The sequence below is a fragment of the Pseudomonas sp. LBUM1644 genome (genome assembly GCF_059716195.1).
This window is the reverse complement of sequence record NZ_CP166812.1, coordinates 5,905,986-5,960,636: the sequence shown is the minus strand read 5'-3', so window position 1 is coordinate 5,960,636 and position 54,651 is coordinate 5,905,986. Positions and strand designations below refer to the sequence as shown.

57 protein-coding genes (2 of these 57 running past the window's edge) are annotated in these 54,651 nt (G+C 60.7%); 30 read left to right on the top strand and 27 right to left on the bottom strand.

What is annotated here, in order from left to right:
- The 3 genes from ACA052_RS27400 to ACA052_RS27390 form a co-directional block, all read right to left on the bottom strand.
- Positions 1-1,561, bottom strand: partial view of a GMC family oxidoreductase gene (locus ACA052_RS27400; RefSeq protein WP_497647599.1) — the 5' portion only. It extends 35 nt beyond the left edge of the window; 1,561 of the gene's 1,596 nt are visible here — the first part of the coding sequence; the start codon lies at positions 1,559-1,561; its stop codon lies off the left edge, out of view.
- Between the two features lie 151 nt (positions 1,562-1,712).
- Entirely contained in the window at positions 1,713-2,258 is a 546-nt protein-coding gene (locus tag ACA052_RS27395) for a twin-arginine translocation pathway signal protein (RefSeq protein WP_497647598.1), read from the bottom strand.
- Positions 2,259-2,286: 28 nt separating this feature from the next.
- The gene (locus ACA052_RS27390) at positions 2,287-3,717 is read right to left on the bottom strand and encodes a coniferyl aldehyde dehydrogenase (protein ID WP_497647597.1); all 1,431 of its coding nucleotides are present in this window, start codon (positions 3,715-3,717) and stop codon (positions 2,287-2,289) included.
- A 146-nt stretch (positions 3,718-3,863) separates the two neighbouring features.
- Between ACA052_RS27390 and ACA052_RS27385 the strand changes: the two genes are divergently transcribed.
- Positions 3,864-4,535 (top strand): TetR/AcrR family transcriptional regulator, encoded by a 672-nt coding sequence (locus ACA052_RS27385; RefSeq protein WP_497647596.1) that lies wholly within the window; start codon positions 3,864-3,866, stop codon positions 4,533-4,535.
- A 33-nt stretch (positions 4,536-4,568) separates the two neighbouring features.
- Positions 4,569-5,423 (top strand): sulfurtransferase, encoded by an 855-nt coding sequence (locus ACA052_RS27380; RefSeq protein WP_497647595.1) that lies wholly within the window; start codon positions 4,569-4,571, stop codon positions 5,421-5,423.
- 161 nt (positions 5,424-5,584) lie between these two features.
- Here ACA052_RS27380 and ACA052_RS27375 read toward each other — a convergent pair whose 3' ends face one another.
- Genes ACA052_RS27375 through ACA052_RS27360 form a run of 4 tightly spaced genes read right to left on the bottom strand, consistent with a single transcriptional unit; the run spans position 5,585 to position 10,088 of the window.
- Positions 5,585-6,583 (bottom strand): hydrolase, encoded by a 999-nt coding sequence (locus tag ACA052_RS27375; protein WP_497647594.1) that lies wholly within the window; start codon positions 6,581-6,583, stop codon positions 5,585-5,587.
- 55 nt (positions 6,584-6,638) lie between these two features.
- Positions 6,639-7,250, bottom strand: coding sequence for a 16S rRNA (guanine(966)-N(2))-methyltransferase RsmD (rsmD, locus tag ACA052_RS27370; RefSeq protein ID WP_497647593.1), 612 nt, complete (start codon positions 7,248-7,250; stop codon positions 6,639-6,641).
- Entirely contained in the window at positions 7,250-8,740 is a 1,491-nt protein-coding gene (locus tag ACA052_RS27365) for a M16 family metallopeptidase (RefSeq protein WP_497647592.1), read from the bottom strand. The genes rsmD and ACA052_RS27365 overlap by 1 nt, the downstream gene beginning before the upstream one ends.
- The gene (locus ACA052_RS27360; protein ID WP_497647591.1) at positions 8,733-10,088 is read right to left on the bottom strand and encodes a M16 family metallopeptidase; all 1,356 of its coding nucleotides are present in this window, start codon (positions 10,086-10,088) and stop codon (positions 8,733-8,735) included. Before ACA052_RS27360 ends, ACA052_RS27365 begins: the two co-directional genes overlap by 8 nt.
- 344 nt (positions 10,089-10,432) lie before the next feature.
- On the opposite strand from ACA052_RS27360, the gene ftsY reads away from it, so the two are divergent.
- From ftsY to rpoH, 4 genes are all read left to right on the top strand, one after another.
- A complete protein-coding gene (gene ftsY, locus ACA052_RS27355; protein WP_497647590.1) occupies positions 10,433-11,944 on the top strand; it encodes a signal recognition particle-docking protein FtsY in 1,512 nt (503 codons plus the stop codon).
- Entirely contained in the window at positions 11,941-12,612 is a 672-nt protein-coding gene (gene ftsE, locus ACA052_RS27350; protein WP_027926547.1) for a cell division ATP-binding protein FtsE, read from the top strand. Before ftsY ends, ftsE begins: the two co-directional genes overlap by 4 nt.
- Entirely contained in the window at positions 12,609-13,631 is a 1,023-nt protein-coding gene (ftsX, locus tag ACA052_RS27345; RefSeq protein WP_497647589.1) for a permease-like cell division protein FtsX, read from the top strand. Before ftsE ends, ftsX begins: the two co-directional genes overlap by 4 nt.
- A 113-nt stretch (positions 13,632-13,744) precedes the next feature.
- Complete coding sequence (rpoH, locus tag ACA052_RS27340; RefSeq protein ID WP_007897890.1) at positions 13,745-14,599, top strand: RNA polymerase sigma factor RpoH; 855 nt, start codon at positions 13,745-13,747, stop codon at positions 14,597-14,599.
- 149 nt (positions 14,600-14,748) lie between these two features.
- Here rpoH and mtgA read toward each other — a convergent pair whose 3' ends face one another.
- The gene (gene mtgA / locus ACA052_RS27335) at positions 14,749-15,471 is read right to left on the bottom strand and encodes a monofunctional biosynthetic peptidoglycan transglycosylase (RefSeq protein WP_497647588.1); all 723 of its coding nucleotides are present in this window, start codon (positions 15,469-15,471) and stop codon (positions 14,749-14,751) included.
- A 74-nt stretch (positions 15,472-15,545) separates the two neighbouring features.
- On the opposite strand from mtgA, the gene ACA052_RS27330 reads away from it, so the two are divergent.
- The 4 genes from ACA052_RS27330 to trmB all read left to right on the top strand — a co-directional run bounded on the left by ACA052_RS27330 (position 15,546) and on the right by trmB (position 17,900).
- On the top strand, positions 15,546-15,917 hold the full coding sequence (locus ACA052_RS27330; RefSeq protein ID WP_497647587.1) for a DUF423 domain-containing protein: 372 nt from the start codon (positions 15,546-15,548) through the stop codon (positions 15,915-15,917).
- Positions 15,918-16,109: 192 nt separating this feature from the next.
- A complete protein-coding gene (gene thiS / locus ACA052_RS27325) occupies positions 16,110-16,310 on the top strand; it encodes a sulfur carrier protein ThiS (RefSeq protein ID WP_007897898.1) in 201 nt (66 codons plus the stop codon).
- Between the two features lie 60 nt (positions 16,311-16,370).
- Positions 16,371-17,165 carry a thiazole synthase gene (locus tag ACA052_RS27320; protein ID WP_007897902.1) on the top strand — a complete coding sequence of 265 codons (795 nt, stop codon included), beginning with the start codon at positions 16,371-16,373 and terminating at the stop codon, positions 17,163-17,165.
- Between the two features lie 9 nt (positions 17,166-17,174).
- The gene (trmB, locus tag ACA052_RS27315) at positions 17,175-17,900 is read left to right on the top strand and encodes a tRNA (guanosine(46)-N7)-methyltransferase TrmB (protein WP_497647586.1); all 726 of its coding nucleotides are present in this window, start codon (positions 17,175-17,177) and stop codon (positions 17,898-17,900) included.
- Positions 17,901-18,018: 118 nt separating this feature from the next.
- Here the strand turns inward: trmB and ACA052_RS27310 are convergent, their stop codons facing one another.
- The 9 genes from ACA052_RS27310 to ACA052_RS27270 form a co-directional block, all read right to left on the bottom strand.
- Entirely contained in the window at positions 18,019-18,342 is a 324-nt protein-coding gene (locus tag ACA052_RS27310; RefSeq protein ID WP_497647585.1) for a DUF3392 domain-containing protein, read from the bottom strand.
- A 22-nt stretch (positions 18,343-18,364) separates the two neighbouring features.
- Positions 18,365-19,570: a radical SAM family heme chaperone HemW gene (hemW, locus tag ACA052_RS27305; protein WP_497647584.1), complete on the bottom strand. Its 1,206-nt coding sequence runs from the start codon at positions 19,568-19,570 to the stop codon at positions 18,365-18,367.
- Entirely contained in the window at positions 19,567-20,163 is a 597-nt protein-coding gene (rdgB, locus tag ACA052_RS27300; RefSeq protein ID WP_497647583.1) for an RdgB/HAM1 family non-canonical purine NTP pyrophosphatase, read from the bottom strand. The genes hemW and rdgB overlap by 4 nt, the downstream gene beginning before the upstream one ends.
- The gene (locus ACA052_RS27295) at positions 20,160-20,594 is read right to left on the bottom strand and encodes a DUF4426 domain-containing protein (RefSeq protein WP_497647582.1); all 435 of its coding nucleotides are present in this window, start codon (positions 20,592-20,594) and stop codon (positions 20,160-20,162) included. The genes rdgB and ACA052_RS27295 overlap by 4 nt, the downstream gene beginning before the upstream one ends.
- A 26-nt stretch (positions 20,595-20,620) precedes the next feature.
- Positions 20,621-21,241 (bottom strand): methionine biosynthesis protein MetW, encoded by a 621-nt coding sequence (gene metW, locus ACA052_RS27290; RefSeq protein ID WP_497647581.1) that lies wholly within the window; start codon positions 21,239-21,241, stop codon positions 20,621-20,623.
- Positions 21,242-21,248: 7 nt separating this feature from the next.
- Positions 21,249-22,388 carry a homoserine O-succinyltransferase MetX gene (metX, locus tag ACA052_RS27285; RefSeq protein WP_497647580.1) on the bottom strand — a complete coding sequence of 380 codons (1,140 nt, stop codon included), beginning with the start codon at positions 22,386-22,388 and terminating at the stop codon, positions 21,249-21,251.
- 192 nt (positions 22,389-22,580) lie between these two features.
- Complete coding sequence (locus ACA052_RS27280) at positions 22,581-23,168, bottom strand: YggT family protein (protein WP_497647579.1); 588 nt, start codon at positions 23,166-23,168, stop codon at positions 22,581-22,583.
- 24 nt (positions 23,169-23,192) lie between these two features.
- On the bottom strand, positions 23,193-24,011 hold the full coding sequence (gene proC, locus ACA052_RS27275) for a pyrroline-5-carboxylate reductase (protein WP_497647578.1): 819 nt from the start codon (positions 24,009-24,011) through the stop codon (positions 23,193-23,195).
- A gap of 35 nt (positions 24,012-24,046) precedes the next feature.
- A complete protein-coding gene (locus ACA052_RS27270) occupies positions 24,047-24,733 on the bottom strand; it encodes a YggS family pyridoxal phosphate-dependent enzyme (protein ID WP_497647577.1) in 687 nt (228 codons plus the stop codon).
- Positions 24,734-24,790: 57 nt separating this feature from the next.
- On the opposite strand from ACA052_RS27270, the gene ACA052_RS27265 reads away from it, so the two are divergent.
- Complete coding sequence (locus ACA052_RS27265) at positions 24,791-25,825, top strand: type IV pilus twitching motility protein PilT (protein WP_497647576.1); 1,035 nt, start codon at positions 24,791-24,793, stop codon at positions 25,823-25,825.
- Between the two features lie 85 nt (positions 25,826-25,910).
- Here the strand turns inward: ACA052_RS27265 and ACA052_RS27260 are convergent, their stop codons facing one another.
- Positions 25,911-26,531 carry a C40 family peptidase gene (locus ACA052_RS27260; RefSeq protein WP_497647575.1) on the bottom strand — a complete coding sequence of 207 codons (621 nt, stop codon included), beginning with the start codon at positions 26,529-26,531 and terminating at the stop codon, positions 25,911-25,913.
- A 249-nt stretch (positions 26,532-26,780) separates the two neighbouring features.
- Between ACA052_RS27260 and ACA052_RS27255 the strand changes: the two genes are divergently transcribed.
- A complete protein-coding gene (locus tag ACA052_RS27255; protein ID WP_497647574.1) occupies positions 26,781-27,200 on the top strand; it encodes an NINE protein in 420 nt (139 codons plus the stop codon).
- Between the two features lie 91 nt (positions 27,201-27,291).
- On the opposite strand, the gene ACA052_RS27250 is transcribed toward ACA052_RS27255, so the two are convergent.
- From ACA052_RS27250 to gshB, 7 genes are all read right to left on the bottom strand, one after another.
- The gene (locus ACA052_RS27250; RefSeq protein WP_497647573.1) at positions 27,292-28,563 is read right to left on the bottom strand and encodes a dihydroorotase; all 1,272 of its coding nucleotides are present in this window, start codon (positions 28,561-28,563) and stop codon (positions 27,292-27,294) included.
- Positions 28,560-29,564, bottom strand: a complete 1,005-nt coding sequence (locus ACA052_RS27245) for an aspartate carbamoyltransferase catalytic subunit (protein ID WP_201115858.1) — start codon at positions 29,562-29,564, stop codon at positions 28,560-28,562. Before ACA052_RS27245 ends, ACA052_RS27250 begins: the two co-directional genes overlap by 4 nt.
- Positions 29,565-29,591: 27 nt before the next feature.
- Positions 29,592-30,095, bottom strand: coding sequence for a bifunctional pyr operon transcriptional regulator/uracil phosphoribosyltransferase PyrR (gene pyrR / locus ACA052_RS27240; protein ID WP_497647572.1), 504 nt, complete (start codon positions 30,093-30,095; stop codon positions 29,592-29,594).
- Positions 30,096-30,175: 80 nt separating this feature from the next.
- Complete coding sequence (ruvX, locus tag ACA052_RS27235) at positions 30,176-30,613, bottom strand: Holliday junction resolvase RuvX (RefSeq protein ID WP_003195067.1); 438 nt, start codon at positions 30,611-30,613, stop codon at positions 30,176-30,178.
- The gene (locus ACA052_RS27230) at positions 30,613-31,185 is read right to left on the bottom strand and encodes a YqgE/AlgH family protein (RefSeq protein ID WP_497647571.1); all 573 of its coding nucleotides are present in this window, start codon (positions 31,183-31,185) and stop codon (positions 30,613-30,615) included. The genes ruvX and ACA052_RS27230 overlap by 1 nt, the downstream gene beginning before the upstream one ends.
- A 135-nt stretch (positions 31,186-31,320) precedes the next feature.
- Entirely contained in the window at positions 31,321-32,220 is a 900-nt protein-coding gene (locus ACA052_RS27225; protein ID WP_497647570.1) for an energy transducer TonB, read from the bottom strand.
- A gap of 106 nt (positions 32,221-32,326) precedes the next feature.
- The gene (gene gshB / locus ACA052_RS27220; protein WP_497647569.1) at positions 32,327-33,298 is read right to left on the bottom strand and encodes a glutathione synthase; all 972 of its coding nucleotides are present in this window, start codon (positions 33,296-33,298) and stop codon (positions 32,327-32,329) included.
- Between the two features lie 357 nt (positions 33,299-33,655).
- Between gshB and pilG the strand changes: the two genes are divergently transcribed.
- The 6 genes from pilG to ACA052_RS27190 all read left to right on the top strand — a co-directional run bounded on the left by pilG (position 33,656) and on the right by ACA052_RS27190 (position 43,748).
- A complete protein-coding gene (gene pilG / locus ACA052_RS27215; RefSeq protein WP_157710352.1) occupies positions 33,656-34,060 on the top strand; it encodes a twitching motility response regulator PilG in 405 nt (134 codons plus the stop codon).
- Between the two features lie 57 nt (positions 34,061-34,117).
- The gene (pilH, locus tag ACA052_RS27210; protein WP_008068134.1) at positions 34,118-34,483 is read left to right on the top strand and encodes a twitching motility response regulator PilH; all 366 of its coding nucleotides are present in this window, start codon (positions 34,118-34,120) and stop codon (positions 34,481-34,483) included.
- Between the two features lie 10 nt (positions 34,484-34,493).
- On the top strand, positions 34,494-35,042 hold the full coding sequence (locus ACA052_RS27205; protein ID WP_497647568.1) for a chemotaxis protein CheW: 549 nt from the start codon (positions 34,494-34,496) through the stop codon (positions 35,040-35,042).
- A gap of 141 nt (positions 35,043-35,183) precedes the next feature.
- Positions 35,184-37,241 carry a methyl-accepting chemotaxis protein gene (locus tag ACA052_RS27200; RefSeq protein WP_497647567.1) on the top strand — a complete coding sequence of 686 codons (2,058 nt, stop codon included), beginning with the start codon at positions 35,184-35,186 and terminating at the stop codon, positions 37,239-37,241.
- A gap of 50 nt (positions 37,242-37,291) precedes the next feature.
- Complete coding sequence (locus tag ACA052_RS27195; RefSeq protein WP_497647566.1) at positions 37,292-43,297, top strand: Hpt domain-containing protein; 6,006 nt, start codon at positions 37,292-37,294, stop codon at positions 43,295-43,297.
- Positions 43,290-43,748: a chemotaxis protein CheW gene (locus ACA052_RS27190; protein WP_497647565.1), complete on the top strand. Its 459-nt coding sequence runs from the start codon at positions 43,290-43,292 to the stop codon at positions 43,746-43,748. The genes ACA052_RS27195 and ACA052_RS27190 overlap by 8 nt, the downstream gene beginning before the upstream one ends.
- 125 nt (positions 43,749-43,873) lie before the next feature.
- Here the strand turns inward: ACA052_RS27190 and ACA052_RS27185 are convergent, their stop codons facing one another.
- Complete coding sequence (locus tag ACA052_RS27185; protein ID WP_497647564.1) at positions 43,874-44,242, bottom strand: DUF6124 family protein; 369 nt, start codon at positions 44,240-44,242, stop codon at positions 43,874-43,876.
- A 437-nt stretch (positions 44,243-44,679) separates the two neighbouring features.
- On the opposite strand from ACA052_RS27185, the gene ACA052_RS27180 reads away from it, so the two are divergent.
- From ACA052_RS27180 to madM, 11 genes are all read left to right on the top strand, one after another.
- On the top strand, positions 44,680-45,309 hold the full coding sequence (locus ACA052_RS27180) for a nucleotidyltransferase domain-containing protein (RefSeq protein WP_497647563.1): 630 nt from the start codon (positions 44,680-44,682) through the stop codon (positions 45,307-45,309).
- Positions 45,272-45,697, top strand: a complete 426-nt coding sequence (locus ACA052_RS27175) for a hypothetical protein (RefSeq protein ID WP_497647562.1) — start codon at positions 45,272-45,274, stop codon at positions 45,695-45,697. Before ACA052_RS27180 ends, ACA052_RS27175 begins: the two co-directional genes overlap by 38 nt.
- 245 nt (positions 45,698-45,942) lie before the next feature.
- Positions 45,943-47,613, top strand: a complete 1,671-nt coding sequence (gene mdcA, locus ACA052_RS27170) for a malonate decarboxylase subunit alpha (protein ID WP_497647561.1) — start codon at positions 45,943-45,945, stop codon at positions 47,611-47,613.
- On the top strand, positions 47,613-48,470 hold the full coding sequence (locus ACA052_RS27165) for a triphosphoribosyl-dephospho-CoA synthase (RefSeq protein WP_497647560.1): 858 nt from the start codon (positions 47,613-47,615) through the stop codon (positions 48,468-48,470). Before mdcA ends, ACA052_RS27165 begins: the two co-directional genes overlap by 1 nt.
- Positions 48,470-48,769 carry a malonate decarboxylase subunit delta gene (locus ACA052_RS27160; protein ID WP_008026217.1) on the top strand — a complete coding sequence of 100 codons (300 nt, stop codon included), beginning with the start codon at positions 48,470-48,472 and terminating at the stop codon, positions 48,767-48,769. Before ACA052_RS27165 ends, ACA052_RS27160 begins: the two co-directional genes overlap by 1 nt.
- Positions 48,762-49,616: a biotin-independent malonate decarboxylase subunit beta gene (locus ACA052_RS27155; protein WP_497647559.1), complete on the top strand. Its 855-nt coding sequence runs from the start codon at positions 48,762-48,764 to the stop codon at positions 49,614-49,616. The genes ACA052_RS27160 and ACA052_RS27155 overlap by 8 nt, the downstream gene beginning before the upstream one ends.
- Positions 49,613-50,416, top strand: coding sequence for a biotin-independent malonate decarboxylase subunit gamma (mdcE, locus tag ACA052_RS27150; protein WP_497647558.1), 804 nt, complete (start codon positions 49,613-49,615; stop codon positions 50,414-50,416). The genes ACA052_RS27155 and mdcE overlap by 4 nt, the downstream gene beginning before the upstream one ends.
- Entirely contained in the window at positions 50,410-51,030 is a 621-nt protein-coding gene (locus tag ACA052_RS27145) for a malonate decarboxylase holo-ACP synthase (protein WP_497647557.1), read from the top strand. Before mdcE ends, ACA052_RS27145 begins: the two co-directional genes overlap by 7 nt.
- Positions 51,027-51,938 (top strand): malonate decarboxylase subunit epsilon, encoded by a 912-nt coding sequence (gene mdcH, locus ACA052_RS27140; RefSeq protein WP_497647556.1) that lies wholly within the window; start codon positions 51,027-51,029, stop codon positions 51,936-51,938. The genes ACA052_RS27145 and mdcH overlap by 4 nt, the downstream gene beginning before the upstream one ends.
- A 65-nt stretch (positions 51,939-52,003) precedes the next feature.
- Positions 52,004-52,420 (top strand): malonate transporter subunit MadL, encoded by a 417-nt coding sequence (madL, locus tag ACA052_RS27135; RefSeq protein WP_497647555.1) that lies wholly within the window; start codon positions 52,004-52,006, stop codon positions 52,418-52,420.
- Position 52,421: 1 nt separating this feature from the next.
- On the top strand, positions 52,422-53,186 hold the full coding sequence (madM, locus tag ACA052_RS27130; RefSeq protein ID WP_497647554.1) for a malonate transporter subunit MadM: 765 nt from the start codon (positions 52,422-52,424) through the stop codon (positions 53,184-53,186).
- A 114-nt stretch (positions 53,187-53,300) separates the two neighbouring features.
- Here the strand turns inward: madM and ACA052_RS27125 are convergent, their stop codons facing one another.
- Positions 53,301-54,215 carry a LysR family transcriptional regulator gene (locus ACA052_RS27125; protein ID WP_497647553.1) on the bottom strand — a complete coding sequence of 305 codons (915 nt, stop codon included), beginning with the start codon at positions 54,213-54,215 and terminating at the stop codon, positions 53,301-53,303.
- A gap of 171 nt (positions 54,216-54,386) precedes the next feature.
- Here ACA052_RS27125 and trhA point away from each other — a divergent pair, with 171 nt between their 5' ends.
- Positions 54,387-54,651: the 5' end (the start) of a PAQR family membrane homeostasis protein TrhA gene (trhA, locus tag ACA052_RS27120; RefSeq protein WP_497647552.1), read on the top strand. The gene runs 353 nt beyond the window's last position; only the first 265 of its 618 coding nucleotides appear in the window; it begins with the start codon at positions 54,387-54,389; its stop codon lies beyond the right edge, outside the window.

Here is a 54,651-nt window from a genome sequence, read left to right as displayed (position 1 = left end):
CGAGTTGCGCCGTCAGCCCGTAGACCGACAATTGCGGGTTTGCGCCAATGCTGGTGGGGAACAGCGAGCCGTCGTGGATCGACAGATTACTGAGTTGGTGATGGCGGCCGAGGCTGTCGGTCACGGCGTTTTTCGGGTCTTCGCCCATCGCGCAACCGCCCATCACATGGGCACTGCCCAGGCGAGTGCGATAGAGCTCAAGGCTCAAGCCGTCGATCAGCGTGCGTGCTTCGGCCAGGGTTTTCACATAACGCGCGTCGGCGTGCATCGGCATCACGGCGTTGGCGCCACCGGCGAACTGGATCTCGGCCATGCTGTGGAACGCCCGGCGCAACCCGTCCCAGGCGTAGGGTGAAACCTGATAGTCGAGCACCGGAGTGCCATCGCCGCGCAGTTCAACGCTGCCGCCCGGGCTGTCCGGGTGAAAACCATCGCGCAGTAACGCCAGCATCGCGTGGGTGTGCGGCAGGCTTTCCATGTGCCGGGCGTTTTCCTGGCCGAAACCGCCGAGCAGGGTAGCGGCCAGCGCCGGGTGCAGCGGTGGCACTTCCAGTTTGTAGGACATCTTGCCAGTGGTGCCGTCCTGCCATTGGAAATGGTCGGAATAGATCGACTGCGGTGCGCCATAAAACGGATTGATCACTTCGTCGAACAGCCCGGCGGACATGTTCACCAAATGCAGGAACGTGCGTTTGCCCAGCCGTTTGTGCGGATCGGGTGCATCGGAGCGCAGGAGTAGCGCTGGACTGTTGATGCCGCCGCCGGCCAGCACGAAATGCCGCGCCTTGATCGTGATGGTCTTGCCCGTGGGCGCGACGCAACGCCCGTCCATCGCCACACATTGCAAACCGGTCACCTTGCCGTCCTTGATCGAGAGCTTTTCGGCGCGGGCCAGGTAGAGCAGCTCGCCGCCCTTTTCCAGTGTCGCCGGAATGGTCGTGACCATCATCGACTGCTTGGCATTGGTCGGGCAGCCCATGCCGCAGTAACCGAGGTTCCAGCAGCCACGTACGTTGCGCGGGATTACATGCCAGGCATAGCCGAGCTTTTCGCAGCCTTTGCGGATCACATCATTGTTGGCGTTGGGCGGGACCATCCATGGGGCGACGCCCAAGCGTTGTTCCATTTTCTCGAACCATGGCGCCATTTCCGCCGGGGTGTGACCTGTGACGTTGTGTTCCTTGGCCCAGTGTTCGAGGGTCGGCTGCGGGGTGCGAAAGCTTGAAGTCCAGTTGATCAGCGTGGTGCCACCCACTGCCCGCCCCTGGAGAATGGTAATCGCGCCGTCCTTGCTCATGCGGCCGATACCTTCCTGATAGAGGCTGGTGTAGGCCTGGTCTTCGAGCATCTTGAAGTCGCTGCTGGTCTTGAGCGGGCCTTCCTCGATCAGCAGCACCTTGTAGCCGGCGGCGCTGAGGATTTCAGCGGTGGTCCCGCCCCCTGCGCCGCTGCCGATGATCGCCACGTCCGCTTCGAGCGTCAGGTCCTGGGTCAGTTGCGACCCGTTATAAGTTTTCCAGCCGCGGGCCATGCCTTCGCGGAACGGATCGGGTACGGGCATATTCAGGTTCTCTTATTATTTTGGATTCGGTGGTGATGCGGCTGCTGCTTGTAGGAGCGAGCTCGCTCGCGAAGAACCTGAGGGCGGCGTGTTCATCCAGAAAGCACGCGTCATCGTTAACGTCCATCGCGAGCAAGCTCGCTCCTACATTTCAGACTGTTGGCGGCCCGGGATACCCGCAATGCACCCAAGACTCGGCCCGGCTGTACCACGCCATCATCACCAGTTGCAGTAACGAGCTGTGCCCCATGCGCAACAAGCTCAACGAGCTGTTTTCCCATCGATCCAGAAAGTGCCGAATTTCATCGGCACTGGCATTTTCCCAACTGCCCCAGATCCCGGTCAGTGGCCCGCGCGTCACGGCCATCCCCAACACATCGAACAGTTGCTGAGTGAGCTTGAGCATTTGCGGTGAGAGGTGATTCAGCCCGTTATCCAGACAGTGCAGGGTCTGGTCGACCGCTGCCGGCATTTTCTCGGCAGCCGCGGAGCCGTCCAGCATCACCGGGAGCAGCGCCCGCAAAAACAGCAGATCGCCGCTGCGCAAAATCGCGAAGCCATTGGCCGGGATGCTCGAGGAGCAACCGCTGAGGCTCGCACCCAATCCAGCCGTGGCCAGGAAAGCACTCGCGCCGAGGCTGAATTTAAGCAGGCCGCGCCGTGACAGCACGGGTGTATCGGACAGGCTTGGGCTCATTATTGTTATTACCTGACGGTGGCGTTTGTTAGCGGATAAACAGCTTCTGAATCAGCTTCTGAATGGATGTGCCGTACGGCGGATAGATCAGTTTCGCCGCATTGAAGCGCTGTTTGATCAGCACGCCCTTGGCCTTGCTGAAGGTCAGGAAACCTTCGTGACCGTGGTAGTGGCCCATGCCCGAGGCGCCGATGCCGCCGAACGGCATGTCGTCCTGAGCGACGTGCAGCAACGTGTCGTTCAGGCACACGCCACCGGAATGGGTTTCATGGAGGACCCGGTTTTGCTCGCGTTTGTCGTAGCCAAAGTAGTACAGCGCCAGCGGACGTGGCCGCTGGTTGATGTAGGCAAACGCTTCGTCCAGATCCGTGTACGGAACAATGGGCAACAGCGGGCCGAAGATTTCGTCCTGCATCACCGTCATGTCGTCGCTGACGTTGAGCAGCAGGCTGTGCCCCATGCGCCGCCCCTGGCCCTGATCGAACAGCGGAATCAGCAGCGCGCCCTTGCTGGTGGCGTCACTGACGTAGCCGTTGAGCCGCGCCAACTGGCGTTCGTTGATGATCGCCGTGTAGTCCGGGTTATCAGCCAGCGTTGGATAAAAGCCTCGAACGGCCTGGCGATAAGCTTCAACGAACGAACCCACACGATCTTCCGGCACCAGCACATAGTCCGGGGCGACGCAGGTTTGCCCGGCGTTGAGCGTCTTGCCGAAGGCAATACGTTCGGCGGCATCCTTGAGCGGCACATCGTGGGAGACGATGGCCGGGGACTTGCCGCCCAGTTCGAGGGTCACTGGCGTCAGGTTCTCGGCCGCCGCACGCATCACATGTTTACCGATGCTGGTGGCGCCGGTGAACAGCAGGTGATCAAAGCGCAGTCTGGAGAACGCGACGCCGATATCGGCTTCACCCAACACCACGCAGACCAGGTCTTCGGGGAAGATCCGGCCCAGCAATTCCTTGAGCAGCAAACCGGTGGCGGGTGTTGATTCGCTCAGTTTGAGCATCACCCGATTGCCCGCTGACAACGCGCCCACCAGCGGTCCAATGGCCAAATACAGTGGATAGTTCCAGGGCACGATCACCCCGACCACGCCCAATGGTTGGTAAACAACTTTGGCCGAAGCGGGTTGGAAGGCGATGCCGACCTTGCGCCGCGAAGCTTTCATCCAGCCTTTGAGGTGACGGCTGGCGTAGTGGATGCCGTGCAGGCTGGGCATCAGTTCTGCGAGCAGCGTTTCATCGGCACTGCGGTGACTGAAGTCCTGGCTGATCGCGTCGATCAGGGCTTGGCGTTCTGTGTTCAGCAGCTCGCGCAACGCCTTCAGCCATTGCTGGCGCTGGGCCGCGGGTGGCATCGGGTTCGCGGCATACGCGGCGCGCTGGGCGTTAAACAGGGTTTGGAGTTCTTCCAGGGGCTGCTGCAGGTTCTGAAGGTAGGTAATGTCAGCAGTCATGGTAGGCTCCGGATTTATTATAATAAGGAACTTTTTAGAGTCTATGCTCTATAAAGTCAAATGCCATTCTGAGATCACGTTGTTTTATCCACCCACGGATAGGTCGTAAGATGCCCGTCAACGCACTCTGAATTAAAGCCCAAGCCATGGCCCCTCGGATCAAAACCAGCGAGCGCATCGTGCAGAACAGCCTGGAGCTGTTCAATCAGCAGGGCGAGCGCAGCATCAGCACCAACCACATTGCTGCCCATATGGAGATTTCTCCGGGCAACCTGTACTACCACTTCCCCAACAAGCAGGCGATTATTGCCGTGCTGTTCAGTGAGTACGAAAGCCTGGTGGACAGTTTCCTGCGCCTGCCACAGGGCCGGGCCGCCACGGTGAGCGATAAACGCTTCTACCTCCAGGAACTGCTGGCGGCGATGTGGCGTTACCGGTTTTTACATCGCGATCTTGAGCACTTGCTCGACAGTGATCCTGAACTGGCCGCCCGTTATCGGCGCTTTTCCCAGCGTTGCCTGATCCATGGCACCCACATCTACGCGGGCTTCGTCGAGGCCGGCATCCTGTGCATGGACAAAGTGCAAATTGAATCCCTGACCCTCAATGCGTGGATCATCCTCACGTCCTGGGTGCGTTTCCTGTGCACCACGCGGGAAAACTCCAATCACCTGAGCGAGCAGGCGATTAAACGTGGGGTGTATCAGGTGTTGGTGCTCGAGGCTGGTTTCGTCACGGATCAGGCTCGCGCTGAGGTAGATGCCCTCTACCAGGAGTTTTACGTGCCGCTGGCCCAGGCGCTGGAAGAAGTGCAGTAGGATCAAACATCGTTTAAATCACAGGAGCCCGTTATGCCCATTGCGCAGTTGATCAGCCCGCAAGCACTGGACCTGAAAAAGGAGCAGCCAGGGCTGGTGATTCTGGATTGTCGTTTTGCCCTCGAAGACCCGGATTACGGACAGCGCAGCTATGCCGAAGGCCATATCGCCGGGTCGCGCTTTGCGGATCTTGAGCGTGATTTAAGCGGGGCAGTGGTCAAGGGTGTCACCGGGCGACATCCGTTACCTGACGCGCAGGATTTGATCGAGCGTCTGCAGGCCTGGGGCATCGACAACGATAGCGAAGTGGTTTTGTACGACGATGGTCCGGGTGCCTATGCGGCGCGGGCCTGGTGGTTGCTGGCCTGGCTGGGCAAGCAAGAGGGTGTGTTCATTCTTGATGGCGGGCTCAAGGCCTGGCACGCGGCCGGTTTGCCGCTGAGTCTGGATGCCTGCGACATCAAGCGTGGCACCTTCAACGGGACGCCGGACGATGCGCTGCTCCTGAGTGCCGAACAGCTTCAGCAGCGTCTGGGCCAGCCAGAGCTGACCTTGATCGATGCCCGCGCGTTGCCGCGTTTCAAAGGTGAAGTGGAGCCGATCGACCCGATTGCCGGGCACATTCCGGGCGCGCAATGCGCGGCGTTCACCGAGAATTTGGGCAGCGACGGGCGTTTCCTGCCGGCTGAGCAACTCAAGCAGCGCTTTGCCGCCAAGCTCGGTCATCGCTCGCCCGACGATCTGGTGGCGTATTGCGGCTCCGGCGTCACGGCTTGCCATAATCTGTTTGCGCTGTGCCTGGCGGGTTATCCGTTGGGTTCGTTGTATGCCGGCTCGTGGAGCGAGTGGATCAACGATCCCGCGCGCGGCGTCGCTATCGGCGAATAAAGATCAAAAGATCGCAGCCTTCGGCAGCTCTTGTAGGAGCTGCCGAAGGCTGCGATCTTTTGATTCTAAAGCCGTGCACTGCGATACGCCCCCGGCCCAACCCCGGCCAATGGCGCGGTTTGCCAGAAGCGGATCGACTCGCCCTGATCGATGTCCATGGGTTACTCGCCGCTCACTTTGGCAAGCCACTGCGGAATGCGCCGTTCCAGGTAATAACCCGGCTGTCGGACCGAGCCATCGATAAAGCCGACGTGCCCGCCCTTGGGCTGTAATTCGAATTGAGTGCAGGGCGACAATTCGTTCGCCTGCGGCAGGCTATGAGGAAATACAAAAGGATCGTCGGCCGCCTGAATGATCAGCGTCGGTGTACGAATCTCGCCAAGGAAATAACGGCTCGAGGCGCGGCGATAGTAATCCTCCGCATCGACGAAGCCATTCAGCGGCGCCGTCACCCGGCCATCGAAATCCCAGAAGGTGCGCATGTTCTCGAGTGATCCGAGGGCCGCCAGGGCAGCCAAGCCCTCTTCGCGCCCGTCATGCTGGAACTGCCGCTGCTTGTTCTTGATGTAGGCCAACATCTCACGCATGAAGTGCGCCTGATAGACCTTGGAGAAGCCCTGGCCAATACGGTCGGCACACTGATCCAGGCGAAACGGCACCGACACCGCCACCGCGCCTAGCACGCCGCTCTCGCTGCCCGTCTCGCCCAAGTGTTTGAGCAAGACATTGCCGCCGAGGGAATAACCGACCGCGTACAACGGTGCGAGAGGGCGTTGTGCCCGCAGGTGTTTGATGGCTTCGGCCAGGTCTTCGCTGGCGCCGGAGTGGTAGCTGCGCGGCAGCAGATTGGGCTCGCCCGAACAGCCGCGCCAGTTCAACGCGACACTGGCCCAGCCTTGAGCCCCAAGCGCTTTCTGCACCCCGGCCACGTAAGGTGAATTCGAAGAGCCGGTCAGGCCGTGCAACACCAGCACCAATGGCGCCTCGGCGCTGTGCGGGCCGTGCCAGTCCAGATCGAGAAAGTCGCCATCCTCCAGCCACAAGCGTTCGCGCTGGCGGTCGATGTGCGTGGTTTTGCGCCACAGCGGTCCCCACAAGGTTTGCAGGTGCGGGTTGCCGAGGCCGAAGGCGGGGGTGAAACGTTCTGACGGAAAGGACACGATTGTTCTCGATGCAGCGGTGCGCAACCTGTGCGCACCTTTTCAGGCCGGTCGATTAACCGGCGATCTCTGCCATACGTTGCCACAGCGCGTAATACACCCGCCCGGATTTTTGCTCGCGGTGCAGGCGCCAGGTGCCTGGAAGGCCAAGGCTCGATGGCGCGTTTTCGCTTTCAGTGTAGATCCAGGCCTCGTTGGCCAGCCATTGGCGCTCTTCAAGCAGCGTGCAAACGGTCGGCAACAGGTTCTGGTTGAACGGCGGGTCGAGGAACACGACGTCATAAGCGGTTGCGGCCTGGGTTTCCAGATAGCGCAAGGCATCGGCGGTCTGAATCTGGCCTGTCGTGCAGCGCAGGGTTCCCAGATGCTCCTTGATGCTCGAGACCGCGATGTTGCTGGCGTCCAGCGCCTGGCCCAGCGCCGCGCCACGGGACAACGCCTCAAGGAACAACGCGCCGCTGCCGGCGAATGGATCAAGGACCTTGGCGCCGGCGATATAAGGCGCGAGCCAGTTGAACAGGGTTTCACGCACCCGGTCGGGCGTCGGACGAAGGCCTGGTGCGTCGGGGAAGCTCAGCTTTCGGCTGCCCCATTCACCACCGATGATGCGCAGTTGGTTCACGCCGTTATGCACGTTGTGAACAGGTTTCTTAGGACGAGTGGCCATTAATGCTCCGGAACCCCGAGCGGCTGCTCGGCAGGTTTATCAGATGGGGCCGGTAACGGCTTTTGTGGCACGGTCGGGCCAGCGCTGACGATGACCATTTTGTCCGTGCTCAAGTGTTTGTTCAGTGCGGTCCTGACCTGCTCGACGGTAAGGCTCTGGGACTCACGCATGAAGTCATCCAGATAGCTCAGCGGCAAGTTATAGAAACCCATGGCGCCGAGTTGGCCGACAATATCGGCGTTGCTGGCGGTGGACAGCGGGAAGCTGCCGGCCAGTTCACGCTTGGCGTCGTCGAGTTCTTTTTGCGTCGGACCGGTTTTAAGGTAGTCGGCGAGCACATCCTGCACCAGTTTCAGGGTGCCTTCGCTCATCTCGGCCCGGGTTTGCAGGTTGATCATGAACGGGCCGCGAGCCTGCATCGGGGTGAAACCCGAATACACGCCGTAAGCCAGGCCGCGCTTTTCGCGCACTTCGCTCATCAACCGGGTGCCGAAACCGCCACCGCCGAGGATCTGGTTGCCCAAGGACAATGCCGCGTAGTCCGGATCGTCGCGGTCGATGCCCAGTTGCGCGAGCATCAGGTTAGTCTGCTTGGACGGGAACTCGATGTGACCGATGCTGGCCGGCGGCTCTTGCGGCTGCGGGATTTTCGCCAGTGCAGGGCCTTTTGGCAGTGCGCTGGAGACTTGCGCGGCAATGGCCTCGGCCTCGGCGCGGGACAAATCGCCCACCAGCGCAATCACCACGTTGCCGGCGGCGTAGGCTTTCTCATGGAAGGCCTTGAGTTGCGCCAGTGTGATCGCCGGGACGGTTTTCGCCGTGCCATCGCTGGAATGCGCGTAGGGATGATCGCCGTACAAGCGGTTCATCAGCTCCAGGCTCGCCAGTTTGCCGGGGTTTTGTTTCTGGTACTCGAAGCCGGCGAGCATCTGGTTCTTGATGCGGGCAAAGGAGTCTTCCGGGAAAGTCGGTTGGCCGACCACTTCAGAGAACAGCTTCAACGCGGGCTCGCGTTTATCCGCGGCACTGAGGCTGCGAAGGGAGGCCAGTGCCATGTCTTTGAACGCGCCGTTGCCAAAGTCGGCACCCAAACCTTCGAAGCCCTGCGCGATCGCGCCGACATCTTTGCCGGCCACACCCTCGTTGAGCATGGCGTTGGTCAGCAGCGCCAGGCCGGGTGTATCGCCATCCTGGCTGCTGCCAGCGGCGAAGATCAGGCGCATGTCGAACATCGGCAGCTCCCGGGCTTCGACGAACAGCACCTTGGCACCTTCGGCGGTGTTCCAGGTCTGTACATCCAGCGTACGGTGGCTCGGCGCTTTGCCGTCGAGTTCTGTCAGCGATTGCAGCTTCTGGCTGGACTTGGCTTTGTCGAGGGCTTCGCTGGCCGTTGAGTCGTCAGGTCGCAATACATAGAAGGCGCCTGCGCCGATCAGCGCGAAGGTCATCAAGCCGATCAGGGCCAGGCGTGGTTTCTTGCGCTCACTCATGAGTCGTCTCCTCTGGCAGAACGTGGGCGACACTGAGACGTTCGCGGGTGAAATACAGCTTGGCGGCGTTCTGGATGTCTTGCGGGGTCACGCTTTCGAGGTCGGCGAGTTCGGTGTCCATCAGCTTCCAGGAGAGGCCGACGGTTTCCAGTTGGCCAATGGAAGTGGCCTGGCTGGTAATCGAGTCACGCTCGTAGACCAGGCCGGCGATGACTTGCGCACGCACGCGTTCCAGTTCTTCGGTGGACGGTGCGGTCGTTTTCAGCTGTTCGAGCAACTTCCACAAACCGGCTTCCGCCTGGTCGATGGTTTTGTCTTTCTGCGAGTTGGGCGTTGCCGACAGGGTGAACAGGCTGTCACCGCGGGTGTAGGCGTCGTAGCTCGACGAGCCGCCGGAAACCAGTTCTTCGCCGCGCTCCAGTTGGGTCGGGATACGTGCGCTGTAGCCGCCGTCCAACAGGGCCGAGATCAAGCGCAAGGCGTTCACCGAACGCTTATCTTCGGCGGTGGCGATGCTCGGCACGTTGAAAGCCAGCATCAGGCTCGGCAATTGGGTTTTAACGTGCAGGGTAATCTGCCGTTCACCGGGCTCGGCCAGTTCCAGGGGGATTTTCGCCGGTGGCACATCGCGCCGGGCGATCGGGCCAAAATAGCGCTGGGCCAGGGTTTTGACTTCGTCCGGCGTCACGTCGCCAACCACCACCAGCGTGGCGTTGTTTGGCACGTACCAGGATTGGTACCAGTGACGCAGCTCTTCGACTTTCATGCGGTCCAGGTCCGCCATCCAGCCGATGGTCGGCGTGTGGTAGCCGCTCGCCGGGTAGGCCATTGCCTTGAAGCGCTCGTAAGCCTTGGACATCGGCTTGTCGTCGGTACGCAAACGACGTTCTTCTTTAATAACTTCGATTTCACGAGCGAATTCGTCGGCCGGCAGGCGCAGGCTGGCCATGCGGTCCGCTTCCAGCTCGAAGGCCACGCCCAGGCGATCACGGGCCAGCACTTGGTAGTAAGCCGTAAAGTCATCGCTGGTGAAGGCGTTCTCTTCGGCGCCGAGGTCGCGCAGGATCAGCGAAGCTTCACCGGGGCCGACTTTCTCGCTGCCTTTGAACATCATGTGTTCCAGCGCGTGGGACAAACCGGTCTGGCCCGGGGTCTCGTAGCTGGAGCCGACCTTGTACCAGACCTGGGAAACCACCACTGGCGCACGATGGTCTTCGCGCACGACGACCTTCAGGCCGTTGTCGAGGGTGAATTCATGCGTAGGTTGAGGGTCGGCAGCGAAGGCTGAAAATGGCAGACAAACTGTGCTGAACAGCAGGCCTGCAGCGCGGCGGGCTAGAGCATTCATTCGTTTTTAAACCTGTTGGGTTGCCCGCTTGTTCTTAGCGTCAGCGGGCGAGAGGGTGCTAGGATACTGATCCGTTTTACTGGCGGCCACGCCTATCAGGCCTTTGATCGGTCAGCAGGTTGTTTGGGTTTGCGGCGCAAGTGTTGAGTTTGAGAGCTAAACTCTGCGTTTTCGCCGACGATGCCGTTCCAGTCCTTCGTATTAGTCGACCTTTGAGGTGCTGTTTGCTCCTCGACAAAATGTTGCGCGTGAACAAGCTGGGTCAATCGCAGTCTGTTCTGCATCGAATATTTATTTGCCGAGGCGCCCTTGGGCGCGTCGCTACCGTGAGATAGCCGTCCTCCATGTTTGGTTCCAACGACGACAAGAAGACCCCAGCTGCGGCTGGCGAGAAGAAAAGCCTGTTCGGATGGCTGCGCAAAAAACCGCAGGAACCCGTCGTCGAACAGCCACAGCCACTTCCTGAGCCAGTGCCTGCCCCGGTAATAGAAGAAGAGCCTGCGCCGATTGTCTTGCCGATCGCCGAGCCGGTCCTTCAACCGGTGGTCGAGGCTGAGCCTGATCTCGTCGCCGAAGTCGTGACCCAAGCGCCGCTGACACCGATTGCCGAGCCGTGGCTGACGCTACCGGTGGCGGAAGAGCCGGTGGCATTGGTCGAAGATGAATTGGCGCCGCACGTTACACCGCCGATTCCAGCGCCGACGGCGTTTGCACCTGAGCCGGTGCAGGTGTCGGTGGTTGAGCCAGTGGCAGTGCCAGTCGTGATGGCTGAGTCTGAACCGGTCGCTCCAGAACCTGTAATTCCTGCATTCGTTGCTCCGGCAGCTCCGGCAGCTCCGGTTGCTCAAGCGCCAGCACCGGCGCCCGTACCTGTTATTACGCCTGTCGAAATCCCGGCCGAGCCTGTGCGGACCGAAGAAACCAAAGCCGGTTTCTTCGCCCGCCTCAAGCAAGGCCTGTCCAAGACCAGCGCCAGCATCGGCGAAGGCATGGCCAGCCTGTTCCTGGGCAAGAAGATCATCGACGACGAGCTGTTCGAAGACATCGAAACCCGCCTGCTGACCGCCGACGTTGGCGTGGAAGCGACGTCGGTGATCATTCAGCGCCTGACCCAAAAGGTCGCTCGCAAGGAGCTGGCCGATGCCGATGCGCTGTACAAATCCCTGCAAGCGGAACTGGCGGCAATGCTCAAGCCGGTCGAGCAACCGCTGAAAATCAACTCGCAGAACAAGCCATTCGTGATTCTGGTGGTGGGCGTCAACGGCGCCGGCAAGACCACCACCATCGGCAAACTGGCAAAGAAGCTGCAGCTTGAAGGCAAGAAAGTCATGCTGGCGGCAGGTGACACCTTCCGCGCCGCGGCGGTCGAGCAATTGCAGGTCTGGGGCGAGCGCAACAAGATCCCGGTGATCGCCCAGCACACCGGCGCCGACTCGGCTTCGGTTATCTTCGACGCCGTGCAAGCCGCCAAGGCGCGTGGCATCGACGTGCTGATCGCCGACACGGCCGGTCGCCTGCACACCAAAGACAACCTGATGGAAGAACTGAAAAAGGTTCGCCGGGTGATCAGCAAGCTCGACGCCGATGCGCCTCACGAGGTGCTGCTGGTGCTCGACGCCGGTACCGGCCAGAACGCGATCAATCAGGCCAAACAATTCAACCAGACCGTCGAACTGACCGGCCTGGCGCTGACCAAGCTCGACGGCACCGCCAAAGGCGGGGTGATTTTCGCCCTGGCCAAGCAGTTTGGCTTGCCGATCCGCTACATCGGCGTCGGTGAAGGCATCGACGATTTGCGTACTTTTGAAGCAGAACCCTTTGTCCAGGCACTGTTTGCCGAGCGGGAGCGTTCATGATTCGTTTCGAACAGGTCGGTAAACGCTATCCGAACGGTCACGTCGGCTTGCATGAGCTGAGCTTTCGAGTCCGTCGGGGCGAATTCTTGTTTGTCACCGGCCACTCTGGCGCCGGTAAAAGCACCTTGTTGCGCCTGCTGCTGGCGATGGAGCGTCCGACCACCGGCAAATTGCTGCTGGCCGGCCAGGATCTCGCCACCATCAGCAATGCGCAGATTCCTTACTTGCGCCGGCAAATCGGCGTGGTGTTCCAGAATCACCAGTTGCTGTTCGATCGCACGGTGTTCAACAACGTCGCACTGCCGTTGCAGATCCTGGGCCTGTCCAAGGCCGAGATCGTCAAGCGTGTGGATTCGGCGCTGGAGCGCGTGGCGCTGTCGGACAAGACCGATCTGTACCCCGGCGACCTGTCCACCGGTCAGCAACAGCGCGTCGGCATTGCCCGCGCCATCGTTCACCGCCCGGCCTTGCTGCTCGCGGATGAGCCCACCGGTAACCTCGACCCGCGCCTGGCGGCCGAGATCATGGGCGTATTCGAAGACATCAATCGGCTCGGCACCAGCGTGTTGATCGCCAGTCACGACCTGGCGCTCATCGCCCGCATGCGTCATCGCATGCTGACCTTGCAGCGCGGCCGATTGATCGGCGACGGGGAGGCTGGCGAATGAGTGCGACACGCAGCCCCAAGGTTTCCGAGCGCGTGGCCCCCAAGGCCGCCGATCCGCAGCCGCAGAAGAAAAAACGCGACGATGACGACGGTCCGGACTTCGCGACGCTGTTCCGCGCCTGGATCGAAAGCCATCGCGCCAGCCTGGTGGACAGCTTGCGCCGCCTGGGCAAACAGCCGATCGGCAGCTTTTTCACCTGCATGGTGATGGCGGTCGCCCTCAGCTTGCCCATGGGTCTGTCACTTTTGCTGAGTAACGTCGAGCGTCTGGGCGGTTCCTGGCAGCGCGCGGCACAGATTTCCCTGTACCTGCAAATCGAGGCCAGCCCTGCCGAGGGCGAGTCATTGCGCGAGCAGATCAAAGGCATGCCCGGCGTCGCGGAGGCGCAATACGTGGGTCGCGATCAGGCGCTGGAGGAATTCCAGCAGCAGTCCGGCCTGGGTGAGGCGCTCAAGGAGCTGCCGGAGAACCCGCTGCCAGGCGTGGTACTGGTGACCCCGAACGAAGTCGACAAACCTGCGCTTGAAGCATTAAGACAAAAACTTTCCGAGCTGCCAAAGGTACAACAGGCTCAGCTTGATCTAGTCTGGGTCGAGCGTCTGGCGGCCATCCTCAAGCTGGGCGACCGTTTTGTCTTCGGTCTGACCGTGCTTCTGGTTTCTGCATTACTTTTGGTGATAGGCAATACCATTCGTCTTCATATTGAAAACCGCCGCACAGAGATAGAAGTGATTAAACTCGTCGGCGGCACTGACAGCTATGTGCGCAGGCCCTTTCTGTATATGGGTGCGCTATATGGCTTTGGTGCGGGGATACTGTCCTGGGGCGTATTGGCGTTCGGCCTGAACTGGTTGAACGAGGCAGTGGTTGGACTGGCCGGTTTGTACGGCAGTAACTTTGCGCTGGCCGGTGTGCCAGTTGCCGACGGTCTGTCTCTCTTGCTTGGCGCGGTGCTGTTGGGGTATATCGGTGCTTGGATTGCAGTCGCACGCCACCTGAGGGAGCTTGCGCCTAAGTAGTATCACTTTGCTCGTATTGACCTTTCAGCGTTTTTGGGAACTTGTCCTACGGTTTCCGGTCAATTTTCGCAGTGCTGAACTGCACGAGTTTGTAAGTCGGGAGGTTTTTTCGTATGACCAATTCTTTGCAACCTGCATATGCTCTGGTCCCGGGTGCGAACCTGGAGGCCTATGTGCACACCGTGAACAGCATTCCATTGCTGACGCCGGAGCAGGAGCGTGAACTGGCCGAGAGTCTCTATTATGAGCAGGATTTGGGGGCGGCTCGGCAGATGGTGCTCGCCCACCTGCGTTTTGTCGTACATATCGCCCGTAGCTATTCCGGCTACGGCCTGGCTCAGGCTGACCTGATCCAGGAAGGCAACGTCGGCTTGATGAAAGCCGTGAAGCGCTTCAACCCGGAAATGGGTGTGCGCCTGGTTTCGTTCGCGGTGCACTGGATCAAGGCGGAAATTCACGAGTTCATCCTGCGCAACTGGCGCATTGTGAAAGTCGCGACCACCAAGGCCCAGCGCAAGTTGTTCTTCAACCTGCGCAGCCAGAAGAAACGCCTGGCGTGGCTGAACAATGAGGAAGTCCACCGTGTGGCGGAAAGCCTCGGCGTAGAGCCGCGGGAAGTGCGCGAGATGGAAAGTCGCCTGACCGGCCATGACATGGCCTTCGATCCGGCCGCAGAAGCGGACGACGACAGTGCTTTCCAGTCGCCGGCCAACTATCTGGAAGACCACCGGTACGACCCGGCCCGTCAACTGGAAGATGCCGACTGGAGCGACAACTCCAACCACAACCTGCACGAAGCGCTGGAAGTGCTGGACGACCGCAGTCGTGACATCCTCTACCAGCGCTGGCTGGCGGAAGAGAAAGCCACGCTGCACGACCTGGCGCAGAAGTACAACGTGTCGGCCGAGCGTATTCGTCAGCTCGAGAAGAGCGCGATGAACAAGCTCAAATTGTCGATCGCTGCCTGACCTGCGCGAAGGTAATAAAAAACGCCCTGATCATTGATCGGGGCGTTTTTGTTTTTAAGATCAAAAGATCGCAGCCTGCGGCAGCTCCTACAGTGTTTTGCATTCCCCTGTAGGAGCTGCCGAAGGCTGCGATCTTTTGATTTGAGGAATCACTGAGCCCAAGGCGCCCGGCGCGAATCGTTAAGCCCCACCAGATAACTATCGCCACCGAGCTGACTCATCTGCTGCCGAATCCACCCGGCCCGCCGTGCGACATAGTTGGTCGGATGGCTCGCGCTCCACACCCGAGGATTCGGCAATACCGCGGCCAGCAAACTGGCCTGCTGCCGGGAAAGTGACTTGGCGCCCACGCCAAAGTGATGCCGAGCCGCCGCTTCAGCGCCAAACACGCCGTCATCCCACTCGACGCTGTTCAGGTACACCTCAAGTATCCGCTGCTTGGGCCAGAACACTTCGATCAGCCCGGTAAACCAGGCTTCCAGCCCTTTGCGCAGCCAGCTACGGCCGGACCACAGAAACAGGTTTTTCGACACTTGCTGGCTCAAGGTGCTGGCGCCGCGAATCGATCCGCCGAGTTCGTTATGGGCCAGTGCAGCCTGAATCGCACCGAAGTCGAAACCCCAATGCTCCGGGAATTTCTGATCCTCGCCTGCAATCACGGCGACTTTCAGGTCATCGGAGATTTCATCCCAGGGTTTCCAGGTGCGTTGCAAGTCGATGGGTTCGCCGTCGAACCAGGATTCGACCTTGCGCTCGACCATCAGCGCCGTGCCCGGCGGTGGCACCACGCGAAATATCAATACCAGCAATATGCTGCCGCCCGCGAACCAGAGCAGGGCTTTCGTGAAACGACGGAAAATTAAACGCAGCATAGAGATGGCTTGGCCGAACCCGTTGAGCGGGCCATTATACAGACCCTGTTCATCGAGTCTGACTGGAGTTCTGCATGCTGCGTGGCTTTCTGATGCTGGCCGCTTTTTTCGGCTTCACCGGCGTTGCGCTTGGCGCGTTCGCCGCCCATGGCTTGAAAAACCGCCTGACGCCGGAGTACCTGGGGATTTTCCATACAGGCGTGACCTACCAACTGGTGCACACCCTGGCCTTGTTTGGGGTTGCGCTGCTGGCCACGCAGATTCCGGGTCGCTTGATCACGTGGGCTGGCGGCTCGTTTGTCATCGGCATCCTGCTGTTTTCCGGCAGTCTGTACTTGCTGACCATGACCGGCATCAGCAAGCTCGGGATCATCACGCCCTTTGGCGGCCTGGCGTTCCTGGTCGGCTGGCTCTGCCTGGGCCTTGCCGCCTGGCGACTGACCTGACCCTGAACCGATCTTGACGTGACCTTGTAGGAGCTGCCGAAGGCTGCGATCTTTTGATGTTGCTCTTTTAAGATCAAAAGATCGCAGCCTTCGGCAGCTCCTACAAGGATTGCATTTCAAGACGAATGGCTTGGGTCAGCCTGACTGATCGGGCTAGAATGCCAGCCCCTAAAAATGATGGCGGCATTCGGCATGCGCATTCAGTTGAACGGCGAATCCCTTGAACTGCCTGACGGTGAAACCGTTGCGGCCCTGCTGACCCGTCTGGAACTGACCGGACGCCGGGTGGCGGTCGAACTCAATCTGGATATCGTCCCGCGCAGCCAGCACGCTGAAACCACGCTGAACGACGGTGATTCCGTCGAAGTGGTACACGCCATCGGCGGCGGCTAGCCGTCCGGCCCGCAAGGGCACAGAATTCTGCAAGAACCTCACCCCTACAGAGGATTTCCCATGAGCATCGTTCGTAGCGACAAGCCCTTCGTCCTGGCCGGTCGTACTTACCAGTCGCGTTTGCTGGTAGGCACCGGCAAGTACCGCGACATGGAAGAGACCCGCCTGGCCATCGAAGCCTCGGGTGCCGAGATCGTCACCTTCGCCGTGCGTCGCACCAATCTGGGCCAGAACCCGGGCGAACCGAACCTGCTTGAAGTCCTGTCGCCAGATCGCTACACCTTCCTGCCGAACACCGCCGGTTGCTTCGACGCCACCGAGGCTGTGCGCACCTGCCGCCTGGCCCGTGAGCTGCTCGGCGGCCACAACCTGGTAAAGCTGGAAGTACTGGCCGACCAGAAAACCCTGTTCCCCAACGTGATCGAAACCCTCAAGGCCGCCGAAGTGCTGGTCAAGGAAGGCTTCGACGTGATGGTCTACACCAGTGATGACCCGATCATCGCCCGTCAACTGGCGGAAATCGGCTGCATCGCGGTGATGCCGCTGGCCGGTCTGATCGGCACGGGCCTGGGGATCTGCAACCCGTACAATCTGCAGATCATTCTCGAAGAAGCCAAGATTCCCGTGCTGGTGGACGCCGGTGTCGGTACCGCTTCCGACGCCACCATCGCCATGGAGCTGGGTTGCGAAGCGGTGCTGATGAACTCGGCCATCGCCCATGCCCAGCAGCCGATCATGATGGCTGAAGCCATGAAACACGCCATCGTCGCGGGCCGCCTGGCCTACCTCGCCGGCCGCATGCCGAAAAAACTCTATGCCAGCGCCTCTTCGCCGCTGGATGGTCTGATCAAGTAAGAGCCATTGATGACTGAATCAAACGACACGCCAATCCAGACGGAAGAAGGCGACGAGCGCCAACACCGCCGCATCAAGAGTTTCGTGATGCGCGCCGGGCGCATGACCGAAGGCCAGCAAAAAGGCCTGGATCAAGGCACGCCGCTGTTCGTGCTGCCATTGGCCGACGCGCCGGTGGATTACGACCAGGTGTTCGGTCGCGCAGCAAAGCGCTCGCTGGAAATCGGTTTCGGCATGGGCCACTCGCTGCTGGAAATGGCCGCGGCCTCGCCGGAACAGGATTTCATTGGCGTGGAAGTTCACCGTCCCGGTGTCGGCGCGCTGCTCAATGGCGTGCTGACTCAGGGCCTGACCAACCTGCGGGTCTACGATTGCGATGCAATCGAAGTGCTCAACCGTTGCATTGCCGATAACAGTCTCGATCGCCTGATGCTGTTTTTCCCGGACCCGTGGCACAAGAGCCGCCACCACAAGCGCCGTATCGTTCAGGCGTCGTTCGCTGAGCTGGTGCGCAGCAAGTTGAAGGTCGGCGGTATTCTGCACATGGCTACCGACTGGGAACCGTACGCCGAGTACATGCTGGAAGTAATGAACGTCGCACCGGGTTATCGCAACCTGGCCGAAGACGGCAAATGCGTCCCACGCCCGGCCGAACGCCCGATCACCAAGTTCGAACGCCGCGGCGAACGCCTTGGGCATGGCGTGTGGGACCTGAAGTTCGAGAAACAGTCGTAGGAGCGAGCTTGCTCGCGAAAAACTGAAGAACAACGCGGGGCTCCAGATGCCCCGCGTTTTCGTTTAAGACCATCGCGAGCAAGCTCGCTCCTACAGTGGTGCTGTGCTTGGCGTAAAGTTAGCGGCGGTCGGCTACTACGCCGATAAGCACCAACACCACCAACAACACCGGCGCCAGGCTGTAGTTGTTGAACTGGCTCAGGCCGCGAATGATCCACGGCGTGGCGTAGATCAGCGCCACGCCGCTGCCGATCATGCATACCAGCGCAAGCAACGGGACGCGCAAGGCGCCGGCGATGCTGCCCAGGCGTGCGTCGACCCAGCCTTTGATGTCGGCGCCGAACAGCACCAGCAGACAGCCCACCAGCGCCAGAGAGATTTCTGACAAGTTGCTGCGGCTCCAGCGGGAGACGGTGGCGAGCAGGTCGAGTATCAAATCCATTCGTTTTCCCTTAAGGCTGAAGTCAGCTCAGAAATTTTTGCAGCAAGTCATTGAGGAAGAGTTGTCCGCGCTCGGTGGCCGCCAGACGTGACGGTTCGACCTGCAACAAGCCACTTTGTTCGGCTTCGAGGCGGCCTTCGGCGAGGCTTTCCAGAGGCAGCCCGGTACGCTGCGGATACAGTCGTGATTCGACGCCTTCGGTCAGGCGCAAGGCGTTCATCAGGAACTCGAACGGCAGTTCTTCATTGGTCAACGCTTTCTCGCCCGCCTTGAAGCTTTTTGCCGGGTTCAGATAGTCCTTCGGCAAACGCGTCTTCCAGGTGCGCACGATGCGCCCGTCCGGATGGCTGAGTTTGCCGTGGGCACCGGCGCCGATGCCGATGAAGTCGCCGAAGCTCCAGTAATTGAGGTTATGCCGCGCCGGGCGACCGGGTTGTGCATAGGCCGAGACTTCATATTGTGCGTAGCCGTGTTCGGCGAGCAGCGCCTGGCCGGCTTCCTGAATGTCCCACAACGTGTCGTCTTCCGGCAGCGTTGGCGGTTGGTTCCAGAACACCGTGTTTGGCTCCAGCGTCAGCTGGTACCAGGACAAGTGCGTCGGGTTCAGGGCGATGGCCTGGCGCAGGTCGTTCAGGGCGTCGTCCAGCGACTGGTCGGGCAAACCGTGCATCAAGTCCAGGTTGAAATTATCGAACCCGGCCTGACGCGCCATGCCGGCGGCACGCACCGCTTCGTCGCCGTTGTGAATTCGCCCCAGCGCCTTGAGCTTCTCTTCCTGAAAACTCTGGATGCCGATCGACAGGCGATTGATGCCCAGCGCGCGGTAGGCGACGAACTTCTCCTGTTCGAACGTTCCAGGATTGGCTTCAAGGGTGATTTCGATGTCGCTGGCAAACGGAATCCGTTGCTCGACGCCTTTCAGCAAACGGCCCAAGGCATCAGCGCTGAACAGGCTCGGTGTGCCGCCGCCAAAGAAGATCGAGCTCAGCTCTCGGCCGTAAACGGCGTGCACATCCTGATCGAGGTCGGCCAGTAACGCGTCGACGTATTCCTGCTCCGGCAGCACCGGGCTGGCCGTGTGGGAGTTGAAGTCGCAATAAGGGCATTTGCGCACACACCACGGGATGTGGATGTACAGCGCCAAGGGCGGCAACGTTGGCAGTGCGTCCCGGGGCGAAGATGCGGCACCGCCGAAGATCAGCGGTGACGCGGATGATTCATGGGTCATATCAGGCCTAGACGCTGGCGCAGCAGATCCATTGCACGGGCGCGGTGGCTGATGAGGTTCTTTTCGCTCGGGCTTAGCTCGGCGCTGGAGCAATCGCGCGACGGCACCCAGAACAGCGGGTCGTAGCCAAACCCGTGTTCACCGCTGGCGGCATGCAGAATTCGTCCTTGCCAAAGACCTTCGCACAGGATCGGCAGTGGATCGTCAGCATGGCGCACCAGTGCCAGCACGCAGACGAACTGCGCGCCGCGTTCGGCTTGCGGCACGTCCTTCAAGGCGTCGAGCAGTTTGGCGTTGTTCGCCGCATCGCCCTGGCCATCGGCATAGCGAGCCGAGTAGATCCCCGGCGCACCGCCGAGGAAATCCACCGCCAACCCCGAATCGTCGGCCAGCGCCGGCAGACCGGAAATGCGCGCGGCGTTGCGGGCCTTGAGGATGGCGTTTTCGACGAACGACAGGCCGGTTTCTTCAGGCTCGACGCTGCTGAACTCGCCGATCGAGCGCAATTGCACCGAGTCGCCGAGCATGGCCTGGAGTTCCTTGAGTTTGCCGGCGTTGTGGCTGGCCAGTACGAGTTGGGTGAAGTTCATCATTCGCCGGGGAAAAGCTCTTGGTTGAAATTGATGGTGTTGATTTTGTCGCCGTTCTGCACCTTGATTTCGAAGGTGCGGACTTCCTGCTGATCCACCGGGTACTGCGCGATGTAGTAAACCGCGCCTTGTTCGGTGATCTGTTTGAATTTCAGTGGCACGGTCTGGCTGGTCAGGTCTTTGACCGAGCCGCTCACTTGAGCCATCAGTGGCTTGCCTTCCTTGATCACCGAGACGTTGATCACACCCTGGTTTTTACTGCGGACCAGCTCCGCCGATTTGGCGATGTCCGGCGTCAGGTACGTGGAATTGAAGGTGTTGTAGTGCACCGTCACGTCGCCGAATGTTTCCTGGCGATCGCCCTTGATGACGTCGGCGGCCATCGCGGTGACGCTCAGGCAGGCAGTGAGTAAAAACAGCGCTAGACGACCCATGATCTTTCTCCTTGGAATATCGTGGTTCAGACCGCGATCTTGTGATCCTGCAGTCCCGGACTGCTGACCCGGTAAATACCGATCTCACCTAACAGATTAGGCCATAGCTTGCTGGCCCACCCGTGGCGGTGCTGTTGATCCACGGCAAGCCGATCAATGACCTTGGCTTCACGTTCGCGACACAGTTCTTCAAAGTCACCGAACGTGCAGAAGTGGATGTTCGGCGTGTTGTACCAGGTGTACGGCAGAAACTCGGACACCGGCATCCGGCCCTTGCTCGCCAGGTACCACCGGCAGCGCCAGTGACCGAAGTTGGGAAAGGTGATGATGCACTGGCGACCGACGCGCAGCATTTCGTCGAGGATCTTGTCCGGGTAGTGCACGGCCTGCAGCGCCTGGGTCATGACCACGATGTCGAAGCTGTTGCTGGCGAAGTTGCCCAGGCCCTTGTCCAGGTCTTGCTCGATGACGTTGATGCCTTTGGCTACGCACTCGGCAATGTTGTCCGCGTCGTTTTCCAGGCCATAGCCGGTCACTTGCTTGTGGTCGCGCAGCCAGGTCAGCAGCTCGCCATCACCGCAGCCGAGGTCGAGCACGCGGCTCCCGGCGGGAATCCATTCCTGGATGATTTCCAGATCAGCTCTCATGGCTTTCTCACAACGTAATTCGGTTCATGTAATTGCTGAACGCCTGCAAGTAGCGCGGGATCGGAATCAGGAAGGCGTCGTGGCCTTGCGGAGCATCGATCTCGAGGTAGCACACGTCTTTCTTGGCCGCCATCAGTGCGTCCACCAGTTCCCGCGAGCGGGCAGGGGAGAAGCGCCAGTCGGTGGTGAACGACATCACGCAGAATTTGGCTTGGGCGTTGGCGAAGGTCTTCGCCAGGTCGTCGTTGAAGTTCGCCGCCGGATCGAAGTAGTCCAGCGCCTTGGTCATCAGCAGGTACGTGTTGGCGTCGAAACGTCCGGAGAACTCTTCGCCCTGATAACGCAGGTAGCTTTCAACCTGGAACTCGACACTGTGGAAGTCGTAGTTGAGCTTTTCGCTCTTCAGGCCGCGGCCGAATTTCTCGCCCATCGAGTCATCGGACAGGTACGTGATGTGCCCGACCATCCGCGCCAGCATCAAGCCGCGCTTGGGGATCACGCCGGCTTCCTGGAACGAACCGCCGTGGAATTCGGGGTCGGTGAGGATGGCCTGGCGCGCGACTTCGTTGAACGCAATGTTCTGTGCCGACAGCTTGGGGGCAGAGGCGATGGCCAGGCAATGGCGAATACGATCCGGGTAGGTGATGCTCCACTGCATCGCCTGCATGCCACCGAGGCTGCCGCCAATCACCGCCGCCCATTGGTTGATGCCGATCCGGTCGGCCAGGCGCGCCTGGCTGTGCACCCAGTCTTCAACGGTCAGCACCGGGAAATCGGCGCCGAAGGGCTTGCCGGTCTCCGGATTGATGCTGCTCGGGCCGGTGGAGCCGTTGCAACCGCCGAGGTTGTTCAGGCTGACCACGAAGAACTTGCTGGTGTCGATCGGCTTGCCGGGGCCGATGCAGCTGTCCCACCAACCGGGTTTGCGGTCGTCGGGGCTGTGGAAGCCGGCAGCGTGATGGTGGCCGGACAAGGCGTGGCAGATCAGCACGGCGTTGCTCGCCGTGGCGTTCAGCGTGCCGTAGGTCTCGTAAATCAGGTCATAAGCTGGAAGCGAACGACCGCAGGCCAAGGCCAGGGGTTCACTGAAGTGCGCCACTTGCGGCGTCACCAGACCAACAGAATCGGCGGGAAAGGCAGTTGGCATCGACCCTGCTCTCGTTGAAATGAGGCGTAAGTCTAAAGACCAGTGTGGCTAGCGGCAAGCAAAGGCCGGGCCTGATTTGATTCAGTCAGACCGAGGCGCGGCATTCGCGAGCAAGCCCGCTCCCACATTTGAAATGCATTCCAATGTGGGAGCGGGCTTGCTCGCGAAGAACGATAACGCGGTCAGCCAGAATCAGATCAGCCCGAACAGCTCTTTCGGCATCAGCGCGTAGTACGCAAGGCGCGGAATCAGCCAGCTTTGCAGCAACTGCAGGGCAATAAACGCAAAGATCGGCGAAATATCGAGGCCGCCCAGGTTCGGGATGATCCGGCGGAACGGCGCGAGTACCGGTTCAGTGATTTGCGTGACCAGCTCGGCGGCCGGGCTGCGGCTGCCCGGGGCGACCCAGGACAGAATCACACTGATGATCATCGCGTAGAACAGCACCTTCAAAAACAGCGAGAAGATGCCGATCAGCGCCCATGGCGCCAGGAACAGCACGTCGACCTTGTAGCCGCTGAGCAGCAGGATGACCGCGAACAGCGCCATCTGTACGACCAGCGCCAATACCAGCGACGACATGTCCAGCCCGAACATGCTCGGGATGACCCGGCGCAAAGGCTTGAGCAGTGGCTGGGTAGCTTTTACGGCGAACTGGCAGAGCGGGTTGTAGAAATTCGCCCGGACCAGTTGCAGGATGAAGCGCAGCAGCACGATCAGCAGGTACAGGCTGCCCAGGGTTTGAATCACGAAAATGGCAGCGTCATTGAGTCCAAGCATCATTGATTCCTTTATAAGAGCTGATTAGCGACCGAGCTGCTCAGCCATCTCGGCCGAGCGGTGCGCAGCGGCGCCGAGTGCTTTTTCGACCAGGGCTTCGAAGCCCCCGGCCTGGAACGACTTGATTGCAGCTTCGGTGGTGCCTGCAGGCGACGTCACGCGACGACGCAGTTCGGCGGCGTCCACATCACTGGCCACGGCCATGTGCGCGGCGCCCAGTGCGGTTTGCAGCGTAAGTTGGGCGGCGATGTCGGCTGGCAGGCCGAGTTTTACGCCAGCGGCTGTCATGGCTTCGATCAACAGGAAGAAGTACGCCGGGCCCGAGCCGGAAACAGCGGTGACCGCGTCCAATTGCTGCTCTTCGGTCAGCCACAACGCGATGCCGACAGCCGACAGCAGTTCTTGCGCTTGCTGGCGTTGATCAGCGTTCACTTCAGCGGTGGCGAACAAACCGCTGACGCCCTGACGCAGCAGCGCCGGGGTATTGGGCATGCAGCGCACGATCGGCTGGGCGCCGAGCCAGTTGTTCATGCTCGCGCAGGTAATGCCCGCCGCGATGGACACCACCAGTTGATTGGGTGTGAGGCTGGGGCGAATCGCTTCGCAGACGGCTTTCATCGCCTGGGGCTTGACCGCCAGCACGACCACGTCCGCGTCGCGGATGGCTTCGGCGTTGTCGGCGAATACGGCAACGCCGTGTTCAGCGTTCACTTTGGCGCGGGTTTCAGCCCCTGGATCGCTGGCGCGGATCTGCGCGGCGTCCAGGCCTTTGGCGCGCAGGCCACCGATCAGGCTGGCGGCCATGTTGCCGGCACCGATAAAGGCAATACGAGTGTTGCTCATGTCAGGTCCTTATAAATAGAAGAGTCGGCCATGGTTCAAGGCTGGCCGTAGTCGCGGGCGCCAAACAGGGCCGTACCGATACGGACCCAGGTCGCGCCTTGGGCGATGGCGGACTCAAGGTCATGGCTCATGCCCATCGAAAGCGTGTCGAGCGGCAGGCCCAGGCTGGCTTGCAGGCGCTGCACGGCAGAAAAAGCGGCGTCCTGGGCAGCACGATCGTCAGTTGGCTCCGGGATCGCCATCAACCCGCGCAGTTGGATGCGCGGCAATTCGCTGATGGCCTTGGCCAGGGCCGGCAGGTCGGCCGGGGAACAACCGGATTTGCTGGCTTCACCGCTGACGTTGACCTGGATGCAGATGTTCAATGGCGGCAGATCGGCAGGACGTTGCTCGGACAGTCGTTGTGCGATTTTCAAACGATCCACGGAATGCACCCAAGCGAAATGCTCGGCGATTGCACGAGTCTTGTTCGATTGAATGGGGCCGATGAAGTGCCAGATCAAGGGCAGGTCAGCCAATTCGAGCTGTTTGCTCAGGGCTTCCTGCAGGTAGTTCTCGCCAAAATCGCGCAGCCCGGCGGCGTAGGCCTCGCGCAGGGCCTCGGCGGGCTTGGTCTTGCTCACAGCCAGCAGCTGGACACTGTGTTCGTCGCGGTGGGCGGCGAGTGTTGCGGCGTGTATGCGCGAACTAACCTGAGCAATGTTGTCTGCTATCGTGGACATTCAAGAGGCGCCAGCGGGTCTGAGGTTGGCGGCATTCTACTGGAATTGAGGAGTGCTATGGATATCACTGAGCTGCTGGCCTTCAGCGCAAAACAGGGAGCGTCCGACTTGCACTTGTCTGCGGGCCTGCCCCCGATGATTCGCGTGGATGGCGATGTGCGGCGCATCAATCTTCCAGCGTTGGACCACAAGCAGGTTCAGGCGCTGATCTACGACATCATGAACGACACCCAGCGGGTCGACTTCGAGAAACACCTGGAAACCGATTTCTCCTTTGAAGTGCCCGGTGTGGCGCGCTTTCGGGTTAATGCGTTCAATCAGAATCGCGGTGCGGGTGCAGTGTTCCGGACCATCCCGTCCAAGGTGCTGAGCATGGACGACCTCGGTATGGGGGAAGTATTTCGCAAGATTACCGAAGCCCCCCGTGGCCTGGTCCTGGTCACCGGGCCGACCGGTTCCGGCAAGTCCACCACGCTGGCGGCGATGATCGATTACCTGAACAACCATCGCCATCACCACATTCTTACCATCGAAGACCCGATCGAATTCGTCCACGAATCGCGCAAATGCCTGATTAACCAGCGTGAAGTCCATCGCGATACTCGCAGCTTCGCCACTGCCCTGCGCTCGGCCCTGCGGGAAGACCCGGACGTGATCCTGGTGGGGGAGATGCGCGATCTGGAGACCATTCGCCTGGCGTTGACCGCCGCCGAGACCGGTCACCTGGTGTTTGGCACGCTGCACACCACGTCAGCGGCGAAAACCATCGACCGGGTGGTGGATGTATTTCCCGGGGACGAGAAGTCGATGGTGCGCTCGATGCTGTCCGAATCGTTGCTGGCGGTGGTATCGCAGACACTGGTGAAGAAAATCGGCGGTGGGCGGATCGCGGCCCACGAAATCATGCTCGGCACCTCGGCCATTCGTAACCTGATCCGCGAAGACAAGGTGGCGCAGATGTACTCGTCGATTCAGACCGGCGGGAACCTGGGGATGCAGACGCTGGATATGTGCTTGAAGAATTTGGTGACCAAGGGGTTGGTCACTCGTGATCAGGCGCGGGAGAAGGCGCGGTCACCGGATAACTTCTAAAGCAAAAGATCGCAGCCTTCGGCAGCTCCTACACGATTTCCTGTAGGAGCTGCCGAAGGCTGCGATCTTTTGATCTCGCTTCAAATCAGCGCTGAACGACCCGCAACTGACCCGGCTCTTTCGGCAAAACCCGCTTGGCAACCACATAGTGGCTTTCCCAGTACGGTTTCTTCAACGTATCGATGCTGACCGACTTGCCACGACGCGGTGCGTGGATGAAGCGGTCGTTGCCCAGGTAGATGGCAACATGATTGACCCGGCGGCTCTTGATGTTGAAGAAAATCAGGTCGCCCGGTTTCAGATCGCTGCGATCGACTTTCTCGCCATGACCGCTGGCCATCGCGTTCGAGGTGCGTGGCAGGTCAAATGTGGCGTCGTTGAACGCATATTTCACCAGGCCACTGCAATCGAACCCTTTACTTGGGCTGCTGCCGCCCCAACGGTATGGAGTACCGAGGACGTTAACTGCGCGGCTCAACACGTTGCTGCTTTCCTTGGTCGCCATCGGCGGCACAAGTTTGCTGTTGGCTTTGCTCAGTTGTGTCGAATTTTTTGCAGTTTGTTTGTTTTTGCTCGAAGGAGCAGAAACATGGGATTTTGGGGTGTAACCATTAACGTTAGGAAGACGTTGCTCACGATTGGTGGCGTGGGCGGCCAGTGGCATCAAAAGGCAAATGGTTAGCCATGTCTTGAAAAATGGACGCATTAGGCAAGGCTCATATGGGTTAGCGCGAAACTTTATAACAGCTTTTTTTGTCATTCCGAGGCCGTTGGTCGATCAACCTTGGGGGCAACGGAACCAAATAAGCGGCAAATTGCCGCAATTGTCGGACAGAAGTCAGGTGCTATAAGGCTTTGACGGAAGCCAAGGTAACATCTGCCATACGTCGGCAACCTGTAAAAAAGTCACAAAGAATTCAAGAATATTTATCTATCGTGTGATTCGAGGTCCTTCATGAACACCTATCAACAGGCTGGCCCACAGCAAGATACGCACAGCAAAGTGATCGGCTACCTGCTGTGGATTTTCGGTTTTACCGGGGCTCACCGCTTCTATTACGGCAAGCCGGTGACCGGGACGATCTGGTTCTTCACGTTCGGTTTGCTGGGTATAGGTTGGCTGATCGACGTGTTTCTGATCCCCGCCATGGACCGTGAAGCGGACCTTCGGTTCACCGCCGGGCCTATCGAATACAACGTGGCGTGGATTTTGCTGACGTTTCTCGGGGTGTTCGGCGTACACCGGATGTATCAGGGGAAGTGGATCAGCGGGTTGCTGTACCTGGTGACGGGCGGGTTGTTCTTTGTCGGGGTGCTGTATGACTTCTGGACACTGAATGACCAGGTTTCCGTGCGCAACGCTCAGAGTCGATAAGGGCAAGATCAAAAGATCGCAGCCTGCGGCAGCTCCTACAGGGAAACGCATATTCCGTGTAGGAGCTGCCGCAGGCTGCGATCTTTTTGTTTTAAGCCTGGTGGCTAATCCGCCCATCCACCAAGGTATAGCGCACCACGCCCGGCAGGCTATGGCCAATGAATGGGCAGTTTTCACCCTTGGACAGCCAGGTCTCGCCCGCCACGGTAGAAGCGGCAGGGTCGAACAGCACGATGTCCGCCGGGCCACCGACAGCCAGTTTGCCGGCCGGCAAACGCAACGCCTCTGCAGGTCCGGCGCTCAAGCGTGCCAGCAGCGTCGGCAGGTCCAGCAAACCATCCTCCACCAGCGTCATCGCCAGCGGCAGTAGCAGCTCTACACTGCTGATACCCGGCTCGGTCGCCCCGAACGGCGCCAGCTTGGCATCGCGCTCGTGCGGTTGGTGATGGCTTGAGATCGCCGAAACCACCCCCGACTTCACCGCCGCTCGCAGGCCATCGCGGTCGGCGCGGGTGCGCAGCGGCGGCTGGACGTGATACAGGCTGCTGAAGTCGATCAGCGCTTCATCGGTCAGGATCAGTTGATACAGCGCCACATCGGCAGTCACCGGCAACCCGCGCGCCTGGGCCTGGGCGATCAGGGCCACGCCGCGAGCGCTGGTGAGCTGGCTGAAGTGTGCGCGCACGCCGCTTTGCTCGACCAGCAACAGGTCACGGGCCAGGGCCACGGTTTCAGCGGTTTCCGGAATCCCCGGCAAACCGAGGAAACTGGCGGTCGGGCCGTCATGAGCCAAGCCACCCTCGGCCAGGTCATGGTCCTGAGAGTTGAAAATCACTGTCAGGTCGAACGTCGCCGCGTATTCCAGCGCCCGGCACAGCGTGCGGGTGTTGCGGAAGCTCTCCAGGCCGTTGCCGAAAGCCACGCAGCCGGCGTCGCGTAGCGCGACGAGCTCGGCCAGCTGTTCGCCGTCCAGGCCTTTGCTCAGGGCACCGATGGGGAAGACTTTGGTGTTGCCAGCTTCACGAGCGCGGTCGAGGATCAGTTCGGCTACGGCCGAGGTGTCCAGCACCGGTTTGGTTTTCGGCGGGCAACACAGGCTGGTCACGCCACCGGCTGCGGCGGCGCGGGTTTCACTGACGATCGAGCCTTTGCGGCTGTAGCCCGGTTCGCGCAGCGCGACATTCAGGTCAACCAGGCCAGGCGCGGCGATCAGGCCTTGGGCGTCAATGGTGTCTACGGGCACAAAACCGGCCGGCGCGGCGCCGAGGGCGACGATCTTGCAGGCTTCAACGTGGATATCAGTCACTTGATCCAGGCCGCTGGCTGGATCGATAACGCGGGCGCCGAGAATGCTGAGCTTCACTGGGCGTTCTCCTGCTCGAATTGGCGCTGGGCAGTTTGCCCGCTCATGGCCATGGACAGCACGGCCATACGAATGGCGATGCCGTAGGTCACCTGGTTGAGAATCACCGAGTGCGGACCGTCGGCCACCGCCGACTCAATCTCCACCCCGCGGTTGATCGGCCCCGGGTGCATGACGATGCAATCCGGTTTGGCCCCGGCCAAACGCGCGGTCGTCAGGCCGAACAGGCGGTAGAACTCGCCCTCGCTCGGCAGCAGGCCACCGGCCATGCGCTCGCGTTGCAGGCGCAGCATGATCACCACGTCCACGTCTTTCAGGCCTTCGGTCATGTCGGTGTAGACCTTCACGCCGTATTGCTCGATGCCGATCGGCAGCAGGGTTTTCGGCGCGATCACCCGGATGTCCGGGCAGCCGAGGGTTTTCAGCGCCAGCATGTTCGAGCGTGCCACTCGCGAGTGCAGGATGTCGCCGACGATCGCTACCGAGAGGTTTTCGAAACCGCCCTTGTGCCGACGGATCGTCAGCATGTCGAGCATGCCCTGGGTCGGATGGGCGTGACGGCCGTCGCCGCCGTTGATGATCGCCACTTGCGGGCACACATGTTCGGCGATGAAGTGCGCGGCGCCGGAATCACCGTGGCGCACGACGAACATGTCGGCGGCCATCGCTTCCAGGTTGCGCAGGGTGTCGAGCAGGGTTTCGCCTTTGCTCGCCGACGACGTGGACACGTTCAGGGTGATCACGTCCGCCGACAGCCGTTGGGCCGCGAGTTCGAAGGTGGTGCGGGTGCGGGTGGAGTTTTCGAAGAACACGTTGCACACGGTTTTGCCGCGCAGCAACGGGACTTTCTTCACCGCCCGGGCGCCGACTTCAAGGAACGAGTCGGCAGTGTCGAGGATTTCCGTCAGCAACTCGCGGCGCAAACCGTCGAGCGAGAGGAAGTGGCGCAGCTGGCCCTGATCATTGAGCTGCAGCGGGCGCTTGGTTTCTAGAGGCGTCATCGCGAGGGGGACTCTCAATAGGGCGAATTAAAGGGCGAGGTCTTGCAGTTCGAGCTTGAGCTCCGGGCCGGAGAGCTTCACGCGCTCATGGGCGGCGAGGGTCAGCGTCGCTCCGACCACGTTCGGGCGGATCGGCAACTCGCCGGCGTCCAGGTCCAGCAGGCAAACCAGCGTCACGCTGGCCGGGCGGCCATAGTCGAACAGCTCATTCATTGCGGCGCGGATCGTCCGGCCGCTCATCAGCACGTCGTCGATCAGCACCAGGTCCTGGCTTTCGATCTCGAACGGCAGTGCCGACGGGCGCACTTGCGGGTGCAAGCCGTTCTGGCTGAAGTCGTCGCGGTAGAAGGAGACGTCCAGCGTGCCGAGCGGCGAATCGCTGCCCAGTTCATCGAGCAACGCCTGGGCGACCCAGACGCCGCCGGTACGAATGCCGATGTAGCGCGGTTCGCTGATGCCACGGTGTTCCAGGTGTGCCTTGAGACGGATCGCCATCTGACTGATCAGTTCGGCGGGGTTGGGCAGGCTCATGGTTGCTCCTTCTTGGGCCCGAGCCGGGTGATGACGGGTGTGGCTCGGGTTGTAGCTAAGAGAGGCGTAACGACGACTCTTCAGGATTCGAACAATGCAGTGTTTTCGTCGAGCCAGCCTTGCAGCAGCAGGGCAGCAGCGATGGCGTCGACCGGATTGTCGCGGTAACTGCCTTTCTGGCCGCCACGATCACGCCGTTCGCCCTTGGCTTCGAATGTGGTCAGGCGCTCATCGTGGGTATAGAAGGGCAGGTTGTAGCGGCCGTTGAGGCGGCGGGCGAATTTTTCGGCGCGCAAGCACATGTCGCTGGGCGTGCCGTCCATGTTCAAGGGCAGGCCGACCACCACGGCGTCGGGTTTCCACTCCTTGATCAGGGCTTCGACCTGATTCCAGTCGGGAACGCCGTTTTGTGCCTTCAACGTGCACAGCTCGCGAGCCTGCCCGGTAATCACTTGGCCGACCGCTACGCCGATCTGTTTGGTGCCGTAGTCAAATCCCAAAATCAGGCGCAGGGCCATCAGGCGTGCCCCGCCTGGCTGGTGAGCAGGCTGAGGTTGACGCCCAGATGTTTGGCCGCCGCTTCAAGGCGCAGCTCGCTGCTAGTGTTGAACAGGATGTCGGCGTGGAACGGGCAGGTCAGCCAGGCGTTCTGTGCCAGTTCGGCTTCCAGTTGCCCGGCTTCCCAACCGGCGTAACCGAGGGTGATCACGCTTTTCGCCGGGCCGACGCCGTCGGCGATGGCGAACAGCACATCCTGGGATGTCGACAGGGACAAATTGTCCTCCAGATCAACGGTCGCTTGATAGCTTAGCCCGGAAGGATGCAGGACAAAGCCGCGATCAGTCTGCACCGGCCCGCCGAGGAAGATCGGCACATGCTGGCAGAGCGCCGACGACTCTGTGTCAGGGCGCAGTTGCTCAAGGATATCGGCCAGGTTGAGGTCTTGCGGGCGGTTGACCACCAGCCCCATGGCACCATTGGCCGTGTGCTCGACGATGTAGGTCAAGGTGTGGGCAAAGTTCGGGTCGGCCATGTGTGGCATGGCGATCAGGAAGTGATGCTTGAGGTAGCTGGGGCTGACGTTCTTCATGAGCGCTAGTGTGGCGTTGGAGGGGCGAGCTGACAAGCCGAAGCACATCAAAAGATCGCAGCCTGCGGCAGCTCCTACAGGGAAATGCATGCACCTGTAGGAGCTGCCGAAGGCTGCGATCTTTTGATCTTCCGGCTAATTACTGGACAACTTGTCCCCACGGGCAAACTTCCAGGTCCTGATGATTTCCAGTCGGTCGACATCCGACAGGTCCCCGGTAAACGGTGCAAACGGCGCAGCCAGGCGCACGATGCGCTGGGCAGCCTGATCGAGCAGCGGTTGGCCAGAGGATTCCAGCACCAGCACTTCGTAGAGCGAACCGTCGCTGTTGATCGAGACCATCAGGCGCAAATTGCCGTAGATCTGCTGGCGCCGCGCTTCGTCGGGGTAATTGAGGTTGCCGATCCGCTCGACCTTCTTGCGCCACTCATCCTTGTACCAGGCACCCTTGTCGCGCATGGTCGACGCGGCGCTCAAGCGGTGGATGCGCGGGCGCTTGGCGTACAGCTGTTGTTCGTTGGCCAGTTCGGCTTCCAGGCTCGCAATGTCGCTGGACAGCTGCGAGCTGTCGAACGTCGGCGCGGCCACGGCGGGCTTGGTTTCGGTCTTGGGTTCCTGGTTTTTGGCGGGGGCTTTGTTCGGCTTCGGCGCAACGGTGGTCACGGCTGCCTTGGGCGGCGCTTCTTGCACTGCAGGCTTGGCGGCTGGCGGTGGCGTGACTTTTTGCACCTTGTTGTCCTGGAAAGGCGCGACCTCGGTGGTCTTGGGGATCGCCTTTTTATCCAGGGTGCCGCTGCCTTGCTGGTTTTCTTGCGCCAGAAAGTCTGCCTTCTCAGGCTTCTTTTCGCTTTTGAAGGTGGCGAGGGTGATTTCCAGGGTTTTGGTGATCTGCTTGGGTTCGACCATCGTAAAGCCGACGCCCAACAACAAGGCCAGGTGAACCAACGCCGCCAGGAATAGGGTAAATCCGAGGCGATCGGCCGGGCGCACGCCACGATGGGCGAGTTCTGCGGGCAGATCGGACGGAAGTGTCATGGCAAAAAAACCAACATCGCGTTTTTACGGGCCCGGCATGATAACGCAATGTTGGTTTTTAGCTCCAAGCTACAAGTTTCAAGCGACAAGCTGTATGTCGCGTGCTTCAAGCTTGCGACTTGAGGCTTACAGCGTGCAGCTTCTTCTCTATGGCATCCATCAACAGACCGCCAATGTCAGTGCCGAACGCATTATCAATCTCGCGAATGCAGGTCGGGCTGGTGACGTTGATTTCCGTCAGGTGCTCGCCGATCACGTCCAGGCCCACGAACAGCAGGCCTTTCTCGCGCAGGGTCGGGCCGACTTGCGCGGCAATCCAGCGATCCTTGTCGCTCAACGGCCGCGCTTCGCCACGGCCGCCGGCCGCGAGGTTGCCACGGGTTTCGCCGGCGGCGGGAATACGCGCCAGGCAGTAATCCACCGGCTCGCCGTCGATCATCAGGATACGTTTGTCGCCGTCCTTGATCGCCGGCAGGTACGCCTGGCCCATGATCTGCTGGGTGCCCAACGCGGTCAGGGTTTCCAGAATCACCGACAGGTTCGGGTCGCCGGCGCGGTGACGGAAGATCGACGTGCCACCCATGCCGTCCAGCGGCTTGAGGATCACATCGCCGTGTTTGGCGGCGAATTCACGCAGCACATCGGCGCGGCGGCTGACCACGGTTGGCGGCGTGCATTGCGGGAACAGCGTGGCAAACAGCTTTTCGTTGCAGTCACGCAGGCTCTGCGGCTTGTTGACCACCAGCACGCCGGCGCGCTCGGCTTGTTCGAGCAAATACGTGGAGTACACGAACTCCATGTCGAACGGCGGATCCTTGCGCATCAGGATCACATCCAGATCGCTCAACAGCGCGTCGGTCTCGGCTTCCAGTTCGAACCATTTTTCCGGGTTGGCGAAGACTTTCAGCGGACGCATCCGCGCCCGTGCTTCACCTTCGCCCTGATACAAATCCTGCTGTTCCATATAGAACAGTTCCCAGCCGCGCTTCTGTGCGGCCAGCAGCATGGCCAGCGAGCTATCCTTTTTATAGGAGATGCTGGCAATGGGGTCCATGACAATCCCGACGCGAACGCTCATGGGTTTTTCCTCGAAATTTGGGGGGCTAGTGTTGACCTGTAGGAGCGAGCTTGCTCGCGATGGACTTCAGAGCACCGCGTTTATACCGCTAGCACGCGTCATCGTTGGCGATCATCGCGAGCAAGCTCGCTCCCACAAAAGATCAGGCCGAAAGACCGTATAAAAGTGGCGTCAGAGTGGCGCCGAGTGTGTTCCCGGTCAAGGAAAAACCACAGCGCCAGTCGCCCGATAGATTGGTGCTGGAGACTGTGCTAAAAAGGCTGCCATGTCGTGCTGGCCCTTGATCATCAAGGGTTTCGAGCCACCGAAGATCCGTAAACGGACAAATTGATTCGCAAAGGCGACGGTAGAGCATTTATGGACCAGCATTCCAGCGCCTTGAAGGTCATGGTGATCGATGATTCGAAGACGATTCGTCGCACCGCCGAAACGCTGTTGAAGAACGTGGGTTGTGAAGTCATTACGGCCATCGATGGTTTCGATGCGCTGGCCAAGATTGCCGATCATCATCCCGGCATTATCTTTGTCGACATCATGATGCCGCGTCTGGATGGCTATCAGACCTGCGCTTTAATCAAGAACAACAGTGCGTTCAAGTCCACGCCAGTGATTATGCTGTCGTCCAAGGACGGGCTGTTCGACAAGGCGAAGGGGCGCATCGTCGGCTCCGACCAGTTTTTGACCAAGCCTTTCAGCAAGGAAGAGCTGCTGAACGCGATCCAGGCCCATGTACCGGGCTTCGCCGCCGTTTTGCCGCAGTAGGACACGCACAGTGACGCTCGGCCAGCGGGCCCGGTGTCGACAAGAATGGGGAAGAACATGGCACGTATTCTGATCGTCGATGATTCGCCGACCGAAATGTACAAACTGACCGGCATGCTGGAAAAGCACGGTCATGAAGTGTTGAAAGCCGAAAACGGTGCCGACGGCGTGGCTCTGGCCCGCCAGGAAAAGCCCGACGCGGTGCTGATGGACATCGTGATGCCCGGCCTCAACGGTTTCCAGGCGACCCGTCAACTGACCAAAGACCCGGAAACCGGGCACATCCCGGTGATCATCATCACCACCAAGGATCAGGAAACCGACAAGGTCTGGGGTACGCGCCAGGGCGCCAAGGATTACCTGACCAAACCCGTCGATGAAGAGACGCTGATCAAAACCCTGAACAACGTACTGGCCGGTTGATCGTCCGGCCATGACCGAGTCGCTGACCGCCTTCGAGCTGCTGCTGCAGATCGACCAGCGTTGCCGTCTGCTGGCGGCGGATTTGCCGTCGCAGCCGACACGGCAGGACAGCTGGAGCGGCATCGGTTTTCGCCTGGGCGAGCATTGGTATGTCGCGCCGATGGGGGAAGTCAGCGAAGTCCTGCATGAGCCGCGGTTTACTCAACTGCCTGGGGTGAAGCCCTGGGTCAAGGGGGTGGCCAACTTGCGCGGGCGGTTGCTGCCGATCATGGAGCTGTGCGGCTTCTTTTCCGGTCAAGAGCCTGGCCATGATCCGTCGACCCTGCGCAAGCAACGGCGAGTCCTGGTCATCGAGCATAACGACGTGTTTGCCGGGTTGATGGTCGACGAAGTCTTCGGCCTGCAGCACTTTGCCCAGGACAGCCTTGCACCGGTCGATAGCTTGATCGGCCCGATTGCACCGTTCATCAAAGGCCGGTTTGCGGGCGTGCAGAATTGGCAGGTGTTCAGCCCGTTTGCGTTGGTACATTCCCAGGGCTTCATGAATGTAGCACTGTAAACGCGGACCCTTTGTAGGAGCGAGCTTGCTCGCGATGGTGTGTCAGTCGACATCAATGTAGCTGACACACCATCGCGAGCAAGCTCGCTCCTACGAGGGTTCTTGGCAGGCTTCATAGATGTGGTAAACAGGCGAGGACCGATGATAAAAGCAAAAACAGGCAAGCCAGAAGGATCGCGCAGCCGCTCGCAGATCATCGTGCTGTTCATCGCGCTGATCGTCTTCATCATGCTGCTGTTCGCCAATTTCGCTTACCTCAACACCCAAGCCACGTACGACAAACAGTACATCGGCCACGCCGGCGAGCTGCGCGTGCTGTCCCAGCGCATCGCCAAAAACGCCACCGAAGCCGCCGCCGGCAAGTCAGCGGCGTTCAAGTTGCTGAGCGATGCGCGCAATGACTTTGCCCAGCGTTGGGGTTACCTGAAGAAGGGCGATCCGACGACGGGCCTGCCACCGGCGCCGTCCACGGTGCGCCCGGAAATGCGCGCCGTGCAGCTGGATTGGGAACGCTTGCTGAAAAACACCGATGCCATTCTCTCTAGCGAACAGACCGTCCTGTCGCTGCATCAGGTCGCCGCGACCCTGGCCGAAACCGTGCCGCAATTGCAGGTCGAGTATGAAAAAGTCGTCGAAATCCTGTTGCAACGCGGCGCACCAGCGGCCCAGGTCGCGGTGGCCCAGCGCCAGTCGCTGTTGGCCGAGCGCATCCTGGGTGCGGTGAATGCCGTGTTGTCCGGCGACGAAAGTTCGCAACAGGCTGCCGACGCTTTCGGTCGCGACGCAGCGCGTTTCGGCCAGGTGCTCAATGGCATGCTGCAGGGCAATCCGGCGCTCAAAATCAGTCAGGTCGAGGACCGCGATGCACGCGCCCGGTTGACCGAGATTTCCGAACTGTTCGAATTCGTTTCAGGCTCGGTGGATGAAATCCTCGAAACGTCGCCAGAGTTGTTCAAGGTCCGTGAATCGGCCAGCAACATTTTCACCTTGTCGCAAACCCTGCTCGACGAAGCCTCGCACCTGGCCAGCGGTTTCGAAAACCTCGCCGGCGGGCGTAACACCGACACCATTGGCGGTTATGTGCTGGGCTTGCTGGCGCTGATGTCGATCATCCTGATCGGACTGGTCATGGTTCGCGAAACCAACCGGCAATTGCGCGAAACCGCCGAGAAAAACGAGCGTAACCAGAATGCGATCATGCGCCTGCTCGACGAGATCGAAGACCTGGCGGACGGCGACCTGACGGTGACGGCCTCAGTGACCGAAGACTTCACCGGGACCATCGCCGACTCGATCAACTATTCCGTGGACCAGTTGCGCGACCTGGTGGCGACCATCAACCTCACCGCCGGCCAAGTGGCCGCAGCCGTGCAAGAAACCCAGGCCACCGCCATGCACCTGGCGCAGGCCTCTGAACATCAGGCGCAACAGATCAGCGAAGCCTCTACCGCGATCAACGACATGGCCCAGTCCATCGACCAGGTCTCGGCCAACGCCGCCGAATCCTCGGCCGTGGCCGAGCGCTCGGTGGAAATCGCCAACAAAGGCAACGAGGTGGTGCACAACACCATCCACGGCATGGACAATATCCGCGAGCAAATTCAGGACACCGCCAAGCGCATCAAGCGTTTGGGCGAGTCTTCTCAGGAAATCGGCGACATTGTCAGCCTGATCGATGACATTGCCGATCAGACCAACATTCTCGCGCTCAACGCGGCGATCCAGGCGTCCATGGCCGGCGACGCCGGGCGCGGTTTTGCCGTCGTGGCCGACGAAGTACAGCGGCTGGCCGAGCGTTCGTCCGCCGCCACGCGGCAGATTGAAACCCTGGTCAGGGCGATCCAGACTGATACCAATGAAGCGGTGATTTCCATGGAACAGACCACCACCGAAGTGGTGCGCGGTGCCCGTCTGGCGCAGGATGCCGGAGTGGCCCTGGAAGAAATCGAAGGCGTATCGAAAACCCTGGCGGCACTGATCCAGAGCATTTCCAACGCCGCCCAGCAGCAGACGTCTTCGGCCGGTCAGATTTCCCTGACGATGAACGTGATCCAGCAGATCACCTCGCAAACCTCGTCTGGTTCCACCGCCACCGCCGAGAGCATTGGCAACCTGGCGAAAATGGCCAGTCAACTGCGGCGCTCGGTGTCCGGCTTCACCTTGCCGGCGGCCAAGTCGCAGGCTGTGGATAAAGTGTGAACCGCTTGCGGGCGCAGGGTTCTTGATTGCTGTGGGGATTTGGAGTGGTTATGGGTGATCGGCACGACTATGTGGCCCTCGAATGGGTCAAGGGCGAGATTGCCGAAACGCTGAAGCTGGCTCATCAAGCCATCGAAACCCTGCTGGATGACCCGCAGGCGACGCACGCGCTGAGCGATTGCCTGGCGTGCATCCATCAGGTTCATGGCAGTTTGCAGATGGTTGAGTTCTACGGCGCGGCCCTGCTCGCCGAAGAGATGGAACAGCTGGCCACGGCCTTGCACCAGAACCGTGTGAGTCATCGCGACGAAGCGATTCATCTGTTGTTGCAAAGCCTTGGGCAGCTACCGATCTACCTCGATCGGGTGCAAGGCGCGCGCCGTGATTTACCGCTGGTGGTGTTGCCGCTGATCAACGATCTGCGCAGCGCCCGTGGTGAAAGTCTGTTATCGGAAACCAGCCTGTTCAGCCCGCAACTGCCGGATCTTCCACCGCTGGACGAAGAGTCGCTGGCGCTACTGGAACCGGCGGATTTACCCGGCGTCCTGCGCAAGTCGCGGCAGATGTTGCAAATGGCCCTGGTCGGATTCCTGCGCGAGCAGGATAACGACACCAATCTCGATTACCTGGCCAAGGTCTTCGCGCGCCTTGAAGGGCTGTGCGGCACCGCGCCCCTGAGCCCGTTGTGGCAAGTGGCATCGGCGCTGGTCGAAGGCATGCGCGGCGGCGCGATTGCCAACAGCCCGGCGCTGCGCAGCCTGTTCAAGGATGCTGACAAAGAACTCAAGCGCCTGCTCGAACAAGGCATGGCCGGCATCAATCAGCCGGCGCCACCCGAATTACTGAAAAGTTTGCTGTTTTACATTGCCAAGGCCGAACATCCCACCGGGCAGATGCTGACCATGAAAGATCGCTACGGACTGGACGACGCGTTGCCTGACAGCGCAATGCTCGACGAAGAACGCGCACGACTGGCCGGCCCGGACCGCGACGCCATGCGTTCGGTGCTGGCCGCGCTGTGTGAAGAACTGGTGCGGGTCAAGGAGCGCCTGGACTTGTTCGTGCGCAGCGACCGACAACACACCTCGGACCTCGACAGCCTGCTGGCGCCCTTGCGGCAAATCGCCGACACCCTGGCGGTGCTGGGTTTTGGTCAACCGCGCAAGGTCATCATCGATCAATTGGCGGTGGTCCTGAGCCTCGCTCAAGGCCAGCGCGAGCCCAACGACGCGATCCTGATGGACGTCGCCGGAGCCTTACTCTACGTCGAAGCGACGCTGGCCGGCATGGTCGGCACCGTGGAGCCGGAAAGCCAGGAAGACAGCCGCCTGCCCACCACCGACCTGACCCAGATTCATCAGATTGTGATTCGCGAGGCACGGATTTGCCTGCAGCAGGCCAAGGACATGATCGTCGACTACATCGACGCCGATTGGGACCGCCTGCATTTGCTGCCATTGCCTGCGCTGCTGACCCAGGTACGTGGCGCGCTGGCGATGATTCCGTTGAGTCGCGCGGCGAGCCTGATCGAAACCTGCAACCACTTCATTCGCGAGCATCTGCTATTGGACCCCGACCAGCCAGGCTGGCAGGAACTGGACAACCTGGCCGACGTCATTACCAGCATCGAGTATTACCTGGAGCGCCTCAGCGACGACCCCGAAGCGCCCGGTGAAACGCTGCTCGATGTTGCAGAGAAGGGTCTGGCGTCGCTTGGTTTCTTTCCCAGGGAACACCACGTCCCGGTACTTGAGGACGTGCTCAGCGCGAGTGAAGCGCAGGTCATGCAGGACCTTCAGGAACTGGACGACCCGCAAGTCGTCCAGACCCTGGCGGATGTGTTGGCCAGTCCCGTGTCTGCGCTGAACCCGCCTGCATTGATCACGCCGGGCAGCCTGTTGCCACCCCCATTGGGCGAGGAGCCGGTGGACGACGAGCTACGGGAAGTCTTCCTCGAAGAAACCGACGAAGTCCTGGATATTCTCCGCGAATACCTGCCGCGCTGGTCGGTCAACACCAACGATAAACCTGCCCTGAGTGAACTGCGCCGGGCCTTCCACACGCTCAAGGGCAGTGGCCGGATGGTGCGGGCGCTGGTGCTTGGCGAGTTGGCGTGGGCTGTGGAAAACCTGCTCAACCGGGTGCTTGAACACAGCGTTGCCCCCGGTCCTGCGGTGCAGCAACTACTGGTCGATGCGCTGAACCTGCTGCCGGAACTGGTGGACGAATTCGCCGCCAATGCCCAGCGCCAACGCAACGATGTCGACCAACTGGCGGCCCACGCGCATGCCCTCGCCAAGGGCGATACGCCAGTTAGCGATGAAGATACGCAGGATGTGGCAGCGCTTGATCCGCTGTTGCTGGAGATCTTTCGCAAAGAAGCCGAAACCCATCTCGCCAGCCTCAATCGCTTCCTCGACCAGGCTGCCGAGCATGTTCCGCTGCAGGCCAGCGATGAGCTGCAACGGGCATTGCATACGCTCAAGGGCAGCGCCTCCATGGCCGGCGTGTTGCCGATCGCCGAGATCGCAACGCCGCTGGATCAACTCGCCCGCGAGTACAAGGCGCATTTGCTGGCACTGGATCTCGACGAAGTCGAACTGCTGCTTGAAGCCGAAGGCTTGTTTCGCCTCGGGCTGCGACAGCTCAAGGCTGATCCGTTAGCGGAGATTGCGGGTGCCCGTTCATTGATCGAGCGCACCAAGGCGTTGCTGGCCGAGCGTCTGCAAACGCTCTTGAACGCGCCAAACACTGGGCTGCGCATCAAACGCGATCCGCAGTTGATCAATAACTTCCTCGCCCAAGGCATGGACATCCTGCTGGACGCGGAAAACCTGTTGCAGCGCTGGCAGCAACATCCCGGTGAGCGTCAGGAACTCAGCGCGCTGCTGGACGAATTGACCACCCTTGGCGAAGGCGCACACTTGGCCGATCTGCATCCGGTGGACGAACTGTGCGAAGCCTTGCTCGACCTGTATGGCGCGGTGGAGGAAAGCAGCCTGGCGGTCAGCGAGGCGTTTTTCCATGAGGCGCAAAGTGCCCATGAAGCGCTGATCAACATGCTCGACGAACTGGCCGCAGGCCAGGAAGTCAGCCCGCAGCCGGAACGGGTCCGGGCCTTGCGCGGCTTGCTTGATGAAAGCCTTGACCCGTCGGCCATGGGCCTGATTCGCAGCGACGGCAGCCGCACCCTGAGCATTCGGGAGTTGGGCGATGCCACCGCCGAGCTGGCGCGGTCCCCTGTAGGAGCGAGCTCGCTCGCGAAAAACTCACAGGCACCGAGTTCATCCATTGAAAACACGTCATCGTTAACGCCCATCGCAGGCAAGCCAGCTCCTACAGGGGATCGCGGGAGCGAGCTGGACGATGAGATCGTTTCAATCTTCCTCGAAGAAGCGGTGGATATCCTCGAAAGCGCCGGCCAGGCCTTGCAGCGCTGGCTGAATGACCCGGACAACGGCGCGCCGCTGTTGTCCTTGCAGCGCGATTTGCACACCCTCAAGGGCGGCGCGCGGATGGCCGAGATCGAACCCGTCGGTGATCTGGCCCATGAGCTGGAAAGCCTTTATGAAGGGCTGGTGGATCGCCGTTACAACTACAGCGAAGCGCTGGCGAAGTTGCTGCAAGAGAGTCACGACCGCCTCGCGGTGCTGCTCGAACAGTTGCAGAACCAGCAAGCCCTGGGCGCCCCGACCGACCTGATCGAGACCATTCGCGAATTCCGCCAGGGCAACGCCAGCACTGCCGAAGTGGCTGAGCCCGCGCCGGTCAACGATTCACCGGGCCACGATCCTGAACTGCTGGACATCTTCCTCGAAGAAGGTTTCGACATCATCGAAAACTCGGGGGCGGCGCTGGTGCGCTGGCAGGCTGAGCCGTCGAATCGTCAGGAGGTGGAAACCCTGCTGCGCGATTTGCACACCCTCAAGGGTGGGGCGCGGATGGTCGAAATTGCCCCGATTGGCGACCTGGCTCATGAGCTGGAGTTTCTCTACGAAGGCTTGTCCGCTGGTGTGCTGCAACCCACGGCGGCGTTGTTCGCGTTGCTGCAAAGCAGCCATGACCGATTGGCGCAAATGCTCGACGCGACCCGCGCCGGGCAGCCATTGCCGCCGGCCGATCGGCTGATCGACGCGATCAAGAATTTCAGTCACCCATCGGTGCCAGACGCGCCGACGTCGGTGCCCACAGCGCCAAAAATCGAGATGCCTGCGCCGCCACCCGATGCCGCTGCCGACATGGTCAAAGTATCGGCCGAACTGCTCGACGATCTGGTGAACCTGGCTGGCGAAACCTCTATTTTCCGTGGCCGGATCGAACAGCAGGTCAACGATGCCCAAGTGGCGCTGAGCGAGATGGAAACCACCATCGAGCGCATGCGCGACCAATTGCGCCGCCTCGACACGGAAACCCAAGGGCGGATTCTCAGCCGTCAGCACGTCGACGCCGAACGCCTGGGCTACGAAGAATTTGATCCGCTGGAAATGGATCGTCACTCGCAGTTGCAGCAACTGTCACGGGCGCTGTTCGAGTCCGCCTCCGACTTGCTCGACCTCAAGGAAACCCTCGATCGACGTAATCAGGACGCGGAAAACCTGCTGCAACAGCAGGGCCGTATCAACACTGAATTGCAGGAAGGCCTGATGCGCACGCGGATGGTGCCGTTCGAGCGGATGCTGCCGCGCTTGAAGCGCATCGTGCGTCAGGTCTCCAGCGAACTGGGCAAGGATGTGGAGTTCGTCGTTGGCAACGCCGAAGGCGAGATGGACCGCAACGTTCTCGAACGCATGGCGGCGCCGCTGGAGCACATGCTGCGCAATGCCGTCGACCATGGCCTGGAGTCGTCCGAGGCGCGAATCGCAGCGGGCAAACCGGCTCAGGGCCGTATCACGCTAGACCTGTCGCGAGAGGGCGGCGACATCATTTTCGACATCCGCGACGACGGTGCCGGCGTGCCGCTGGAAGCGGTGCGGCGCAAGGCGATCAAGCGTGGCTTGCTTGACCCCAGCAGCGACATCAGTGACCGCGACGTGCTGCAATTCATCCTGCAGCCGGGGTTCTCCACCGCCGAGAAAATCACCCAGATTTCCGGGCGTGGCGTGGGCATGGACGTGGTTCACGAAGAGGTCCGGCAACTGGGCGGCACGATGAGCATCGACTCCGTGCCGGGGCAGGGCGTGCACTTCCGGATTCGCCTGCCGTTCACCGTGTCGGTCAATCGGGCGCTGATGGTGCAGTGCCTCGACGATCAATACGCGATCCCGCTGAACACCATCGACGGCATCGTTCGCGTGTTGCCCAACGAACTCGAAGGGCATTACCGGCTCGATCCGCCGACCTACAAATACGCCGGGCAACACTATGAGCTGTGCTACCTCGGCGAATTGCTGAAAACCAGCCCCCGCCCGAAACTATTGGGCCAGAGCCTGCCGCTGCCGGTCTTGCTGGTGCAATGCAATGAGCGGCACATCGCGGTGCAGGTCGATTCCATGGCCGGTACCCGGGAGATCGTGGTCAAGAGCCTCGGGCCGCAATTTGCGTCGGTGCAGGGCTTGTCCGGCGCGACGATCCTGGGTGACGGTCGAGTGGTGCTGATTCTCGACTTGCTCGCGCCGATTCGCGCGATGCAGGCCCGAGTGCCACAGCGTAGCGCGACCCAGGACGTGGAAATTGAACCGCATAAGCCATTGTTGGTGATGGTGGTCGACGACTCGGTCACCGTGCGCAAGGTCACCAGCCGTTTGCTCGAACGCCACGGCATGAGCGTGCTGACCGCCAAGGATGGGGTCGACGCCATGTTGCTGCTCGAAGAGCACATGCCGGACGTAATGCTGCTGGACATCGAGATGCCACGCATGGACGGTTTCGAAGTCGCCACCCAAGTGCGCAGTGACGAACGTTTGCAGCACCTGCCGATCATCATGATCACCTCGCGCACCGGCCAGAAACACCGCGACCGCGCCATGGCCATCGGCGTCAACGACTACCTCGGCAAGCCGTACCAGGAATCGGTGCTGCTCGAAAGCATCGCCTTGTGGAGCAAATCCCATGCTTGAACACCGCACCAGCAACCTCACCGGGCTGCTGCTGCCCTTGGCTGACCGCAACCTGATCCTGCCCAATGTGGCGGTCGCGGAGCTGATCGACTATCAGCCAGCGGCGTTCGATCTCGATACGCCGCCTTGGTACCTGGGGTTGGTGCAGTGGCGCGAGCGGCAGATTCCGTTGCTGAGTTTTGAGTCGGCGTGTGGCGATAAAATCGTCATTGGTGAACGGGCGCGGATTGTGATTCTCAACGCGCTCGGTGGCCGGCCAGAGCTGAAGTTCATTGCGCTGCTGGTACAGGGGATTCCACGGTCGTACAAGCTCGACAGTCAGTTGAGTTATGTGGATGTGCCGTTGTGCGCGCTGGAGCAGGCGGCGGTGCAGGTGGGGGAGCAAGTGGCGAAGGTGCCGGATTTGTTGGCGTTGGAGGAGTTGCTGGTGAGTGCCGGGCTGGCCGACTGATCCCGATTTTGCTGTGATTGCACTGGCCCCTTCGCGAGCAAGCCCGCTCCCACATTTGAAATGCATTCCAATGTGGGAGCGGGCTTGCTCGCGAAGGCGGCCTTCAGTTCACACAAACCTGACTGCTAAACCTTGGCCTGAGCCAACGCCTCATGGTTATCCAGCGCCCGCTCCACCAACAACTGCACGCCATCGGCCATTCGGCTGAGCGCCAAGGCTACCGAGCGGCGTGAGCCTTCCACACCGTCCGCCAGATCCGCCGCGATGGCGCTGATGGACAGCAGGTCTTCGGAAGCATTGGCCAGAAGAGCTTCGGTACCGATGTCGGGGGCGACGGTGAAGAGCTGGTATTTGCGGGGCTTGGCTGGTTTTTCGTCAGCCGGGGAGAAGTAGTGGGCGAAGACGCGGTCGGCGGCTTCCTTGAGTTTTTCGGCTTCGAGGGATGATTCGGCGTCAGTGCCGGATTCCGGGGGGTTGGGAGTAGCTTTGAACATAGTGAAGCTCCGCGTAAAGAGTTTCAGCTGCGCCATTCGATTTCCAGGCGAAGGGGTGGCAGCTGTACGCGGGCTGGAAACCCGGGGTGCGGATAACCCGGCAGACACTAGGTCTCCCGCGCACAACCGCCATAACGGAGTGCACACAATAAAGGTGCACAAGCATACGTTAAGAAAGGCGCTTTTGCGTTATCTACACCTCGGGTTTCCAGGCCCGATCGCTGAATTTGCAGCGACACCCAAACAATAAAGATCCCCGCAAAAGCGCACCAGTCAGTGGGTTCCGGCATTGCTGTAGGCAGCGACGTCAGACTGCGTAGCCGCTCACCCTTCCTGCGCTGCAACTTTTAAACACAAATCCACAATTGGCTTGCAAGGGTTGAAGATTCCCAAAAAGGGACCTATCGTTCCCTTTTTGGGACTCTTCGATTGTCACTGTGAAAAACCTTTCCCTCAGCGAAGCCTTGTTCACCACCACCCAGCAAAAAGTGCTGGGCTTGTTGTTCGGCAAACCCGACCGAAGTTTTTACGCCAATGAGATCGCCCGCTGGGCTCAAATCGGCAAAGGCAGCCTCATGCGTGAACTGGATCGGTTGCAGCAGGCAGGCGTGCTGACCCTGACCCGCCAAGGCAACCAGACCCACTATCAAGCTAATCCGCAATGCCCGATCTATGCCGAACTGTTGGGCATCGCCCGCAAAACCTTTGGTATCGCCGAGCCCCTGCGCCAAGCGCTGCAACTCTTTGCCGAACAGATCACCTGGGCATTTGTGTACGGCTCTATCGCCAAGGATCAGGCAAACGCATCCAGTGACATTGATCTCATGCTGATCGGCGAAGGCCTGCACTACAGTGAAGTGATGGAGCGGCTGATGCCTCTGGAGGAGCAACTGGGCCGCGTCCTCAACCCGACGCTCTACACCCCCGACGACTGGGCCGCAAAACTGGCGGCTGAAAACAGTTTTGTCGTGCGGGTAGCGCAGCAGGACAAGATCAATCTGATGGGGGAAAACCCTTTGGAGTCCAAGGATGGGCAGCAACGAAAACCTGGAGAACCTGTTACGTAGCGGTGGACTGAAAGCCGAGCCGCCGGATCGCAAGGAGTGTGAAGGGTTGATGCGTTCGGCTGTGGATCGCTTGAAGGATGCGCAAGCCACTTCACTTTCGTTCGCAAGCCGATTCGACCTGGCTTACAACGCTGCCCATGCCCTTGCACTAACGGCGCTTCGCTTGTGTGGCTACCGTTCGGACAAGCGATATCTAGTGTTTCAGTGTCTGGTTCATACCGCTGATATTGGCAAGGTGCAGGTTCGGCTATTTGCCTTGTGTCATGAACGACGAAACGTGGCGGAGTATGAAGGCTACATGGATGAAGATCCGGCGTTGTTGGCGCAGCTGTTGGAAAGCACTGCGCAGCTTCTGATTAGGGTGCAGGAGCAGATGACTGGGCTGTAGTGCTCGGTCAATGAAAACTGTGGTGATTGTTCTGGCCCCTTCGCGAGCAAGCCCGCTCCCACAGGGTCTGTGCACTACCCAGGATGTGTGTCGACCACAATACCTGTGGGAGCGGGCTTGCCCGCGAAGGCGTCCGCTCGGCCAACCATTACCCTGACCGTAACAATCCACCACTCTGCTTGATTGATACCCCCCACCCAACCCTCCTAAGGTGACCCCCACGACAGCGAACCCGTGGAGTGGTCATGACAACAACAATATCCCCCGACTCGCGATGGACGCGGCGGCGCAGCGAAAAGCAGCGGCGTCTGGCGTTGGTCAAGGGCTTGGCCGACGGTGTGGTCCTGCCCACCGACAACATCGTTGCGGCACTGGAAGCGTTGATTCTGCCCGGCGACCGTGTGGTGTTGGAGGGCAACAACCAGAAGCAGGCGGATTTCCTCTCCCGCTCCCTGGCCAAGGCCGATCCCGCCAAGCTGCACGACCTGCACATGATCATGCCCAGCGTCGGACGCTCCGAGCATCTGGACCTGTTTGAACGCGGCATCGCCCGCAAGCTCGACTTCTCTTTCGCCGGCACCCAAAGCCTGCGCATCAGCCAGTTGCTCGAAGACGGTTTGCTGGAAATCGGCGCGATCCACACCTACATCGAACTCTACGCACGGCTGGTGGTAGACCTGATTCCCAACGTCGTACTCTCGGCCGGTTTCATGGCCGACCGCGCCGGCAACATCTACACCGGCCCCAGCACCGAAGACACGCCTGCATTGATCGAACCGGCGGCGTTCAGCGACGGCATCGTCATCGTTCAGGTCAACCAGTTGGTGGACGATGTCACTGACCTGCCCCGCGTCGATATCCCGGCCTCGTGGGTCGATTTCGTGGTGGTGGCCGACAAGCCGTTCTACATCGAGCCGCTGTTCACCCGCGACCCACGCCACATCAAGCCTGTGCACGTGCTGATGGCGATGATGGCGATCCGCGGGATCTACGAAAAGCACAACGTGCAGTCCTTGAACCACGGCATCGGTTTCAACACCGCCGCCATCGAATTGATCCTGCCGACCTACGGCGAATCCCTCGGCCTCAAAGGCAAGATTTGCCGTAACTGGACCCTCAATCCACACCCGACATTGATCCCGGCCATCGAAAGCGGTTGGGTCGAAAGCGTGCATTGTTTCGGCACCGAACTGGGCATGGAAAACTACATCGCCGCGCGGCCCGATGTGTTCTTCACCGGGCGCGACGGGTCCCTGCGCTCGAACCGGATGTACAGCCAACTCGCCGGGCAATACGCGGTGGATCTGTTTATCGGTGCCACCCTGCAAGTCGACGGCGACGGTCATTCTTCTACCGTGACCCGCGGTCGCCTGGCCGGTTTCGGCGGCGCGCCGAACATGGGCCACGATCCGCGCGGCCGCCGTCATGGCACGCCGGCCTGGCTCGACATGCGCCACACCGACTCGGCCGAACCGATGCTCGAACGCGGCAAGAAACTGGTGGTGCAAATGGTCGAGACGTTCCAGGAGGGCGGTAAACCGACCTTCGTCGAAACCCTCGACGCGGTGGAAGTCGCACGCAAAAGCGGCATGCCGCTGGCGCCGATCATGATCTACGGCGACGACGTCACCCACCTGTTGACCGAAGAAGGCATCGCCTATTTGTACAAGGCGCGGTCGCTGGAAGAGCGTCAAGCGATGATCGCCGCCGTCGCGGGCGTGACCGTTATTGGCCTGCGCCACAACCCGAAAGACACCGCGCGCATGCGTCGCGAAGGCCTGATCGCCTTGCCCGAAGACCTCGGCATTCGCCGCACCGACGCCACCCGCGAATTGCTCGCCGCCAAAAGTGTGGCCGATCTGGTCGAGTGGTCCGGTGGCCTCTACAACCCGCCCGCCAAGTTCAGGAGTTGGTAATGCACGCATTCAACCTGCAACCGAAAACACTGACCCTGGCCGAACGGCTGGCGGACCTGGCAGTGGACGCTCTGATCGACGAAGCGGACCTTTCGCCGAAACCGGCATTGGTCGACCGTCGCGGTAACGGCGCGCACACCGATTTGCACCTTGGGCTGATGCACGCTTCGGCGCTGGCGCTATGGCCGGCGTTCAAGGAAATGGCAGAAGCGGCCATCGAAATGGGCGAAGTCGGTTTACCGCTGCGTGAAGCGGTCGGGCGGATTGGCCGGGAAGGGGAGCAAGCCATGCTCGTCACCACCGGGGGCGTGAACACCCATCGCGGGGCCATCTGGGCCTTGGGCCTGTTGGTGGCCGCTGCTGCGCTGGAACCTGAATCGACCGGCGCCAGTGCTGTCGCGTTGCGCGCCGCAGGCCTGGCGTTGCTCGATGATCGCTACGCGCCACGTCCGCTTAGTCACGGCGCTCAAGTCACCCAACGTTACGGCGCACGCGGTGCCCGTGAGGAAGCGCAACTTGGTTTTCCGGCAGTGACTCAGCGTGCACTGCCACAACTCAAGCGCAGCCGCATCGCCGGCCATGGCGAACAGAACGCCCGGCTCGATGCGCTGCTGGCGATCATGACCGACCTGGCCGACACCTGCGTGCTCTACCGCGCCGGAGACGAGGGCCTGCAAACGATGCAACGTGGCGCCCAAGCCGTACTCGACGCGGGTGGCAGTGCCAGCCTCGGCGGCCGTCGTCGCTTGCATGAGCTGGATGAACAATTAATCGCGTTGAATGCCTCGCCCGGTGGCGCTGCCGACTTGCTCGCCGCCAGCCTGTTTATCGACCGTATCGAGTCCGGAGCTTTCTGATGGAAACCTTATCCTTTGAATTCCCCGCCGGGCAGCCGCCCCGGGGCCGGACGCTGGTGGGCTGTGTCGGCTCGGGCGATCTGGAAGTGCTGATCGAACCAGGTCAGGCCGGCAAGCTGACGATCAAGGTGCAGACCTCGGTCAACGGCGCCGAACAACGCTGGCAGCATCTGTTTGCACGAATGTTCGACGGCCAGACGCCGCCGGCGATGGCGATTGATATCCACGACTTCGGCGCCACGCCAGGTGTGGTGCGCTTGCGACTGGAGCAAGGCTTTGAGGAGATTGGCCATGACTGATCTCCTCCAGCCATACCTGCAAAGACGCAGCTTCATCGAGCTCGGCGCGCGGCAACGGGCGAAAGCCTTGCTCGACGCCGGCACCTTCCGCGAATTGCTCGACCCCTTTCAGCGCGTCATGTCGCCATGGCTGTCACGCCAAGGCGTGGTGCCGCAGGCCGATGACGGCGTAGTGATCGCCAAGGGCAGCATCGGCGGTTTACCTGTGGTCATCGCCGCTATCGAAGGTTCGTTTCAGGGCGGCAGCCTTGGCGAAGTCGGCGGCGCGAAGATGGCCGGCGCGCTGGAACTGGCCGCTGAAGATAACCGCAATGGCATTCCTACCCGCGCCGTGTTGCTGCTGGAAACCGGTGGTGTGCGCTTGCAGGAAGCCAACCTCGGGCTGGCGGCGATTGCCGATGTTCATGCGGCGATCGTCGATCTGCGCCAGTACCAACCCGTCATTGGCGTCGTGGCCGGCAGTGTGGGTTGTTTTGGCGGGATGTCGATTGCTGCCGGATTGTGCAGCTATTTGCTGGTGACCCAGGAAGCGCGGCTTGGCCTGAACGGTCCGCAAGTGATCGAACAGGAAGCCGGGCTTGAGGAATATGACTCCCGCGACCGGCCCTTCATCTGGAGCCTGACCGGTGGCGAGCAACGTTTTGCCAGTGGCCTGGTGGACCGTTTTGTCGCCGACGACGTGGCGTTGATTCAGCAGCAGATCAGCGAATTACTCCACCAGGGTTTGCCGGCGCAACAACGCAGCCGTCAGGCCGACCTGTTTCTGCAACGGCTGGCCCGACTGGACGCGGAGCCGCAAATCGAGCCGGCCACGGTTCGCGATCTGTATCAAGGAGCGCGCTCATGAGCACCTATTCATTGCGAGGTTTGAACTGGTTTAACGCCTTGAGTGCCGGCGCGAAACCGGTCGAGGGTTTGCCAGCGTCGTTGAAAGTCGCTGACGGTGTGTTGGGCGGCCAACCGGTCCGGTTTATCGCCGTGGTGGCGGATCCCGATAACCGATTCGTTCGCGCTCGCAACGGTGAAGTCGGATTGCTGGAAGGTTGGGGCCTGGCCAAGGCTGTGGATGAAGCCATTGCCGCTGACGCCGATAAATCGCACAAGCGTGCCTTGATCGCCATCGTCGATGTACCGAGCCAAGCCTATGGTCGACGCGAAGAAGCGCTCGGCATTCATCAGGCGCTGGCCGGTGCGGCGGACAGTTATGCCCGCGCCCGTTTGGCCGGCCACGCAGTGATCGGTTTGCTGGTGGGCAAGGCGATGTCCGGAGCATTCCTGGCTCACGGGTATCAGGCCAACCGGCTGATCGCCCTGCGCGATCCGGGCGTGATGGTGCACGCGATGGGCAAGGCATCAGCGGCGCGGGTCACCTTGCGCAGCGTTGAAGAGCTTGAAGCACTGGCCGCCAGCGTGCCGCCGATGGCGTATGACATCGACAGTTATGCCAGCCTGGGTTTGCTGTGGGAAACCTTGTCGGTCGAACAAATCGAACAGCCGACGGCGGCCGATCTGGCGCGAGTGACTGAATGCCTGAACCAGGCGATTGGCGATGTTGCTGTAAGCGGTCGCGATCTGAACAGCCGTTTGGGCGCAACCAATCGCGCAGCATCAAGCAAGGTTCGCCAGCTGTTGAGAGAACAGTGGTGAACACGTTTCTGGCCCACGACCTGCTTTGGGGGATGACCCCGGAGCAGTTGCCTGTGGACGCGCCCGGGTGGGTGATCGAGTCGATCAGCGCGGGTCAACCGGTGGTGGTTCGACGTGCGTTGAGTGCGCCGGGCCAGGTCGCGGTCGGCGTGCGCGGGCGCTTGCGTGAACAGCGTTATGCCACGGTGATGGCGGCCGATGCGGTTTCCCGTCGGGTCGCACCGGAAGCGCTGTGTCATGTCTTGATCAATCGTGATTTGCCCGCCGTGCACGCCCTCAATCAACTGCGGCCGATGCTCGATGCCTGCGGTTGGGTATGGGGCGTCAGCGGCAGCGCCGGGTTCGAGTTGGCCAGCGGGTTTGTCGGTTTGCACGAGGGCAGCGACCTCGATTTGATCCTGCGTACATTGCAACCGCTGGAGCGAGCTCAGGCGCAGGAACTGGTGAGGATTCTGGACACTGCCGTGTGCCAGGTGGACATGCAGTTGCAGACGCCATTCGGCGCCGTCGCTCTGCGCGAATGGGCCAGCTCCGCGCGTCGGGTATTGCTGAAAAATGCCAGTGAAGCCTGCCTGGTAACCGATCCGTGGAACCCTCTGGAGCAAGCAGCGTGAGCAGCTTGCTGGTGTTCCCCGGCCAGGGCGCGCAGCAGTCGGGCATGCTCCACCGCTTGCCTCGCGAAACGGTGATCGAGGCGAGTGCAGTGCTGGGCGAGGATGCCTTGCTGCTGGATTCGGCCGAGGCGTTGAAGACGACAAGGGCGGTTCAGCTTTGCCTGCTGATCGCCGGTGTGGCGGCTTCGCGCCAGCTATCAATCGTCCCGGATTATGTGGCGGGATTGTCCATCGGTGCCTATCCGGCGGCGGTGGTTGCTGGTGTCTTGAGCTTCACTGACGCGCTACATCTGGTCAGCCTGCGCGGCGAGCTGATGCAGCAGGCTTATCCACAAGGCTACGGCATGACCGCGATCATCGGCCTCGACTTGTCCACAGTGGAAGGATTGCTGGCGCAGATTCACAGCGCCGACACGCCGGTTTACCTGGCCAACATCAACGCCGATAACCAAGTGGTGATTGCCGGCAGCGATGCGGCGATGAAAGCAGTGGCCGATCTGGCGAAAGGTTGCGGGGCAGGGCTGGCCAAACGTCTGGCCGTCAGCGTGCCGTCGCACTGTCCTTTATTGGATGCCCCCGCTAAAACCCTGGCCGAAGCGTTCGCCAAGGTGCAGCTGAAAACGCCAGCGTTGGGCTACCTCAGCGGCAGCCGCGCCCGGCCCATCATCAACATTGAAGCCTTGCGCGACGACCTGGCTTTCAACATGTGCCGCGTTGTCGATTGGCGCGGCACGGTACAAAGCGCCTACGAGCGCGGCGTACGTCTACAGATCGAACTGCCGCCCGGCGCGGTGCTGACCGGGCTGGCGCGCCGGGTGTTCGAGCAGGGCACCGTGATTGCTTTCGACGGTGCTCGCCTGGACACCTTGCAAGCGCTGTTGCGTGAGGAGGGAAGCCGCCAACCCTAGACCACTGACTCAGGCCTTCGAACAACAAAAACAACATTCGACGATGCACTTTGAGGATAACAACAATGATTATTTACGGTGTGGCGCTGTTGGCGATCTGTACGCTGGCAGGGGTGATCATGGGGGACGCGCTTGGCGTATTGCTGGGTGTGAAATCAAACGTTGGCGGTGTCGGGATCGCAATGATCCTGTTGATCTGCGCGCGGTTGTGGATGCAAAAGCGCGGCGGCATGACCAAGGATTGTGAAATGGGCGTCGGCTTCTGGGGGGCCATGTACATTCCGGTCGTGGTCGCGATGGCCGCGCAACAGAACGTGGTGACGGCACTGCATGGCGGCCCGGTGGCGGTGTTGGCGGCCATCGGCTCGGTGGTGATTTGCGGCTGCACCATTGCCCTGATCAGCCGGACTCACAAAGGCGAACCCTTGCCCGATGAACCGGCGGAAGTGACCCCGCTCGGCACGCCAGTAGGAGGTCGCTGACATGTGGGAACTCATCGAAAAAGGCCTGGCCAATAACGGCCTGGTGACCGCGTTCGCGTTCGTCGGCATCATCATGTGGGTGTCGGTGGTGTTGTCCAAACGCCTGACCTACGGGCGGATTCACGGCTCGGCGATTGCCATCGTCATCGGCCTGGTGCTGGCCTGGGTCGGTGGCACCATGACTGGCGGGCAAAAAGGCCTGGCGGATCTATCGTTGTTCTCCGGCATCGGCTTGATGGGCGGCGCCATGCTGCGGGACTTTGCCATTGTTGCCACGGCGTTCGAGGTGCAAGCCACCGAAGCGAAAAAGGCCGGGTTGGTCGGCGCGATCGCGCTGCTGCTGGGCACGATTCTGCCGTTCATTGTCGGGGCAAGCATCGCCTGGGCATTTGGTTATCGGGATGCGGTGAGCATGACCACTATCGGCGCAGGGGCGGTGACGTACATCGTCGGACCAGTGACCGGTGCGGCCATTGGCGCCAGTTCGGATGTGGTCGCGTTGTCGATTGCCACCGGGCTGATCAAGGCGATTCTGGTGATGGTCGGCACGCCCATGGCGGCGAAGTGGATGGGGCTGGATAACCCGCGTTCGGCGATGGTGTTTGGCGGTCTGGCCGGGACCGTCAGCGGCGTGACGGCCGGGTTGGCGGCGACGGATCGGCGGCTGGTGCCTTATGGCGCGCTGACGGCGACGTTTCACACCGGGCTTGGGTGCCTGCTCGGGCCTTCGTTGTTGTACTTCATTGTTCGCGGGATTGTGGGGTAGCCTGCCAGATCCTTGCTGACTATTGCGACGCCTTCGCGAGCGAGCCCGCTCCCACATTTTGGAATGCATTCCCCCTGTGGGAGCGGGCTTGCTCGCGAAAGGCGCGACGCGGTTTCAGGCTTGCCGATTGGCATACATCCGGCACTCCGCCAACAACGCCAGCAAATTCGGATCCCGCTCCTTGGCCTTCAAGAACACCACCCCGATGTGCTGCTGCAACCGATACCGTTCCTGCAACGGAATCAGCTTCACCCGGTTCTCATACACCGCCGCAATCCTCCCCGGCAGCAACGCATAACCCACCCCCGAGCTGACCATGCTCAGCAGGGTGAAGATGTCGTTGACCTGCATCGCCACCTTCGGCTCGAACCCCGCCTGCTTGAACACCCGATTACCGTCCTGGTGGGTGGCGAAGCCTTGGGTCAGGGTAATAAAGGTCTCGTCGCGCACTTCGGCCAGATCAACTTCGCTCCGTTGGGCAAATTTCGAATCCGCCGGCGTCGCCAGGAAGATGTCGTCGGAAAATAGCGGGATCTGCGCGCAATCGGGGTCGTTGACGCTGTCGTCCAGCGACACGAGGATCGCGTCAACCTCCATGTTCTTGAGCTTGTACAACAGGTCGAAATTCGAGCCCAGGATCAAGTCGATATTGAGTTCGCTGCGGCGGATCTTCAGGCCCATTATCAGCTGCGGCACGGTCTTGACGGTCAGTGAGTACAACGAGCCGAGCTTGAAACGTTCAGCCGAGAACCCGGCGGCTTCGCGCGTCAGGCGCACGGTTTCGACCACGTCCTGAATCAGTTTCTGCGCCCGTTCTTCCAGCACGTATGCGCTTTCCAGTGGCGTCAGGTTGCGGCCTTCGTGTTTGAACAACGGGCAGCGCAGGGCGCTTTCCAGGGAGTGAATGGCGCGGTGCACGCTGACGTTGCTGGTCTGCAACTCGGCAGCGGCCCGCGCCAGATTGCCGGTGCGCATGAAGGCGAGGAACACCTCGAGTTTTTTCAGGGTCAACTCTTCGTCGATCAGCATGGGTCGCACTCTTATTCGAATGGCCCGATTGTGCACGCATGCGATCTTTTGTAGCAGCTGTCGAGTGAAACGAGGCTGCGATTTTTCAAGATCAAAAGATGGCCGCCTCGTTTCACTCGACAGCGCCTACAGTTTGCGCGATGTTGCAGTGAATTTTAAGGCGAGCAACGCATGTATCACGGGGAAAGATTGAACGCCTGGACGCACTTGGTCGGGGCGGTGGCAGCAACGGTGGGGGTGGTGTGGATGCTGGTGATCGCCAGCCTGGACGGCAGCCCGTGGAAAATCGTCAGCGTGGCGATCTACGGGTTTACCTTGATGGTGCTCTACAGCGCGTCGACCGTTTACCACAGCGTGCGCGGGCGCAAGAAAGCGATCATGCAGAAGGTTGATCACTTTTCGATCTACCTGCTGATTGCCGGCAGCTACACACCGT

What these genes read in the sequence shown, in the direction of transcription:
- ACA052_RS27395 (WP_497647598.1), bottom strand. Translation starts at nt 2,258, where the DNA reads ATGAGCCCAAGCCTGTCCGATACACCCGTGCTGTCACGGCGCGGCCTG.
- ACA052_RS27390 (WP_497647597.1), bottom strand. Translation starts at nt 3,717, where the DNA reads ATGACTGCTGACATTACCTACCTTCAGAACCTGCAGCAGCCCCTGGAA.
- ACA052_RS27385 (WP_497647596.1), top strand. Translation starts at nt 3,864, where the DNA reads ATGGCCCCTCGGATCAAAACCAGCGAGCGCATCGTGCAGAACAGCCTG.
- ACA052_RS27380 (WP_497647595.1), top strand. Translation starts at nt 4,569, where the DNA reads ATGCCCATTGCGCAGTTGATCAGCCCGCAAGCACTGGACCTGAAAAAG.
- rsmD (WP_497647593.1), bottom strand. Translation starts at nt 7,250, where the DNA reads ATGGCCACTCGTCCTAAGAAACCTGTTCACAACGTGCATAACGGCGTG.
- ACA052_RS27365 (WP_497647592.1), bottom strand. Translation starts at nt 8,740, where the DNA reads ATGAGTGAGCGCAAGAAACCACGCCTGGCCCTGATCGGCTTGATGACC.
- ACA052_RS27360 (WP_497647591.1), bottom strand. Translation starts at nt 10,088, where the DNA reads ATGAATGCTCTAGCCCGCCGCGCTGCAGGCCTGCTGTTCAGCACAGTT.
- ftsY (WP_497647590.1), top strand. Translation starts at nt 10,433, where the DNA reads ATGTTTGGTTCCAACGACGACAAGAAGACCCCAGCTGCGGCTGGCGAG.
- ftsE (WP_027926547.1), top strand. Translation starts at nt 11,941, where the DNA reads ATGATTCGTTTCGAACAGGTCGGTAAACGCTATCCGAACGGTCACGTC.
- ftsX (WP_497647589.1), top strand. Translation starts at nt 12,609, where the DNA reads ATGAGTGCGACACGCAGCCCCAAGGTTTCCGAGCGCGTGGCCCCCAAG.
- rpoH (WP_007897890.1), top strand. Translation starts at nt 13,745, where the DNA reads ATGACCAATTCTTTGCAACCTGCATATGCTCTGGTCCCGGGTGCGAAC.
- mtgA (WP_497647588.1), bottom strand. Translation starts at nt 15,471, where the DNA reads ATGCTGCGTTTAATTTTCCGTCGTTTCACGAAAGCCCTGCTCTGGTTC.
- ACA052_RS27330 (WP_497647587.1), top strand. Translation starts at nt 15,546, where the DNA reads ATGCTGCGTGGCTTTCTGATGCTGGCCGCTTTTTTCGGCTTCACCGGC.
- thiS (WP_007897898.1), top strand. Translation starts at nt 16,110, where the DNA reads ATGCGCATTCAGTTGAACGGCGAATCCCTTGAACTGCCTGACGGTGAA.
- ACA052_RS27320 (WP_007897902.1), top strand. Translation starts at nt 16,371, where the DNA reads ATGAGCATCGTTCGTAGCGACAAGCCCTTCGTCCTGGCCGGTCGTACT.
- trmB (WP_497647586.1), top strand. Translation starts at nt 17,175, where the DNA reads ATGACTGAATCAAACGACACGCCAATCCAGACGGAAGAAGGCGACGAG.
- ACA052_RS27310 (WP_497647585.1), bottom strand. Translation starts at nt 18,342, where the DNA reads ATGGATTTGATACTCGACCTGCTCGCCACCGTCTCCCGCTGGAGCCGC.
- hemW (WP_497647584.1), bottom strand. Translation starts at nt 19,570, where the DNA reads ATGACCCATGAATCATCCGCGTCACCGCTGATCTTCGGCGGTGCCGCA.
- rdgB (WP_497647583.1), bottom strand. Translation starts at nt 20,163, where the DNA reads ATGATGAACTTCACCCAACTCGTACTGGCCAGCCACAACGCCGGCAAA.
- ACA052_RS27295 (WP_497647582.1), bottom strand. Translation starts at nt 20,594, where the DNA reads ATGGGTCGTCTAGCGCTGTTTTTACTCACTGCCTGCCTGAGCGTCACC.
- metW (WP_497647581.1), bottom strand. Translation starts at nt 21,241, where the DNA reads ATGAGAGCTGATCTGGAAATCATCCAGGAATGGATTCCCGCCGGGAGC.
- metX (WP_497647580.1), bottom strand. Translation starts at nt 22,388, where the DNA reads ATGCCAACTGCCTTTCCCGCCGATTCTGTTGGTCTGGTGACGCCGCAA.
- ACA052_RS27280 (WP_497647579.1), bottom strand. Translation starts at nt 23,168, where the DNA reads ATGCTTGGACTCAATGACGCTGCCATTTTCGTGATTCAAACCCTGGGC.
- proC (WP_497647578.1), bottom strand. Translation starts at nt 24,011, where the DNA reads ATGAGCAACACTCGTATTGCCTTTATCGGTGCCGGCAACATGGCCGCC.
- ACA052_RS27270 (WP_497647577.1), bottom strand. Translation starts at nt 24,733, where the DNA reads ATGTCCACGATAGCAGACAACATTGCTCAGGTTAGTTCGCGCATACAC.
- ACA052_RS27265 (WP_497647576.1), top strand. Translation starts at nt 24,791, where the DNA reads ATGGATATCACTGAGCTGCTGGCCTTCAGCGCAAAACAGGGAGCGTCC.
- ACA052_RS27260 (WP_497647575.1), bottom strand. Translation starts at nt 26,531, where the DNA reads ATGCGTCCATTTTTCAAGACATGGCTAACCATTTGCCTTTTGATGCCA.
- ACA052_RS27255 (WP_497647574.1), top strand. Translation starts at nt 26,781, where the DNA reads ATGAACACCTATCAACAGGCTGGCCCACAGCAAGATACGCACAGCAAA.
- ACA052_RS27245 (WP_201115858.1), bottom strand. Translation starts at nt 29,564, where the DNA reads ATGACGCCTCTAGAAACCAAGCGCCCGCTGCAGCTCAATGATCAGGGC.
- pyrR (WP_497647572.1), bottom strand. Translation starts at nt 30,095, where the DNA reads ATGAGCCTGCCCAACCCCGCCGAACTGATCAGTCAGATGGCGATCCGT.
- ruvX (WP_003195067.1), bottom strand. Translation starts at nt 30,613, where the DNA reads ATGGCCCTGCGCCTGATTTTGGGATTTGACTACGGCACCAAACAGATC.
- ACA052_RS27230 (WP_497647571.1), bottom strand. Translation starts at nt 31,185, where the DNA reads ATGAAGAACGTCAGCCCCAGCTACCTCAAGCATCACTTCCTGATCGCC.
- ACA052_RS27225 (WP_497647570.1), bottom strand. Translation starts at nt 32,220, where the DNA reads ATGACACTTCCGTCCGATCTGCCCGCAGAACTCGCCCATCGTGGCGTG.
- gshB (WP_497647569.1), bottom strand. Translation starts at nt 33,298, where the DNA reads ATGAGCGTTCGCGTCGGGATTGTCATGGACCCCATTGCCAGCATCTCC.
- pilG (WP_157710352.1), top strand. Translation starts at nt 33,656, where the DNA reads ATGGACCAGCATTCCAGCGCCTTGAAGGTCATGGTGATCGATGATTCG.
- pilH (WP_008068134.1), top strand. Translation starts at nt 34,118, where the DNA reads ATGGCACGTATTCTGATCGTCGATGATTCGCCGACCGAAATGTACAAA.
- ACA052_RS27205 (WP_497647568.1), top strand. Translation starts at nt 34,494, where the DNA reads ATGACCGAGTCGCTGACCGCCTTCGAGCTGCTGCTGCAGATCGACCAG.
- ACA052_RS27200 (WP_497647567.1), top strand. Translation starts at nt 35,184, where the DNA reads ATGATAAAAGCAAAAACAGGCAAGCCAGAAGGATCGCGCAGCCGCTCG.
- ACA052_RS27195 (WP_497647566.1), top strand. Translation starts at nt 37,292, where the DNA reads ATGGGTGATCGGCACGACTATGTGGCCCTCGAATGGGTCAAGGGCGAG.
- ACA052_RS27190 (WP_497647565.1), top strand. Translation starts at nt 43,290, where the DNA reads ATGCTTGAACACCGCACCAGCAACCTCACCGGGCTGCTGCTGCCCTTG.
- ACA052_RS27185 (WP_497647564.1), bottom strand. Translation starts at nt 44,242, where the DNA reads ATGTTCAAAGCTACTCCCAACCCCCCGGAATCCGGCACTGACGCCGAA.
- ACA052_RS27175 (WP_497647562.1), top strand. Translation starts at nt 45,272, where the DNA reads ATGGGCAGCAACGAAAACCTGGAGAACCTGTTACGTAGCGGTGGACTG.
- mdcA (WP_497647561.1), top strand. Translation starts at nt 45,943, where the DNA reads ATGACAACAACAATATCCCCCGACTCGCGATGGACGCGGCGGCGCAGC.
- ACA052_RS27165 (WP_497647560.1), top strand. Translation starts at nt 47,613, where the DNA reads ATGCACGCATTCAACCTGCAACCGAAAACACTGACCCTGGCCGAACGG.
- ACA052_RS27160 (WP_008026217.1), top strand. Translation starts at nt 48,470, where the DNA reads ATGGAAACCTTATCCTTTGAATTCCCCGCCGGGCAGCCGCCCCGGGGC.
- ACA052_RS27155 (WP_497647559.1), top strand. Translation starts at nt 48,762, where the DNA reads ATGACTGATCTCCTCCAGCCATACCTGCAAAGACGCAGCTTCATCGAG.
- mdcE (WP_497647558.1), top strand. Translation starts at nt 49,613, where the DNA reads ATGAGCACCTATTCATTGCGAGGTTTGAACTGGTTTAACGCCTTGAGT.
- madL (WP_497647555.1), top strand. Translation starts at nt 52,004, where the DNA reads ATGATTATTTACGGTGTGGCGCTGTTGGCGATCTGTACGCTGGCAGGG.
- madM (WP_497647554.1), top strand. Translation starts at nt 52,422, where the DNA reads ATGTGGGAACTCATCGAAAAAGGCCTGGCCAATAACGGCCTGGTGACC.
- ACA052_RS27125 (WP_497647553.1), bottom strand. Translation starts at nt 54,215, where the DNA reads ATGCTGATCGACGAAGAGTTGACCCTGAAAAAACTCGAGGTGTTCCTC.